Annotated in this window: 43 protein-coding genes, 2 tRNA genes and 1 pseudogene (1 of these 46 only partly in view); 13 read left to right on the top strand and 33 right to left on the bottom strand. The window is 71.0% G+C overall.

What is annotated here, in order from left to right:
• Nucleotides 1-113 precede the first annotated feature (113 nt).
• From CTZ28_RS08910 to CTZ28_RS08850, 12 genes are all read right to left on the bottom strand, one after another.
• Nucleotides 114-929 (bottom strand): S1 RNA-binding domain-containing protein, encoded by an 816-nt coding sequence (locus tag CTZ28_RS08910; protein ID WP_121888720.1) that lies wholly within the window; start codon nt 927-929, stop codon nt 114-116.
• Between the two features lie 213 nt (nt 930-1,142).
• Nucleotides 1,143-3,122, bottom strand: coding sequence for a TIGR03960 family B12-binding radical SAM protein (locus tag CTZ28_RS08905; RefSeq protein WP_121888719.1), 1,980 nt, complete (start codon nt 3,120-3,122; stop codon nt 1,143-1,145).
• Nucleotides 3,123-3,192: 70 nt separating this feature from the next.
• A complete protein-coding gene (locus CTZ28_RS08895) occupies nt 3,193-4,707 on the bottom strand; it encodes a CYTH and CHAD domain-containing protein (protein WP_121888717.1) in 1,515 nt (504 codons plus the stop codon).
• Between the two features lie 102 nt (nt 4,708-4,809).
• The gene (rodA, locus tag CTZ28_RS08890) at nt 4,810-6,009 is read right to left on the bottom strand and encodes a rod shape-determining protein RodA (protein WP_121888716.1); all 1,200 of its coding nucleotides are present in this window, start codon (nt 6,007-6,009) and stop codon (nt 4,810-4,812) included.
• Nucleotides 6,006-8,255 (bottom strand): penicillin-binding protein 2, encoded by a 2,250-nt coding sequence (mrdA, locus tag CTZ28_RS08885; RefSeq protein WP_121888715.1) that lies wholly within the window; start codon nt 8,253-8,255, stop codon nt 6,006-6,008. Before mrdA ends, rodA begins: the two co-directional genes overlap by 4 nt.
• Nucleotides 8,256-8,445: 190 nt before the next feature.
• On the bottom strand, nt 8,446-9,141 hold the full coding sequence (gene mreD, locus CTZ28_RS08880) for a rod shape-determining protein MreD (protein ID WP_121888714.1): 696 nt from the start codon (nt 9,139-9,141) through the stop codon (nt 8,446-8,448).
• 13 nt (nt 9,142-9,154) lie between these two features.
• Nucleotides 9,155-10,117, bottom strand: coding sequence for a rod shape-determining protein MreC (gene mreC, locus CTZ28_RS08875; RefSeq protein WP_121888713.1), 963 nt, complete (start codon nt 10,115-10,117; stop codon nt 9,155-9,157).
• A 163-nt stretch (nt 10,118-10,280) separates the two neighbouring features.
• A complete protein-coding gene (locus tag CTZ28_RS08870) occupies nt 10,281-11,300 on the bottom strand; it encodes a rod shape-determining protein (RefSeq protein ID WP_121888712.1) in 1,020 nt (339 codons plus the stop codon).
• Between the two features lie 970 nt (nt 11,301-12,270).
• Nucleotides 12,271-12,684, bottom strand: a complete 414-nt coding sequence (ndk, locus tag CTZ28_RS08865; protein ID WP_121888711.1) for a nucleoside-diphosphate kinase — start codon at nt 12,682-12,684, stop codon at nt 12,271-12,273.
• A 64-nt stretch (nt 12,685-12,748) separates the two neighbouring features.
• Entirely contained in the window at nt 12,749-13,114 is a 366-nt protein-coding gene (locus tag CTZ28_RS08860) for a DUF4233 domain-containing protein (RefSeq protein WP_121888710.1), read from the bottom strand.
• A 7-nt stretch (nt 13,115-13,121) separates the two neighbouring features.
• Nucleotides 13,122-14,636 carry a bifunctional tetrahydrofolate synthase/dihydrofolate synthase gene (gene folC / locus CTZ28_RS08855; protein WP_121888709.1) on the bottom strand — a complete coding sequence of 505 codons (1,515 nt, stop codon included), beginning with the start codon at nt 14,634-14,636 and terminating at the stop codon, nt 13,122-13,124.
• 432 nt (nt 14,637-15,068) lie between these two features.
• Nucleotides 15,069-17,693 carry a valine--tRNA ligase gene (locus tag CTZ28_RS08850; RefSeq protein WP_121888708.1) on the bottom strand — a complete coding sequence of 875 codons (2,625 nt, stop codon included), beginning with the start codon at nt 17,691-17,693 and terminating at the stop codon, nt 15,069-15,071.
• Between the two features lie 137 nt (nt 17,694-17,830).
• On the opposite strand from CTZ28_RS08850, the gene CTZ28_RS08845 reads away from it, so the two are divergent.
• Nucleotides 17,831-18,805 (top strand): hypothetical protein, encoded by a 975-nt coding sequence (locus CTZ28_RS08845; protein WP_121888707.1) that lies wholly within the window; start codon nt 17,831-17,833, stop codon nt 18,803-18,805.
• Between the two features lie 93 nt (nt 18,806-18,898).
• Here CTZ28_RS08845 and clpX read toward each other — a convergent pair whose 3' ends face one another.
• From clpX to CTZ28_RS08820, 5 genes are all read right to left on the bottom strand, one after another.
• Nucleotides 18,899-20,185: an ATP-dependent Clp protease ATP-binding subunit ClpX gene (gene clpX, locus CTZ28_RS08840; RefSeq protein ID WP_121888706.1), complete on the bottom strand. Its 1,287-nt coding sequence runs from the start codon at nt 20,183-20,185 to the stop codon at nt 18,899-18,901.
• Between the two features lie 212 nt (nt 20,186-20,397).
• Complete coding sequence (locus CTZ28_RS08835; protein WP_121888877.1) at nt 20,398-21,063, bottom strand: ATP-dependent Clp protease proteolytic subunit; 666 nt, start codon at nt 21,061-21,063, stop codon at nt 20,398-20,400.
• 67 nt (nt 21,064-21,130) lie between these two features.
• A complete protein-coding gene (locus tag CTZ28_RS08830) occupies nt 21,131-21,736 on the bottom strand; it encodes an ATP-dependent Clp protease proteolytic subunit (RefSeq protein WP_121888705.1) in 606 nt (201 codons plus the stop codon).
• A gap of 759 nt (nt 21,737-22,495) precedes the next feature.
• Complete coding sequence (gene tig, locus CTZ28_RS08825; protein WP_121888704.1) at nt 22,496-23,860, bottom strand: trigger factor; 1,365 nt, start codon at nt 23,858-23,860, stop codon at nt 22,496-22,498.
• Between the two features lie 180 nt (nt 23,861-24,040).
• Nucleotides 24,041-24,117, bottom strand: a tRNA-Pro gene (locus tag CTZ28_RS08820).
• A gap of 175 nt (nt 24,118-24,292) precedes the next feature.
• On the opposite strand from CTZ28_RS08820, the gene CTZ28_RS08815 reads away from it, so the two are divergent.
• Nucleotides 24,293-24,363, top strand: a tRNA-Gly gene (locus CTZ28_RS08815).
• A 108-nt stretch (nt 24,364-24,471) separates the two neighbouring features.
• Nucleotides 24,472-25,005 carry a hypothetical protein gene (locus CTZ28_RS08810; protein WP_147481121.1) on the top strand — a complete coding sequence of 178 codons (534 nt, stop codon included), beginning with the start codon at nt 24,472-24,474 and terminating at the stop codon, nt 25,003-25,005.
• 102 nt (nt 25,006-25,107) lie between these two features.
• On the opposite strand, the gene CTZ28_RS08805 is transcribed toward CTZ28_RS08810, so the two are convergent.
• On the bottom strand, nt 25,108-25,302 hold the full coding sequence (locus CTZ28_RS08805; RefSeq protein ID WP_121888876.1) for a hypothetical protein: 195 nt from the start codon (nt 25,300-25,302) through the stop codon (nt 25,108-25,110).
• 449 nt (nt 25,303-25,751) lie between these two features.
• Here CTZ28_RS08805 and CTZ28_RS08800 point away from each other — a divergent pair, with 449 nt between their 5' ends.
• Entirely contained in the window at nt 25,752-26,912 is a 1,161-nt protein-coding gene (locus CTZ28_RS08800; protein WP_121888702.1) for an acyltransferase family protein, read from the top strand.
• A 179-nt stretch (nt 26,913-27,091) separates the two neighbouring features.
• On the opposite strand, the gene CTZ28_RS08795 is transcribed toward CTZ28_RS08800, so the two are convergent.
• On the bottom strand, nt 27,092-28,252 hold the full coding sequence (locus CTZ28_RS08795) for a PP2C family protein-serine/threonine phosphatase (protein WP_121888701.1): 1,161 nt from the start codon (nt 28,250-28,252) through the stop codon (nt 27,092-27,094).
• Nucleotides 28,253-28,414: 162 nt separating this feature from the next.
• Here CTZ28_RS08795 and CTZ28_RS08790 point away from each other — a divergent pair, with 162 nt between their 5' ends.
• Nucleotides 28,415-29,671, top strand: a complete 1,257-nt coding sequence (locus CTZ28_RS08790; protein ID WP_121888700.1) for a GNAT family N-acetyltransferase — start codon at nt 28,415-28,417, stop codon at nt 29,669-29,671.
• Nucleotides 29,672-29,714: 43 nt separating this feature from the next.
• Here CTZ28_RS08790 and CTZ28_RS08785 read toward each other — a convergent pair whose 3' ends face one another.
• The gene (locus CTZ28_RS08785) at nt 29,715-30,524 is read right to left on the bottom strand and encodes an Fpg/Nei family DNA glycosylase (protein ID WP_121888699.1); all 810 of its coding nucleotides are present in this window, start codon (nt 30,522-30,524) and stop codon (nt 29,715-29,717) included.
• Between the two features lie 46 nt (nt 30,525-30,570).
• Nucleotides 30,571-31,059, bottom strand: a complete 489-nt coding sequence (locus CTZ28_RS08780) for a ribose-5-phosphate isomerase (protein WP_121888698.1) — start codon at nt 31,057-31,059, stop codon at nt 30,571-30,573.
• A gap of 207 nt (nt 31,060-31,266) precedes the next feature.
• On the opposite strand from CTZ28_RS08780, the gene CTZ28_RS08775 reads away from it, so the two are divergent.
• Nucleotides 31,267-32,721 carry an amino acid permease gene (locus tag CTZ28_RS08775; protein ID WP_121888697.1) on the top strand — a complete coding sequence of 485 codons (1,455 nt, stop codon included), beginning with the start codon at nt 31,267-31,269 and terminating at the stop codon, nt 32,719-32,721.
• Nucleotides 32,722-33,744: 1,023 nt separating this feature from the next.
• Here CTZ28_RS08775 and CTZ28_RS08770 read toward each other — a convergent pair.
• Entirely contained in the window at nt 33,745-34,326 is a 582-nt protein-coding gene (locus CTZ28_RS08770; protein WP_121888696.1) for a biotin transporter BioY, read from the bottom strand.
• A 261-nt stretch (nt 34,327-34,587) separates the two neighbouring features.
• Here CTZ28_RS08770 and CTZ28_RS08765 point away from each other — a divergent pair, with 261 nt between their 5' ends.
• The gene (locus CTZ28_RS08765; RefSeq protein ID WP_121888695.1) at nt 34,588-35,229 is read left to right on the top strand and encodes a superoxide dismutase; all 642 of its coding nucleotides are present in this window, start codon (nt 34,588-34,590) and stop codon (nt 35,227-35,229) included.
• A gap of 142 nt (nt 35,230-35,371) precedes the next feature.
• Nucleotides 35,372-35,699 (top strand): annotated as a pseudogene (locus tag CTZ28_RS48095) (carbohydrate kinase); the annotation flags it as partial.
• A gap of 75 nt (nt 35,700-35,774) precedes the next feature.
• Here the strand turns inward: CTZ28_RS48095 and CTZ28_RS08755 are convergent.
• Complete coding sequence (locus CTZ28_RS08755) at nt 35,775-36,419, bottom strand: DsbA family protein (RefSeq protein ID WP_121888694.1); 645 nt, start codon at nt 36,417-36,419, stop codon at nt 35,775-35,777.
• Between the two features lie 150 nt (nt 36,420-36,569).
• On the opposite strand from CTZ28_RS08755, the gene pepN (CTZ28_RS08750) reads away from it, so the two are divergent.
• Nucleotides 36,570-39,149 (top strand): aminopeptidase N, encoded by a 2,580-nt coding sequence (pepN, locus tag CTZ28_RS08750; RefSeq protein WP_121888875.1) that lies wholly within the window; start codon nt 36,570-36,572, stop codon nt 39,147-39,149.
• 193 nt (nt 39,150-39,342) lie between these two features.
• Complete coding sequence (locus tag CTZ28_RS08745) at nt 39,343-40,380, top strand: hypothetical protein (protein WP_121888693.1); 1,038 nt, start codon at nt 39,343-39,345, stop codon at nt 40,378-40,380.
• A gap of 65 nt (nt 40,381-40,445) precedes the next feature.
• Here CTZ28_RS08745 and CTZ28_RS08740 read toward each other — a convergent pair whose 3' ends face one another.
• From CTZ28_RS08740 to CTZ28_RS08725, 4 genes are all read right to left on the bottom strand, one after another.
• Nucleotides 40,446-41,642 carry a glycosyltransferase gene (locus CTZ28_RS08740; protein ID WP_121888692.1) on the bottom strand — a complete coding sequence of 399 codons (1,197 nt, stop codon included), beginning with the start codon at nt 41,640-41,642 and terminating at the stop codon, nt 40,446-40,448.
• Nucleotides 41,643-41,783: 141 nt separating this feature from the next.
• Complete coding sequence (locus CTZ28_RS08735) at nt 41,784-42,932, bottom strand: serine hydrolase domain-containing protein (protein WP_183154308.1); 1,149 nt, start codon at nt 42,930-42,932, stop codon at nt 41,784-41,786.
• Nucleotides 42,933-43,045: 113 nt separating this feature from the next.
• Nucleotides 43,046-44,794, bottom strand: coding sequence for a TIGR03767 family metallophosphoesterase (locus CTZ28_RS08730; protein WP_121888691.1), 1,749 nt, complete (start codon nt 44,792-44,794; stop codon nt 43,046-43,048).
• A gap of 200 nt (nt 44,795-44,994) precedes the next feature.
• Nucleotides 44,995-45,486, bottom strand: a complete 492-nt coding sequence (locus CTZ28_RS08725; protein WP_259471513.1) for an NUDIX hydrolase — start codon at nt 45,484-45,486, stop codon at nt 44,995-44,997.
• A gap of 288 nt (nt 45,487-45,774) precedes the next feature.
• On the opposite strand from CTZ28_RS08725, the gene CTZ28_RS08720 reads away from it, so the two are divergent.
• A complete protein-coding gene (locus tag CTZ28_RS08720; protein ID WP_121888689.1) occupies nt 45,775-49,080 on the top strand; it encodes a S8 family serine peptidase in 3,306 nt (1,101 codons plus the stop codon).
• Between the two features lie 86 nt (nt 49,081-49,166).
• Here the strand turns inward: CTZ28_RS08720 and CTZ28_RS08715 are convergent, their stop codons facing one another.
• Nucleotides 49,167-49,889 carry a hypothetical protein gene (locus CTZ28_RS08715; RefSeq protein WP_121888688.1) on the bottom strand — a complete coding sequence of 241 codons (723 nt, stop codon included), beginning with the start codon at nt 49,887-49,889 and terminating at the stop codon, nt 49,167-49,169.
• Between the two features lies 1 nt (nt 49,890).
• A complete protein-coding gene (locus CTZ28_RS08710; protein ID WP_121888687.1) occupies nt 49,891-50,427 on the bottom strand; it encodes a sigma-70 family RNA polymerase sigma factor in 537 nt (178 codons plus the stop codon).
• A gap of 366 nt (nt 50,428-50,793) precedes the next feature.
• On the opposite strand from CTZ28_RS08710, the gene CTZ28_RS08705 reads away from it, so the two are divergent.
• On the top strand, nt 50,794-51,810 hold the full coding sequence (locus CTZ28_RS08705; RefSeq protein ID WP_121888686.1) for an aspartate-semialdehyde dehydrogenase: 1,017 nt from the start codon (nt 50,794-50,796) through the stop codon (nt 51,808-51,810).
• Nucleotides 51,811-51,855: 45 nt separating this feature from the next.
• On the opposite strand, the gene CTZ28_RS08700 is transcribed toward CTZ28_RS08705, so the two are convergent.
• On the bottom strand, nt 51,856-52,203 hold the full coding sequence (locus CTZ28_RS08700; RefSeq protein ID WP_121888685.1) for a type II toxin-antitoxin system PemK/MazF family toxin: 348 nt from the start codon (nt 52,201-52,203) through the stop codon (nt 51,856-51,858).
• A complete protein-coding gene (locus CTZ28_RS08695) occupies nt 52,190-52,420 on the bottom strand; it encodes a ribbon-helix-helix domain-containing protein (RefSeq protein ID WP_121888873.1) in 231 nt (76 codons plus the stop codon). The genes CTZ28_RS08700 and CTZ28_RS08695 overlap by 14 nt, the downstream gene beginning before the upstream one ends.
• Nucleotides 52,421-52,596: 176 nt before the next feature.
• On the opposite strand from CTZ28_RS08695, the gene pepN (CTZ28_RS08690) reads away from it, so the two are divergent.
• Nucleotides 52,597-55,179: an aminopeptidase N gene (pepN, locus tag CTZ28_RS08690; protein WP_121888684.1), complete on the top strand. Its 2,583-nt coding sequence runs from the start codon at nt 52,597-52,599 to the stop codon at nt 55,177-55,179.
• Nucleotides 55,180-55,334: 155 nt separating this feature from the next.
• Here pepN (CTZ28_RS08690) and CTZ28_RS08685 read toward each other — a convergent pair whose 3' ends face one another.
• Both CTZ28_RS08685 and malQ read right to left on the bottom strand, forming a co-directional pair.
• Entirely contained in the window at nt 55,335-55,586 is a 252-nt protein-coding gene (locus CTZ28_RS08685) for a hypothetical protein (RefSeq protein ID WP_121888683.1), read from the bottom strand.
• Between the two features lie 101 nt (nt 55,587-55,687).
• Nucleotides 55,688-57,671, bottom strand: the 3' portion of a protein-coding gene (gene malQ, locus CTZ28_RS08680) for a 4-alpha-glucanotransferase (protein ID WP_121888682.1). The gene runs 95 nt beyond the window's last position; the window shows 1,984 of its 2,079 coding nt (coding positions 96-2,079); its start codon lies beyond the right edge, outside the window; its stop codon occupies nt 55,688-55,690.

Here is a 57,671-nt window from a genome sequence, read left to right as displayed (position 1 = left end):
CCGAAGTGGGGGGCGGCTCGGGGTTCTTGACTGTCAGTGGTAGCAACTTCTTGCCGGTTGGGCCGATTTGGATTGATGTGTCCATCTGTGGACACGGTCCGAACCGCAACCGCTCAAGCTTGTCGCCGAGAGAGCGACAGCCGGCGTCGCTCGCGGTCAACGTCCGTGACGACAACTGTCAACTGATCGCCGACCTGTACGACATCCTCCGGCGCCGCCACGGGCACCGAGTTCAGCTCGGACAGATGCACCAAGCCCTCGATGCCGTCGGCGACCTCCACGAAGGCACCGAACGGGACCAGTTTCGTCACCCGCCCGCTCAGCCTTTGTCCCACCGCGATGCCTTCGACGAACACCAGGAAGGGGTCCGACTGCATCGCCCGCAGGGACAGCCGGGCCTCCCCGTTCCATGTGTCGAACTGCAAGAACTCACACAACACCCGCTGCCCGACCTCAACGATGTCGGACGCCGCCTCGAAACGACGCCAGGACAGTTCGGAATACGTGATGAAGCCGACGCCGGGATACACCGGATGATCAGGGCCCTCGTCCAGCGACACGAACACGCCGAACCGCTCGATCGCCGCCACCGTGCCGGTCAGGATCTCAGCCGGACGAAGCCACTTGAGGAACGCCCAGAGCTCCGGGTTCTCGGTGGCCGCCATCGACAGCCGTACCCGCCCCGCATTCAGATCCAAGGCAATCACTTCGCCGGTGATCCTCTGCCCCACCACGGCGACCTCGGCGAAACGCCGACGCCAGGAACCGTCCAACTCCCCCACCACCCCAAGCGGGTGGGCCGCGAAACCGTCCAGGACCACCGACGCCTCAGACCGAGCGACCGACGCGACTGTCCCATGGCAGAGATCACCAATATGGATCCCTGCCAGAAACCCCCTCATGGCCTGATCGGCCGACGCCTCCCCCATGTCGCCCAGGCTCTCACGAGGAGATCGCTAAACCCACTCCACCTCGGAGACGATCTGTGAGGCGTCTCTGGGGCCTGGCAGCGGCGTTTTAGAGACGGTGGAAGGCGCTGGGGGGCGAGGACGTGCGCCGCCAACCGCAGCCAGCGCAGCGGCCACCTCCTCCTCACTCACCCCGCCAGCGCCTCAATCACCCGATCGAGTGCCTCGCTCACCTCAGTGCGCGTGACCACTCGAAGCCGGCGTAGGACCCGCGTTCTTGACCGTCAAGGGCAGCAACTTCTTGCCCGTTGGGCCGATTTGGATTGATGTGTCCATTTGAGGGCACACCCCGCAGTCGAAGCAGGGCGTCCAGCGGCAGTCCTCGACCTCCGTCTCGTCGAGGGCGTCCTGCCAGTCCTCCCAGAGCCAGTCCTTGTCGAGGCCCGAGTCGAGGTGGTCCCAGGGGAGGACTTCCTCGTAGGCGCGCTCGCGGGTGGTGTACCAGTCGACGTCGACGCCGAACACGGCCAGGGCCTTGTCGGCGCAGGCCATCCAGCGGTCGTAGGAGAAGTGCTCGCGCCAGCCGTCGAAGCGGCCGCCGTCCTCGTAGACCGCGCGGATCACCGCGCCGATGCGGCGGTCGCCCCGGGAGAGCAGGCCCTCGACGATGCCGGGCTTGCCGTCGTGGTAGCGGAAACCGATCGAGCGGCCGTACTTCTTGTCGCCGCGGATCTTGTCCCGCAGTTTCTCCAGGCGGGCGTCGGTCTCCCCGGCCGACAGCTGCGGGGCCCACTGAAAGGGAGTGTGCGGCTTGGGCACGAAGCCGCCGATCGAGACCGTGCAGCGGATGTCGTTGGCGCCGGAGACCTCGCGGCCCTTCTGGATGACGCGGGTCGCCATGTCGGCGATCTGGAGGACGTCGTCGTCGGTCTCCGTCGGCAGGCCGCACATGAAGTACAGCTTCACCTGGCGCCAGCCGTTGCCGTACGCCGTCGCCACCGTACGGATGAGGTCCTCCTCCGAGACCATCTTGTTGATGACCTTGCGGATGCGTTCCGAGCCGCCCTCCGGGGCGAAGGTCAGGCCCGAGCGGCGGCCGTTGCGGGTCAGCTCGTTCGCCAGGTCGATGTTGAAGGCGTCCACGCGGGTGGAGGGGAGGGACAGACCGATCTTGTCCTCCTCGTAGCGGTCGGCCAGGCCCCTGGCGATGTCGCCGATCTCCGAGTGGTCGGCCGACGACAACGACAGCAGGCCGACCTCCTCGAAGCCCGTCGCCTTCAGGCCCTTGTCGACCATCTCGCCGATGCCCGTGATGGAGCGCTCGCGCACCGGGCGGGTGATCATGCCCGCCTGGCAGAAGCGGCAGCCGCGGGTGCAGCCGCGGAAGATCTCCACCGACATGCGCTCATGGACCGTCTCCGCGAGCGGCACCAGCGGCTGCTTGGGGTAGGGCCACTCGTCCAGGTCCATGACCGTGTGCTTGGAGACCCGCCACGGCACGCCCGACCGGTTGGGGACCACGCGCGCGATCCGGCCGTCGGCGAGGTATTCGACGTCGTAGAACCCCGGGACGTACACCCCGCCGGTCCGCGCGAGGCGGAAGAGGACCTCCTCGCGGCCGCCGGGGCGGCCCTCGGCCTTCCACTCGCGGATGATCCGGGTCATGTCGAGCACGGCCTGCTCGCCGTCGCCGATGACGGCCGCGTCGATGAAGTCGGCGATCGGCTCCGGGTTGAAGGCCGCGTGGCCGCCGGCCAGCACGATCGGATCGTCGATGGTGCGCTCGCGCGACTCCAGCGGGATCCCGGCCAGCTCCAGGGCCGTCAGCATGTTCGTGTAGCCCAGCTCCGTGGAGAAGGACAGGCCGAACACGTCGAAGGCGCGGACCGGGCGGTGGCTGTCCACGGTGAACTGGGGCACGCCGTGCTCGCGCATCAGCGTCTCCAGGTCCGGCCACACGCTGTAGGTGCGCTCGGCGAGGACGCCGTCCTGCTCGTTGAGCACCTCGTAGAGGATCATGACGCCCTGGTTGGGCAGGCCGACCTCGTACGCGTCCGGGTACATGAGTGCCCAGCGGACATCACAGGATTCCCACGGCTTGACCGTGGAGTTGAGCTCTCCGCCGACGTACTGGATCGGCTTCTGCACATGCGGGAGCAGAGCTTCGAGCTGTGGGAAGACGGACTCCGCGGCCTCGGCGGCTTCGGCAGGCATCTCGCGAACCTTCGTGAGCTGACAGGGGGGACCATCAAGCCTAACCCGCTCGGGGGCCTCCCCCCTACGCTCAGCCGAGCGCCCGGGCCCCGGCCGCCCGCCACGCTTCGGGCAGCTCGGCCTCCACGGCCGCCGCCCGCTGCTCCTCGCGCCCGTACAGCAGCCCGTAGGTGAACGCGCTCTCCTTCGCCGTGTGCGCCACGACGGACAGCTCGCGCAGCGTCTGGCGGGCCATGACGCTGTCCTGGTGGTCGCCGAGCAGGGTCTGCAGGGACTTCATGGCCTTGGTCAGGTCGGCGGCCGGGTCGCCGAGCGCCGGGGTGGCCGCCTCCGCCGCGTACCGGGTCCGCTTGGACTTCTTGCGGGCCTCGTGCAGCGCCAGGTCGCGGTCGTGTCCGGGCGGGAGGTCGATCGCCTGCTCGACCAGCGCGGAGACCTTGGCGAAGTCCTTCCGTACGGCCTTGGCGATCACCTTTTCCGGTTTCCCGGCCGCGGCCGGGAGCAGCGGCGGGTCGGTGACCAGGGCGTCCAGGGTGTCGAGCAGGGTCAGATAGCGCGCGGAGTCCAGGACGTCGACGAGCCGGCGGCGCGAGCCGCCGCGGCTGACGTGCGCCCAGGTGCGCAGGCGGGCGCGGACGGGGCCGGTGACCAGGGTGCGGGGCAGTTCGCCGAGGGCGGCGGTGATGCGCTCGGTGAGCACCTCGCGGTCGCGGTCCACGCCCAGCTCGGCCGCGAGCCATTTCAGCTCGTCGCCGACGGGGTCGGTGACGGTGCGGTCGAGGACCTTGCCGTAGGAGCGGAAGGCGCTGCGCATCCGGCGGGTGGCGACGCGCATGCGGTGCACGGAGTCGTACTCGTCGCGCCGTACGGCCGGGTCCAGCTCGATGATCGCGTCGCGCTGGGCGCGGACGTAGGCGAGGACGTGGTCGCCCGCGGTGACGGGTTCGGCGGGTGCCGCGGGCCGCGCGCGGCGGCCCTCGCTCTCCGGCGGGGCGGTGTCGGCGAGGGCGCGGGCCAGCTTGGACGGCGACGCTGACGGCCGTACGCCCGCCTTGCGCAGCCGCTTCTCCACCTTGTCGAGGAAGCCCGGGGCGGTTCCTTCGGCGAGTTCCACCTCGATCTCGGTCCACTGGGCGGTGCCGCCGTCGCCGGTGAGCCGTTCGGCGGTGACGGCGTCCATGCTGACCTCGGCGAGCAGCTTGCCGTCGGCGTCCACGAGGTGGCGCAGGTCGCGGGCGGAGCGCAGCCGGACCAGGGGGAGCAGCGCGGCGTCGCGGATGCGGGAGCGGGTCAGGGCGGCGAGGGCGTGCGGAACGCGGTCGGAGAGCGGTGCCTGGATCTCGTCGCGGACGCCGGGGGCGACGGGGAGCTTGAGGTGCCAGCCGGCGTCGGTGCCGCCGGTGCGGCGGCGCAGGGTGACGGCGTGCGCGGCCAGGCGCTCGTCGGCGGTGTCGTAGTAGGTGGCGTCGAGCTCCACGACGCCCATGTCCAGGACGTTCGCCACCCCGCCGACGCCGGTCAGGTCGGGCAGGCCGCTGTCGTCGGATTCGTACTTGCGCTCGATCTCGCGCTTCGTATCCGCCATGAATTGAATCTAGTGGCAGCCGGGCCGGGATGGCAGGGGCGGATCGAGGTGAATGGCGGGAAAACTCCCGCCATCACCCGAGTGAACCGCATGAGCTGGACTTCAGGCGGACATGGGGCGCTGCACGCGGATCGACTGCAACAGCCCCACCGCCACCCACACCGCGAACATCGATGTGCCGCCGTAGGAGACGAACGGCAGGGGCAGTCCGGTGACCGGCATGATGCCGAGGGTCATGCCGATGTTCTCGAAGGACTGGAAGGCGAACCAGGCGACGATCCCGGCGGCGACGATGGTGCCGTACAGCTCGGTCGTCTCGCGGGCGATCCGGCAGGCCCGCCACAGGACCACGCCGAGCAGGCAGATGATCAGGCCCGCGCCGAGGAAGCCCAGTTCCTCGCCGGCGACCGTGAACACGAAGTCCGTCTGCTGTTCGGGGACGAACTGGCCGGTGGTCTGCGAGCCGTGGAACAGCCCGGCGCCGGTGAGTCCGCCCGAGCCGATGGCGATACGGGCCTGGTTGGTGTTGTAGCCGACGCCGGCCGGGTCGAGGCTGGGGTTGGCGAAGGCGGCGAACCGGTTGATCTGGTAGTCGTCCAGGATGTGCAGCTGCCATACGGCGATCGCGCCGAAGGCGCCCGCGGCGAGCAGGCCGAAGATCCAGCGGTTGGAGGCGCCGGAGGCGAGCAGCACGCCCAGCACGATGACGACCATGACCATGACCGAGCCGAGGTCGGGCATGAGCAGCACGACCAGGACCGGTACGGCGGCCAGTCCCAGGGCCTGTAGGACGGTGCGGTGGTCGGGGTATTTCTTGTCGCCCGCGTCGACCCGGGCGCCGAGCAGCATGGCCATGCCCAGGATGATCGTGACCTTGACGAACTCGGACGGCTGGAGCGAGAAGCCGCCGCCGAGCACGATCCACGAGTGGGCGCCGTTGACCGTGGAGCCGAGCGGGGTGAGCACCAGCAGCACGCCGACGAGCGAGAGGCCGTAGAGGACCGGTACGGCGTTGCGCAGGGCGCGGTGGCCGAGCCAGACGGTGCCGATCATCAGGGCGAACCCGATGCCGGTGTTCATGAGGTGGCGGATGAGGAAGTAGTACGGGTCGCCCTGGTTGATCTCGGTGCGGTTGCGGGTCGCGGAGTAGACCAGCAGGGAGCCCAGCAGGGACAGGGCGAGGGCCGCGAGCAGTATCGGCCAGTCGAGACGGCGGGCCACCGAGTCGCGGGCGAAGATGCGGGTCCAGCCGGCCCGCTCGGGCCCGTATCCGGAGACGGAGAAGCTGTTCGCGCCGGTCATGTGAGCATCCTCCGGCTGCCCCGGCGGCGTGGCCGCCGTCTGCGGGTGTTGCTGTTGCCCGTGCCGGGCGAGGTGGTCGCCGCGGGCTGGGTGCCGTCCGCGGGTGCCGACGGCGACGGGGAGGACAGCACGTCCTTGACCGGGTCGTCGGAGATCTTCGGGGAGGTGATCGTGCCGTCCGTGCGGACCTTCGGCAGGTTCTTCTCCGGGGTGGGCAGCAGGGCCTTCTTGTTGTCGATGGAGCCGTCGGCCTGGACGCCGTACATCGCGTTGTAGATGTTGCGGACGGCCTCACCGGAGGCCCCGGAACCCGTACCGGCCTGGGCGATGGTCATGATGACCGTGTAGTCCTCGGAGTACGTGGCGAGCCAGGACGTGGTCTGCTTGCCGTAGACCTCGGCGGTACCGGTCTTGGCGTGCAGCGGGATCTTGTTCTGGGGCCAGCCGCCGAACTTCCAGGCGGCGGTACCGCGGGTGACCACGCCCTCGAGGGCCTCGTCCATGCCCTTGATCGCGGCCTGGTTGATCGGCAGCTTGCCGTGCGACTTGGGCTTGATCTCGTGGACGGTCTTGCCGTCGGCGCTGATGACCGCCTTGCCGATGGTCGGCGTGTACATGGTGCCGCCGTTGGCGATGGCGCCGTAGATCACGGCCTCCTGGATCGGGGTGACGAGGGTGTCGCCCTGCCCGATGGAGTAGTTGATCTCGTCACCGGCGCGCATCTGGTTGCCTTCGAGGCAGTTCTCGTAGGCGATCATCTCGACGTAGGAGCCGTCCTTCTTGCCGCTCTTGCACCAGGCGTCCTTGTTGGCCTCCCAGTACGACTGCTTCCACTGGCGGTCGGGGACGCGGCCGGTGACCTCGTTGGGCAGGTCGACGCCGGTCTCCTTGCCGAGGCCGAACTGGTGGGCGGCCTTGAAGAAGTAGTCCTTGGGCTGGCCCTTCTTCGGGTGGATGCCGCCGTCCTTCTTCCACTCGTTGTGGGCGAGGCCGTAGAAGACGGTGTCGCAGGAGACCTCCAGGGCCCGGCCGAGCGAGATGGGGCCAAAGCTCTCACCCTCGAAGTTCTTGAAGACCTGGTTGCCGACCGAGTACGAGCTGGTGCACGGGTAGCCACCGTCCCAGGCGTAGCCGGCCTCGACCGCGGCGGCCGTGGAGACCACCTTGAAGGTCGAACCGGGCGCGGACTGACCCTGTATGGCCCGGTTGAGCAGCGGGTAGTCGGAGTTCTTCCCGGTGAGGGCCTTGTAGTCCTTGGCGGAGATACCGCCGACCCACACGTTCGGGTCGTACGTCGGCGCGGAGGCCATGGCGACGACCCGGCCGGTCTTGGCCTCCATGACGACGACGGCGCCTGAGTCCGCCTTGTAGTTCTCGCCGGTGATCTTGTCGAACTGCTGGCGGGCCGTCTTCATCGCCTTGTCCAGCTCGTACTCGGCGACGCGCTGCACGCGGGAGTCGATGCTGGTGACCAGGTGGGCACCGGGCTCGGCGGCGTCGGACTCGGCCTGGCCGATGACACGGCCGAGGTTGTCGACCTCGTAGCGGGTGACGCCGGCCTTGCCGCGTAGCTCCTTGTCGTACTGGCGCTCCAGACCGCTGCGGCCGACCATGTCGGAGCGCAGATACGGCGAGTCGCCGTCCTTGGCCTGCTGGATCTCGTCGTCGGTGACCGGCGAGAGGTAGCCGAGCACCTGGGCGGTGTTGGACTTGCCCGGGCCCGGGTAGCGGCGTACGGCCTCCGGTTCGGCGGTGATGCCGGGGAAGTCCTCGGAGCGCTCGCGGATCTGCAGGGCCTGCTTGGCGGTGGCCTCGTCGGTGATCGGGATCGGCTGGTACGGCGAGCCGTTCCAGCAGGGCTGCGGGGTCTTGGCGTCGCACAGCCGGACCTTCAGCATGACCTCCTCGGGAGACATGCCGAGGACACCGGCCAGCTTGGTGAGGACCGCCTTGCCGTCGTCCTTCTGCTTGAGCAGATCCGTACGGGAGGCGGAGACCACGAGACGGGTCTCGTTGTCGGCGAGCGGTACGCCGCGCGCGTCGAGGATCGCGCCGCGCACCGCGGGCGCCACGACCTGCTGGACGTGGTTGCCGGACGCCTCCTTCTGGTAGGCGGCGCCCTCGCGGATCTGCAGGTACCACAGCCGGCCGCCGAGGGTGCCGAGAAGGGAGAGGACGAGGATCTGGATGACGACGAGCCGGATCTGGACCCGCGGGGTCCGTCCGGTCTCCGGAATATTAGTCATGGGCGAAGCCCATTCCCCTGAGGGCGGTGGTGGGAGACGGGTGGGCATTAGTCATGGGCGAAGCCCATTTCGCTGAGGGTGGTGGCGGGAGACGGGTGGCCGTGGGTCACTGTGCCGGCCGCCCCCTCCCCGTGTGCGTCTGTGTCATATCCGATGAAGCTGTGTGCGCCCGTCCCGAACTGCCGTGTCGTCACAGCCGCTTGACCCCCTTGATGCGGCCGACCCGCGCGGTGCGGATCCGGGCCTTGGCCTTCAGACCGCCGCGGCCACCACGCCCGCCGCGGCCGCCGCGCCGGCCGCCTAGGCGCAGCCCCGTGCCGGAGGAGAGCCAGCCGGAGGAGATGTCCGTGCCCTTGGCCACGGAACCGGGCTCGGCGAGCGGGTCGTTCTCGGCGCGGCGGGCCAGGGCCATGATGCCGGGCACCACGAACGGCGCCAGCAGCAGGTCGTACAGGGCGGCGGTCAACAGCAGGCCGCCGAGGCCGACATGGCGGGCGGCGGTGTCGCCGACGAGGGCGCCGACGAGGGCGTACAGCAGCGTCGAGCCGATCGCGGCGGCGACCACCACGAGCATGGAGCCGGTGGCCGACTTGAGCCGGCCGTAGTCGGGCTTGGCGAGCCCGGCGAGGTAGCCGATGACGCACAGCACCAGGGCGTAGCGGCCGGCGGCGTGGTCGGCGGGCGGCGCGAGGTCGGCGAGCAGGCCGGCGCCGAAGCCGACGAGGGCGCCGCCGACATGGCCGTAGACCAGGGCCAGGCCGAGGACGGTGAGCAGCAGCAGATCGGGGACGGCGCCCGGCAGGTGCAGCCGGGCGAGGACGCTCACCTGGAGCACCAGGGCGACGACGACGAGGGCGGTCGAGAGCAGGATCCGGTTGACGCGCATGGGGGATTCGCTCCTACTGCTGCTGATCGGAGGTGTCGCTCTGATATTGATCGGTGCCGGCCGCGTCCGCGGACGGGGTGACCGTGACGGTCACCGTCGGGGTCGGGGTCGGCTTGGGCTTGGCGGGGAGCACCTCGTCGCGCGGGTCCTTCTTCGGGGCCTGGACGACGACACCGACGATGTCGAGCTTGCTGAAGCCGACGTACGGCGTGACGTACAGGGTGCGGGTCAGGCCGCCGCCGGAGGGGTCGACGCGGGAGACGACGCCCACGGGCACGCCGGGCACGAAGGGCCGGTCGGCCTGCGAGCCGAAGGTGACGAGCCGATCGCCTTTCTTCACTTCCGCCTTGCCGTTGAGGAGTTCGACGCGCAGCGGGCGGTCGCCCTGCCCGGAGGCGAAGCCGAGTTCGTCGCTGCCCTCCAGTCGGGTGCCGACGGTGAAGTCGGGATCGCTGGCGAGCAGCACGGTGGCCGTGTCGGGTCCGACGGTGGTGACGCGCCCGACGAGTCCGTCACCGTTGAGTACGGTCATGTCGCGCTGGATGCCGTCGTTGGCGCCCATGTCGATGGTGATGGTCCAGGAGAAACCCTGGGCCGCTCCTATCGCGATGACCTGGGCGCCCTTGATGCCGTACTGGCCCTCACCCGCGATCTTCAGCATCTTGTCGAGCTGGTTGAGGCGGCTGCGGTTACGGTCGTCGCTGCCGAGCTTCGCCTTGAGGGCCGCGTTCTCCTTCTCCAGGCGGGCGAGCCGGTCATGGCGTTCGCCGGAGTCGCGGACGGCCGAGACCGCGTTGCCGACGGGATCGACCGCCGAGGACACCCCGTTCTCGATCGGGCCGAAGACCGTGGCGGCGGCCTGCCGGGCACCGTCGACCGGGGAGTTCTGGCCGCCGCGGATGTCCACCGTGATCAGCGCGAACGCGATGGCGATCAGCAGCACCAGGAGCAGCCGGCTCTCTTTCGTGTCCCTCACGTGCGGCGGCCGTGCCCTTCCTCATAGGAATTCGGGTGGCCCCCTCGGAGCGCGAACCCTAAGCGCAAACCCTGGGGGCCCATTTGCGGGATCTTATGCCTCTATATCAACGATCCGCCGTACGAGAGGGGATCATCTCGTACGGCGGAATCGAAGAGTTGTGTCATCTGCGCGGCTGGGCGTCCAGCACCTGCTGGAGCGCCTCGAACTCCTCGACGCACTTGCCGGAGCCCAACGCCACGCTGTCCAGCGGATCCTCGGCGATGTGGATCGGCATGCCGGTCTCCCGGCGCAGCCGCTCGTCGAGGCCGCGCAGCAGGGCGCCGCCGCCGGTCAGTACGATCCCGCGGTCCATGATGTCGCCGGACAGCTCCGGCGGACACTTGTCGAGGGTCGTCTTGACGGCGTCGACGATCGCGTTGACGGGCTCCTCGATCGCCTTGCGCACCTCACCGGCGGAGATTACGACCGTCTTGGGCAGCCCGGAGACGAGGTCCCGGCCGCGGATTTCGGTGTGCTCGTCGGAGTCGAGGTCGTACGCCGAACCGATCGTGATCTTGATCTGTTCCGCCGTCCGCTCACCGAGGAGGAGGGAGTACTCCTTCTTGATGTGCTGGATGATCGCGTTGTCCAGTTCGTCGCCCGCGACGCGGATGGACTGGGCGGTGACGATGCCGCCGAGCGAGATGACCGCCACCTCTGTGGTGCCGCCGCCGATGTCCACCACCATGTTGCCCGTGGCCTCGTGGACCGGCAGCCCGGAGCCGATGGCGGCGGCCATGGGCTCCTCGATGATGTGCACCTGGCGGGCGCCGGCCTGGGACGACGCCTCGATGACGGCGCGGCGCTCGACGCCGGTGATGCCGGAGGGCACGCAGACGACGACGCGCGGCCGGGCGAGATACCGCCGCTTGTGGATCTTCAGGATGAAGTAGCGGAGCATCCGCTCGGTGATCTCGAAGTCGGCGATCACGCCGTCCTTCAGCGGGCGTACGGCCACGATGTTGCCCGGCGTCCGCCCGATCATCTTCTTCGCTTCGGCGCCGACCGCGAGGATGCCACCGGTATTGGTGTTGATCGCGACCACGGACGGCTCGTTGAGTACGATCCCGCGACCCCTGACGTACACCAGCGTGTTGGCGGTCCCGAGGTCGACAGCCATGTCACGGCCGATGAACGACATTGAGTTCCCCATCAGGATTCGTCTGGCCTTCCTGGGAGCTTTTGAGGGCTTTTCAGGTTGGCGAAGTAGGTGCGGTGACGTGAAGGCTTCCATGGTAGACGCGCCTGCACGAACACTGCGCGAGGGTCTTCGCCATTGTCATCATGCGCGTAGCCGCCCCGCTTGTGGAGACGGGCCAACGGGGGCACTCGTTCCCCCGATCGCCACGCGTATACCGAGCGGCGGCCGAAAATATACGCCTACCGCAGCTCAGCCGCATACTCCCCTTGACGCCACCTCAGAAAACTCCGCACAACATGCACGTCCACCGGAAGGCAGCATACGAGGCACAGACCAGCGCCACCCCGACCGGACTCCACCGACCGCGTGTCGCCCCGCCCTGTTGGCACCCCCGAGCGAACCGAAACTCGGGCCGACGCAAGACACGCGCCTGCGGCGCATCAAGAACGTGACCGTGCGACTCCCCGGGCCCGGCACTGTCGCGGTGTGATGCCCCAGCCCGAAACGGGCCCAGGCAAGAGACAAGCGGCGGCGCACGCCCAGGCTCCGGGGGGGCTGAAGACACGCTCCCGCGCACACGACGGCACCACCGGCGGGGCGCGCCGCGCGCCTGCGGCGCATCAAGGACGCGACCCGGGACCGGCAACATGGCGGGGTGATGCCCCCAGCCCGGAAAGGACTCGGGCGAGCGGCGGCAGGCCCAGCTCCCGCGCGGGGTGCGCCGAGACCCGCAAGGGCACGCGCCTGCGCCGCATTGAAGGCCCGCCCCCAGCGGCGACGGGCCCGCGACCGCGGCAGCGGGGCGCGTAAAGGCGCGTGCCTGCGCCGCGTCGAGGGACCGGCCCCGGGACCGTATGACTCCCCCCGGGCCGTCAGGGCCCCAGTCCGCGCACACGTCGACACCACGCGGTGGGGCGCACCAAGTCTCACAAAGGCGCGCCGCCGCACCAAGGGCCCGGCAGCGGGTGGGTCAGGGGTGGGTGGGGAAGAAGATTTTGATTTCTCGGGTGGCGGACTCCTCCGAGTCCGACGCGTGGATCAGGTTCTCGCGGACGATCACGCCGTAGTCGCCGCGGATCGAACCGGGCGCCGCCGCGATCGGGTCGGTGGGGCCCGCCAGGGCGCGCAGCCCCTCGATGACCCGCTCGCCCTCGACGATCAGCGCCACCACGGGACCGGACGCCATGAACTCGACCAGCGGCTCGTAGAAGGGCTTGCCCTGGTGCTCGCCGTAGTGCTGCTCCAGCGTGTCCTGGTCCAGGGTGCGCAGCTCCAGCGCGGTGATCCGCCAGCCGGCCTTCCGCTCGATACGGCTGATGATCTCGCCGGTCAGGCCGCGCCGGACGGCGTCGGGCTTGAGGAGGACGAGGGTGCGCTGAGTCACGGGAGGGCTCCTTCGTACAGACGTGTGCGGTGGGATGAGGTTACAGGGCGTGTCCGAGCCCCTGTTACGCAGCGTCAGCTCCCGCGGCCCCGGCCTGCCCGGCCTGCGCAGCGAACCTCGCCTTCGCCTCGTCGATCTTCCGCCCGAAGTGCACGGACGCCCACCACAGCGCCGCGAACATCACGCCGAGGATGAACATCGTCGGTACGACGAACCCGGAGGCGATCAGCGCGATCTGCAGCGCCCAGCCGAGCGCCACACCCCCGGGCCTGGTCACCATGCCGCACAGCAGCACGCACAGGACCATCGCGATCCCGCTGACCGTCCACACCGTCGACGTCGTCAGATCCGGGTCCTTCATCGCCACGAGCCCGGCGAAGCCAATGATGAAGACCTCGCCGATCAGGGTCGAGGAGCACAGCATACGCATCGGTTTCTCAGCCCTTTCCGAGCAGCAGTCGGGCCTCGCCCACGGTGATGACCGAGCCCGTGACCAGCACGCCGCCGCCCGCGAACTCGCCCTCCTCCTCGGCCAGCGTGATCGCGGCCTCCAGGGCGTCCGGCAGCCGCGGCTCCACCTGGACCCGCTCCTCCCCGAACACCTCCACGGCGACCGCGGCCAGCTCGTCCGCGTCCATCGCGCGATGGCTGGAGTTCTGGGTGACGACGACCTCCGCGAAGATCGGCTCGAACGCCTCGAGCAGCCCGCGGACGTTCTTGTCGCCGCTCGCGCCCACCACACCGATCAGCCGGCTGAAGTCGAAGGCCTCCGCCACCGCCTCGGCCGTGGCCCGCGCGCCCGCCGGGTTGTGCGCGGCGTCCAGGACGACGGTCGGCGAGTGCCGTACGACCTCCAGCCGGCCCGGCGAGGACACGGCCGCGAAGGCCCTGCGGACGGTGTCGATGTACAGCGGCTCGGCACGCAGCGCGCCGACGCCGAAGAACGCCTCCACCGCGGCCAGCGCGACGGCGGCGTTGTGCGCCTGGTAGGCGCCGTGCAGCGGGAGGTAGACCTCCGGGTACTCGCCGCCGAGCCCGCGCAGCGTCAGCAGCTGGCCGCCGACCGCGACCTGCCGCGCCAGCACGCCGAACTCCAGGCCCTCGCGGGCCACCGTGGCATCGACCTCCACGGCCTTCTTCAGCAGCACCTGCGCCGCGTCCACCGGCTGCTGCGCCATGATCACGGTCGCGCCCTGCTTGATGATCCCGGCCTTCTCGGTGGCGATCTCCGCGTGGGTCGCGCCGAGCCGGTCGGTGTGGTCCAGGTCTATCGGCGTGATCACGGCGACATCGGCGTCGATCACGTTCGTCGCGTCCCAGCTGCCGCCCATGCCCACCTCGACGACGGCCACGTCGACCGGGGCGTCCGCGAAGGCGGCGTACGCCATGCCGGTGAGCACCTCGAAGAAGGAGAGCCGGTACTCCTGCTGGGCGTCGACCATCTCGATGTACGGCTTGATGTCCTGGTACGTCTCGATGAACCGCTCGGCGGAGATCGGGGCGCCGTCGAGGCTGATCCGCTCGGTGATCGACTGGACGTGCGGCGAGGTGTAGCGGCCGGTGCGCAGCTCGAAGGCGCCGAGCAGCACCTCGATCATGCGGGCCGTGGACGTCTTGCCGTTGGTTCCCGTGATGTGGATCGACGGGTACGCCCGCTGCGGCTCCCCCAGCACGTCCACGAGCGCGGCGATCCGGGTGACGGAGGGCTCCAGCTTGGTCTCGCCCCAGCGGGTGGCCAGCTCCGCCTCGACCTCGCGCAGGGCCTTGTCGACCTCGGGGTCCGCCGGTCGCGCGGGCGCCTCGGCGTGCGCCGGGCCGCCCTGTGTGCGCAGGGTGCGGCTGCCGGCCTCGATCACCGCGAGGTCGGGGTCGCGGGTGGTCTCAGCCTCGATGATCTCGTCGAAACCGTCGAGGGGGTCGGGCTGGTCGTTCTCGTGCGGGAGGTCGCTCACGGGGTCAGTCTACGGAGGCGCTGCGCTTGCTTCGGCGGTTCGGGGGTGGGGTTGGCTTTCAGGTGCGGGTGCGCGGTGCCTGCGGCAGCGGTGCGGGGGGGTCGCCTTGGTTGCCGACTACTGGCGCGCTGTGCCTGCGGCGGCGGATCGGGGTCGCATTGCCTTGATCGCCGGCTGCGGGTGCGTCGTGCCTGCGGCGGCGGTTCGGGGTGGCATCGCCTTGGTTGCCGACTGCCGGTGCGTCGTGCCTGCGGCGGCGGATCGGGGTGGCATTGCCTTGATCGCCGGCTGCGGGTGCGTCGTGGCTTGTCGCGCCGTTCCCCGCGCCCCTTCAGGGCTGCTGTCGCTGGCCTCCGTCATAGTGCCCCCGGTTTTCCTCAAGGGGTGTGAAAAGCCCCCCCGGGGGTTGGGGCCGGGGGGCTTCGGTGGGGGTTAGGTCTGGGGGAGGTTGTTCAGTTGGGATTGGATTCTGGTGATGTCCTCGGTCGCCTTGGTCAGGCGGGTGCGGATTTTTTCGATCACCTGGGCCGGGGCCTTTGCCAGGAACGCTTCGTTGCCCAGCTTGGCCTCCGCCTGCTGGCGCTCCTTCTCCGCGGCGGCCAGGTCCTTGGCGAGACGCTTGCGCTCGGCGGCCACGTCGATCGTGCCGGACAGGTCAAGCGCGACCTCGGCACCCGCGACCGGCAGGGTCGCCGTGGCCGTGAAGGAGTCGCCTTCCGGCTGGAGGCGGAGGAGCTGGCGGATGGCCGCCTCGTGCGGGGCGAGGGCCGTGCCGTCCAGGGTCAGCCGGGCCGGGACCCGCTGACCCGGCTGGAGGCCCTGGTCGGCGCGGAACCGGCGGACCTCGGTGATCACGGACTGCAGGGTCTCGATCTCCCGCTCGGCGTCCGCGTCCCGGAAGCCACGGTCGGTGGGCCAGTCGGCGATGACGACCGACTCGCCGCCGGTGAGGGTGGTCCACAGGGTCTCGGTGACGAAGGGGACGACCGGGTGCAGCAGCCGGAGCGTGACGTCCAGGACCTCGCCGAGGACCCGCTTGCTGACCTCGGCCGCCTCGCCGCCCGCCTGGAAGGTGGTCTTGGACAGCTCGACGTACCAGTCGAAGACCTCGTCCCAGGCGAAGTGGAACAGCGCGTCGGACAGCTTGGCGAACTGGAAGTCGTCGTAGTACGCGTCGACCTCGGCGACGACCGAGTTCAGGCGGGAGAGGATCCAGCGGTCCGTCGCGGACATCCGCGACGCGTCCGGCAGCGGGCCCTCGACCGTGGCGCCGTTCATCAGCGCGAAGCGGGTCGCGTTCCAGATCTTGTTGGCGAAGTTGCGCGAGCCCTGGACCCAGTCCTCGCCGATCGGCACGTCGACGCCGGGGTTGGCGCCGCGCGCGAGGGTGAACCGGAGCGCGTCGGAGCCGTACTTGTCCATCCAGTCCAGCGGGTTGACCGCGTTGCCGAAGGACTTCGACATCTTCTTGCCGAACTGGTCGCGGACCATGCCGTGCAGGGCGATGGTGTGGAACGGCGGGGTGCCGTCCATCGCGTACAGGCCGAACATCATCATCCGGGCGACCCAGAAGAAGAGGATGTCGTAGCCGGTGACCAGGACGGAGTTCGGGTAGAACTTCGCGAGCGACTCGGTCTGTTCGGGCCAGCCGAGCGTGGAGAACGGCCACAGGCCGGAGGAGAACCAGGTGTCGAGGACGTCCGTGTCCTGCGTCCAGCCCTCACCGGTGGGCGGCTGCTCGTCGGGGCCGACGCAGACGACCTCGCCGTCCGGGCCGTACCAGACCGGGATGCGGTGGCCCCACCACAACTGCCGTGAGATGCACCAGTCGTGGAGGTTGTCGACCCAGTCGAAGTACCGCTTCTCCATCTCCTGCGGGTGGATGGTGACCTTGCCCTCGCGGACGGCGTCACCGGCGGCCTTCGCCAGCGGGCCGACCTTGACCCACCACTGCATGGACAGGCGCGGCTCGATGGTGGTCTTGCAGCGCGAGCAGTGGCCGACGCTGTGCGCGTACGGCCGCTTCTCGGCGACGATCCGGCCCTCGGCGCGCAGGGCGCCGACGATGGCGGAGCGGGCCTCAAGCCGGTCCAGGCCCAGGAAGGGGCCGGGGACCGTGATGACGGCGTGCTCGTCCATCACGGTGATGGCGGGCAGGTCGTGGCGCTGGCCGATCTCGAAGTCGTTCGGGTCGTGCGCCGGGGTGACCTTGACGGCGCCGGTGCCGAACTCCGGGTCGACGTGCTCGTCGGCGACGACGGGGATGGAGCGGTCGGTGAGCGGCAGCCTGATGAGCTTGCCGATCAGATGCCGGTAGCGCTCGTCCTCGGGGTGGACGGCGACCGCGGTGTCGCCGAGCATGGTCTCGGCGCGGGTCGTGGCGACGACGATGGTGTCGTCCCCGTCCCCGTACTTCATGGAGACCAGTTCGCCGTCGTCGTCCTGGTACTCGACCTCGATGTCGGAGATCGCCGTCAGACAGCGGGGGCACCAGTTGATGATGCGCTCGGCGCGGTAGATCAGCTCGTCGTCGTAGAGCCGCTTGAAGATGGTCTGGACGGCCTGCGAGAGGCCCTCGTCCATGGTGAAGCGCTCACGGGACCAGGCGACACCATCGCCGAGGCGGCGCATCTGCCCGGAGATCTGCCCGCCGGACTCGGCCTTCCACTGCCAGACGCGCTCGACGAAGGCCTCCCGGCCCAGGTCGTGCCGGGACTTGCCCTCCTTGCCCAGCTCGCGTTCGACGACGTTCTGTGTGGCGATGCCGGCGTGGTCCATACCGGGCTGCCACAGCGTCTCGTAACCCTGCATGCGCTTACGGCGCGTGAGCGCGTCGATGAGGGTGTGCTCGAAGGCGTGCCCGAGGTGCAGGCTGCCGGTGACGTTCGGCGGCGGGATGACGACGGTGTACGGAGGCTTGTCGCTCTTCGCGTCGGCCTCGAAGTAACCGCGCTCTACCCAGCGCTCGTACAGCGGCCGCTCTACATCGGCCGGCGCGTACTGGGTCGGCAGTTCGGTGTCGGGCGCTGGTGGCTGCTGCTGAGCGTTCTCGGTCACGGGGGTCAGTTTAGAGGTGTCACGACCCAGTCCCGAAACGCCTTTGTTCCGTAACGGTGCAACCCCCGATGCGGTGTGCTTCGTGTGACTGAGCGAGGATGTCAGGATCACATAAGCATCTGGAGGGGAACCCAGAGATGAGTCACAACCAGCCGGGCCCGTACGGCGGACAGCCCCAGCAGCCTGGACCGTACGGCCAGCCGGGCCCCTACGGCCAGCCGCCGCAGGCCCCCCAGCCCGGCTATGGCTACCCCCAGCAGCCGCCCGTGCCGCCGCAGCAGCCGCAGCCCGGTTACGGCTACCCGCAGCAGACGCCTCCGGCCCAGCCCGGCTACGGCTATCCGCAGCAGGGCGGTGTTCCCCCGCAGCAGCCCCCGTACGGCCAGCAGCCCTATGGGCAGCAGCCCTACGGCGTCCCGCAGCCCCCGGCCCCCGGTGGCGGCAAGAAGAAGACGGGCCTGATCATCGGCGCGGTGGCCGTGGTCGCGGCCATCGCGGTCGGCGCCTACTTCGTGCTCGGCGGGGGCGGCGGCAGCGGCTCCGGCATCGCCGACGACGGCCCGCACAAGCTGACCACGCCGGAGACGGTGCTCACCGAGTACAAGAAGTCCGGCAGCGACAGCGACAGCATGTCGAAGAACGACCTGAAGGACGCCGAGGCGTGGGGCGTCAAGGACCCCAAGGACGTCAGCGCCTCCTACGAGGTGAAGGACGAGAACAACCCGCTGGGCGGCAAGATCATCTCGTTCGGCGGCGTCTACGGCTCCATCGACGACCCGGAGAAGGCCGTGGACGGTCTCTTCGCCGCCATGAAGCAGGAGTCCAAGGACGAGGACGTCACCTTCGAGGGAAGTCCCAAGGAGTACAAGCCCAGTTCGCTGGAGGGCGCGATCCTCAAGTGCCAGGGCGCGAGCATCGACAACTCCGCCAACGCCTCGTCGGGCATGGCGAAGAAGATGGGCGTGACGTACTGCGTGTGGGGTGACCACAGCACCGTCGGCTTCGTGATGCCGATGGAGTACTCGGACATCGCCGCGGGCAAGGCCACCGACCCGGCGGCCGCGGCCGAGACGACGGCCAAGCTCCGCAAGGAAGTGCGCGTCAAGGCCTGACGCCACCGCTCCCCCGCGTCCGCACAGCGCACGAAAGCCCCGGTCCGTCTCGATACGGCCGGGGCTCTGTGCTGTGCGGACGCGGGCTTCGGGCTACGCCGTCTTCTGCTCGCCCGGGCCCCGGCCGCGGGCATCGCGCGGGATCAAGGTCGGGTTGACGTTCGACAGGACGACGTCCGCCGTGATGACCACGCGGGCCACGTCCTTGCGGGACGGCACCTCGTACATCACCGCCTGGAGGACCTCCTCCATGATGGCGCGCAGGCCGCGGGCGCCGGTCTGCCGCAGGATCGCCTGGTCGGCGATGGCCTCCAGCGCCTCACGCTCGAAGTCCAGTTCCACACCGTCGAGTTCGAACAGCCGCTGGTACTGCTTCACCAGGGCGTTACGCGGCTCGACCAGAATCTGCAGCAGCGCCTTGCGGTCGAGGTTGTGCACCGAGGTGATGACCGGGAGACGGCCGATGAACTCGGGGATCATGCCGAACTTGACCAGGTCCTCCGGCATGACGTCCTCGAAGACGTCCTTGGACTCCAGCTCGCGCTTGGAGCGGATCGTCGCGCCGAAGCCGATGCCCTTGGCACCGGCCCGGGACTCGATGATCTTCTCCAGGCCGGCGAAGGCACCGCCCACGATGAACAGCACGTTCGTCGTGTCGATCTGGATGAACTCCTGGTGCGGGTGCTTGCGGCCGCCCTGCGGCGGGACGGAGGCCGTGGTGCCCTCCAGGATCTTCAGCAGGGCCTGCTGGACGCCCTCGCCCGAGACATCCCGGGTGATCGAGGGGTTTTCGCTCTTCCGCGCGACCTTGTCGATCTCGTCGATGTAGATGATCCCGGTCTCGGCCTTCTTGACGTCGTAGTCCGCCGCCTGGATCAGCTTGAGCAGGATGTTCTCCACGTCCTCGCCCACGTAGCCCGCCTCCGTCAGCGCCGTGGCGTCGGCGATCGCGAAGGGGACGTTCAGCATGCGCGCGAGGGTCTGTGCGAGGAGGGTCTTGCCGGAGCCCGTGGGGCCCAGCAGGAGGATGTTGGACTTCGCCAACTCGATGGCGTCGTCACGGCCCTGGGCGCCGCCGTTCTCGCCCGCCTGGACCCGTTTGTAGTGGTTGTACACCGCAACGGACAGGGCCTTCTTGGCGGCCTCCTGACCGACCACGTAGCCCTCGAGGAACTCATAGATCTCGCGGGGCTTCGGCAGTTCCTCCCAGCGCACCTCGCTGGTCTCCGCCAGCTCCTCCTCGATGATCTCGTTGCAGAGGTCGATGCACTCGTCGCAGATGTACACACCGGGCCCTGCGATGAGCTTCTTGACCTGCTTCTGGCTCTTGCCGCAGAACGAGCACTTGAGCAGATCGCCGCCGTCACCGATGCGTGCCACGGTGTGCTTCCCCTTCGCCTGGGAGACGCCTGGACGTCACGAGTCCAGCGACTCCTGGTGCTGCCTTATGTCCGACGGTACCTTGCCGAGCCCCCCGTTCGGGCCCCCCTTGGCACGGTTCACTTTGACGTGCACCGCGCCAAGGGTGGGAAAGGACGTCCCCTTTGTGCTCTTCTTCGTGCTCTTCGCACAGGGGAGACCCATGCTCCGGATCAGCGGACGCTCTCGTTGTTCATCTTGCGGGTGGAGATGATCTGGTCCACCAGGCCGTACTGGAGTGCCTCCTCCGCCGTGAGGATCTTGTCGCGCTCGATGTCCTCGCGCACCTGCTCGATCGGCCGGTTGGAGTGCTTGGCCAGCATCTCCTCCAGCTGCGTGCGCATGCGCGTGAACTCGTTGGCGATGATCTCCAGGTCGGAGAGCTGGCCGCGGCCGGTGCTGCCGGCGGGCTGGTGGATCAGCACGCGCGAGTTCGGCAGCGCCATGCGCTTGCCCGGCGTGCCGGCGGCGAGCAGGATGGCGGCCGCGGAGGCGGCCTGGCCCATGCACACCGTCTGGATGTCGGGCTTCACGAACTGCATCGTGTCGTAGATCGCCGTCAGGGCGGTCATGTCGCCGCCCGGGCTGTTGATGTAGATCGAGATGTCCCGGTCGGGGTCCATCGACTCCAGGCACAGCAGCTGCGCCATGACGTCGTTGGCGGAGGCGTCGTCGATCTGGACGCCGAGGAAGATCACGCGCTCCTCGAAGAGCTTCGCGTACGGGTCGTACTCGCGGATGCCCTGGGAGGTGCGCTCCACGAAGCGCGGGATGACGTAGCGGCTGTCGGGCCGGGGCCCGTCGTACTGGCCGCTGGCGGCGCCGGGGAAGTTGTTCATGAGGTTCACCGTCCTGGTGGCGTTCTGGGGGCTGGAGTCTCGGCGGTGCGTGGCGTGGCCGGGCCGGTCAGGCACCGGTGCCGCCGCCTCCCGGAACACCGGAGGCATGCGTGATGATCTCGTCGATCAGACCGTACTCCTTGGCCTCCTCCGGGGTGAACCAGCGGTCGCGGTCGCCGTCACGGATGATCGTTTCCACGGTCTGGCCGGAGTGCCGCGCGGTCAGCTCGGACATGCGCTTCTTGGTGCGCATCAGGTACTCGGCCTGGATCTTGATGTCCGAGACGGTGCCGCCGAGGCCCGCGGAGCCCTGGTGCATCATGATGTCGGCGTGGGGCAGCGCGAACCGCTTGCCGGCGGCACCGCCGGTCAGCAGGAACTGGCCCATCGACGCCGCCATGCCCATGGCGATCGTGACCACGTCGTTCGGGATGTACTGCATGGTGTCGTAGATCGCCATGCCGGCCGTCACCGAACCGCCGGGGCTGTTGATGTAGAGGAAGACGTCCTTCGCCGGGTCGGCGGCGAGGAGCAGCAACTGTGCGGTGATCTTGTTCGCGATGTCGTCGTCAACCTGCTGGCCGAGGAAGATGATCCGCTCACCGAGCAGCCGGTTGTAGACCTGGTCACCGAGGCCGCCACCGATGGAAGGCTCGCCGGCGGCGGAGGGCATCAGATTCGTCACGTATCCACCTGCTCGTCTTACGACGGCGCCGGGCCGTCTTACGTGTTCCTGCGTAATCCTGCGTAATCCTGCCGGGGGCTTCGGGAGACTCCTCTGCCCTCGTATTCATGGACCCTAACGCGCGGGTCCCTTCGGGGAATCCCGCGGAAGGGGGTGTTCGCCGGGGGCGTAGCCGGTGAAGGTCCCTGCGGGGGGCTTTGGGGGGCGGCCGTGGTGGGGCTGTGCGGGTGGGTTGTGGTTGAGCGCGCCGTTCCCCGCGCCCCTGGGTGGGCTGCCGCTGAGGCGGGTCGGGGAGGGGCCGGGGGGCTTTGGGGGCGAGCGCCGTGGGAGGGGCCGTGCGGGGCCTGTGCGGGGCCGTGGGGGCTTGTCGCGCAGTTCCCCGCGCCCCCTTGGGGGGCGGCCGTAGTGGGGCCTGTGCGGGTGCGTCGTGGTTGAACGCGCCGTTCCCCGCGCCCCTGGGTGGGCTGGCGCTCGGGCGGGTCGGGGAGGGACCGGGGGCCGCGGGGGGCCTGCGCGGGGCTGTGGGGGCTTGTCGCGCCGTTCCTCGCGCCCCTTTGGGGAGCGGCCGTAGTGGGGCCTGTGCGGGTGGGGTGTGGTTGAGCGCGCAGTTCCCCGCGCCCCTGGGTGGGCTGCCGCTCGGGCGGGTCGGGGAGGGGCCGTAGGGGGCTCCCCGCGTCCCTTTGGGGGGCGGCTGGGATGGGAGGGGCCCCTGGGAGTTCCCAGGGGCCCCTGTGTGTCTGTGTGGGGTCAGGACTCGGGCTTTTCCTCGGGGGCCTCGGTCGGCTCCGTCTCGTCCTCGTCCTCGTCGTCCAGGTCGACGATCTCGCCGTTGGTGTCCTTCACCGTGGCGGCCTCGACCACGACGGCCAGGGCCTTGCCGCGGGCGACCTCGCCGACCAGCAGCGGCACCTGGCCGCCCTCGACGACGGCCTGGGCGAACTGGTCGGGGGACATGCCGGAGGAGGCGGCACGCCGCATGAGGTGCTCGGTCAGCTCCTCCTGGTTGACGTTGAGCTTCTCCACCTTGACCAGCTCGTCAAGGACGAACTGGGTCTTGATGCCCTTGATCGCGGCCTCGTGGGTCTCGGTCTCGAGCTCCTCGGCGGTCTTGCCCTGGAGCTCCAGGTACTTGTCGAGGGTGAGACCCATCTGGGCGAGCTGGTGGTGCTCCAGGTTGTGCTTGCGGGTGTTGATCTCGTCCTCGAGCAGCTTCTCGGGGACCGGGACCTCGACCAGCTCCAGCAGCTTGTCCAGCACCCGCTCCTGCGCCTGCGTGGCCTGGTCGTACTGCTTCATGTTCGCAAGGCGCTTGCGGCTGTCGGCCCGCAGCTCCTCCAGCGTGTCGAACTCGGAGGCGAGCTGCGCGAAGTCGTCGTCCAGCGCGGGCAGTTCCCGGGCGGCCACCTGGGTGACCTTGACGGTGACCTCGGCCTCCTTGCCCGCCGCGGAGCCGCCCTTCAGCTCGGAGGTGAAGGTGGCCTCGCCGCCGGCCTCCAGGCCCTTGACGGCGTCGTCGATGCCGTCGAGCAGCTCGCCGGAGCCGATGGTGTAGGAGACGCCCTCCGCGACCCCGTCCTCCAGGACCTCGCCCTCGACCTTGGCCTCCAGGTCGATGGTGACGACGTCACCGTCCTCGGCGGCGCGCTCGACCGGGGTGGTGGAGGAGAACCGCTCACGGAGCTGCTCGACCGACTTGTCGATGTCCTCGTCGGTGACCTCGATGGCGTCGACCTCGACCTCGATGCCGGAGTAGTCCGGGATCTCCACGGCCGGGCGGATGTCGACCTCGGCGGTGAAGTTCAGCGTCTCGCCGTCCTTCAGCTCCGTGATGTCGACCTCGGGCTGGCCCAGCGGGTTCAGCTCGGCCTCGTTGACCGCGTCCGTGTAGAACTTGGGGAGCGCGTCGTTGACGGCCTCCTCCAGCACGGCGCCACGGCCGAACCGCTGGTCGATGACGCGGGCCGGGATCTTGCCCTTACGGAAGCCCTTCACCGTGACCTGCTGGTTGATCTTCTTGTACGCCGCGTCGAGGCTGTCCTTGAGCTCCTCGAAGGGCACCTCGACAGTGAGCCGAACCCGGGTCGGGTTCAGGGTCTCCACGGCGCTCTTCACGGTTCGGTCTCCTTGTGGCTGACATCTTGGGTTCTGCCGGGGCCAGAGAGGTCCGGCGGATTTCGCCGCCCGGAGGAGTTCGTAGGCCGAGTGGGCCGGGACACACGGGCGCGCAGCTTGCATAGTAACCGCAGCCGGTCAGCGCCCCAAAAGGCGATCCCGAGGGGTTCCCTCGGTCGGTGGTCGGGGTGGCGGGATTTGAACCCACGGCCTTCCGCTCCCAAAGCGGACGCGCTACCAAGCTGCGCCACACCCCGTCTGGTGCGACACGTAGGGTACATGCCCGGACGGGATACGTCGGCCCGTTTACCGGCCGTCTCTCCCCCGGCATGCTCAGCGGCGTACACGCAGACCAACGCGTTGGCCTCCGCGGCGCGTGACCCGCTACGATGCCTTCTGTGCCGCGGTCGTCCGACCAGCGGCACACCAGCTGCGGGCGTAGCTCAATGGTAGAGCCCTAGTCTTCCAAACTAGCTACGCGGGTTCGATTCCCGTCGCCCGCTCTCACGGCTCAGGGCCAGGTCAGAGGGTCAATCCCCGATCTGGCCCTGATCGTTTGCGGGGGCCGAAGCTCCGCCCCTGCCTGGGTGATCCAAGGGGTGGGGAGAGAAATGCGCAGGGTGGGGACGGCCGCAGCGGTGATCGTGGCCGCCGTGGCGCTGACAGCTTGCGGTGGCGAAGAACGCTCAGGCGCGGAAGCAAAGGGCGGGGGCCGCTCGGCCGTGGCGGCGGACCAGGCCACGGTGACCCCTGACGCGGTGCGGGGCGACATCCGGGCGGCCGTCGCCGCCGGGGGCTTCGGGTCACCGCGCTTCGTCGCCGCGGAGGCGCTGCTCAGTACCTGCGAGGTGGGCGCCGTCGTCCGAGCCGGCACCAAGCCGGATCCGAAGGCCGTCACCAAGGTCGTCGCCGGACTGGAGGACCGCGGCTGGCGCGAGACGAGGCAGCGCTCGTCGGCTGCCGCCGACGGCTGGAGACTGGAGAAGGACGGGTGGATGCTGACCTTGGTCGCCGGAACGGTCTCGGAGAAGAGCGTCTCCTTCGGGCCAGCGGCCGAACAGCAGGGCGGAGCCGAGCCGTTCGAGGGGCTGGCGTTCCGAGGGGTGGGTGGTTGCAGCGCCCCTTCCGCCGCCGCGGCGCCCTGAGCCGCCCTGTTCCGGGGAGCCGAGACGGCCGAGGCAGCCGTAGGTGATCGCCTTGGTGCCGTTGGCCGTCCCCCGTCGCCGGTCCGCGCGAAGCGGCCCCGCTCAGAAGCTGATCGAGTTGATCGTCTCGGCTATCGAGTCGAGGAAGCGCTGGATGGACGGGGCCATGCCGGTCGAGGCCAGGAAGAAGCCGAAGAGGATGGCGACGACGGCGGGACCGGGCTTGATGCTCCCCCCTCGGATCAACACCACAAGGACGATCGCCAACATCAGCACCACGGACAGTGAAATGGCCACACTGATCACACCCTCGGTCGGTCCGCTCTCCCGGCCCGGGGATGCTGCCCGGCACCCCCCGCCAGAACCATCGTGCCACCAACCCGGCCGAGCTATGCGGCGCGTGACGCATCGTTGGCCACGGCCCCGTCCCTGAGCGCGGCCCGTACAGTAATTCGAGGGCGCACCCGCGCGGGTATCGACCGGTAATTACGGAACGCCGTTTCACGGCCCACACATCACGTTCGCTGGTAATTCGAATTGCCGCCACCCATCGGCACGGAGACGGCGCTATGCACCAATGAGTCCGGATGAATCAGTACATTGAGGGCGATCTACGACCGACAATGTGCTCATCATCACGCGCCCAGGAACGGCGAGTTCGGTAAATCCGCGGGTACTCGAAGCCCTAACCAGGAAACCGCGGGGGAGTTTTACGAAAACCAGCGGACAACGCTAGGGTGCCTCAGATGTTTGATGCCGCCTCGTCCCCCGGCCCGAACCGAAGGTCGCTCCCCCCGGCACAGTCGCCGCGGAACGGAGTGCCCGACGCGCGCAGCCCGGAGGCAAGACCGGGCAAGCAGCGCGACGCCTTCTTCGACAACGCCAAGTACCTGGCGATCGTCCTCGTGGCCATCGGACACGCGTGGGAGCCGTTGAAGGGCGACAGCCGTGTGCTCCAGGGCGCGTACATGGTCGTGTACGCCTTCCACATGCCGGCGTTCATCATCATCTCCGGCTTCTTCTCGCGCAGTTTCGACATGCGCCCGGACCGGCTCAGGCGCCTCGTCACCGGTGTCGCCGTGCCGTACATCGTCTTCGAGACGGCGTACCCGCTCTTCAAGCGGTACGTCGATCACTCCCCCGACCAGGAGATCAGCCTCCTCGATCCCTGGTATCTCACCTGGTTCCTGTGCGCGCTGTTCATCTGGCGGCTGACGACGCCGATCTGGAAGGCGATCCGCTGGCCGTTGCCGGTGGCGTTCGGCATCGCGATGCTGGCGACCGTCTCGCCGAGCATCGGCGACGACCTCGATCTGCAGCGCGTCCTGCAGTTCCTGCCGTACTTCGTGCTCGGCCTGTGCATGAAGCCGGAGCACTTCCAGCTCGTGCGGCGCCGTTGGGTGCGGATCGCCGCGGTACCGGTGTTCGCGGCGGCGCTCGTCTTCGGCTGGTGGGCGGTGCCGCGGATGCAGGCCGCGTGGTTCTACCACCGGGACTCGGCGCAGGAACTCGGTGTGCCGTGGTGGTGCGGTCCGCTCATGGTGCTCGTCCTGTTCGGCTGCTCGCTGCTGCTGACCGCGTGCTTCTTCGCGTTGGTGCCGCGCCGGAAGACGTGGTTCACCGCGTTCGGTGCGGGCACGTTGTACGGGTATCTGCTGCATGGTTTTGTGGTGAAGTTCGCCGACTACCAGGGCTGGTTCGACCATGGCTGGTTGCATGGGCCGTTCGGCGAGATCCTGGTGAGCTTGCTTGCGGGGGGCGCCGTCACGCTGCTGTGCACCCGGCCTGTGCAGCGGGTGTTCCGCTTCGCGGTGGAGCCTAGGTTGGAGTGGGCGTTTCGGCGGGAAGCGGCGCGGGGTGCCGGTGGTGGGGTGCGGGAGCGGGAGCGGGCCAAGCTCCCTGTGTAGCTTCGCTGGTGTGGGGCGGGGAATGTGGCGTGCGGGTGCGTTGTCGTGCGCCTACGGATGTGCGGCTTGGCTTCGTCGGCGGCTGCGGGTTCGTTGTGGTTGATCGCGCCCACGCGGCGGAGCCGCACATCGATACAGCCCCGCGCCCCTTAAAGGGGCGTTGTCGCTGGCGGAGCCGCTCACGAGGCCTCTCTGCTGATCAGTAGGAGGGCTCGGTCGTCGTTTACGTCCTTGGCCACCGCCTCGATGAGGTGCCAGGCGGCTCCGTGGAAGCCGCCTGCCACATAGCGGTCGGCCTCGCCGGTGAGCCGGTCCATGCCCTCGACGATGTCCCGGTCGGAGGTCTCCACCAGACCGTCCGTGAACAGCATCAGGACGTCCCCGGGGCGGAGTGAGCCCTTCGTGGGGTCGAACTGGGCGCCGTCGTACACGCCGAGCAGCGGGCCCTCGGCGGCCTTCTCCTCCCAGCGCCCGCTGCCCGCGCTGAGCTGCAGGCCCGGCGGATGGCCGGCCGTGTACAACTCGTAGTCCCCGGAGTCGAGGTCCAGGACGAGATGGATCGAGGTGGCGAAGCCCTCGTCCCAGTCCTGGCGGAGCAGATAGCCGTTGGCGGCCGGGAGGAAGGCGTGCGGGGGCAGCGAGCCCAGCAGGCCGCCGAACGCGCCGGACAGCAGCAGCGCCCGCGACCCCGCGTCCATGCCCTTGCCGGACACGTCCGTGAGCACGACCTCCAGGGTGCGCCCGCCGTTCGTGCGGGCCGCGACCACGAAGTCGCCGGAGAACGACTGCCCGCCGGCGGGCCGCAGCGCCATCTCCCGGTGCCAGCCCTGCGGCAGCTTCGGCAGCTTGCTCTGCACCCGGATCCGCTCGCGCAGGTCGAACAGCATCGTGCCGCCGCGCCGCCAGGGCACCCCCACCCGGCTGCGGAACTGGGCGGTGAGCAGCCCGAAGAAGCCGCAGGCCGCGACCACGAGGACCACGCCGGGGGTGACCCGGGACGGGCCTTCGGTGTACGGCCCGAGTCGTACCGACTCCACGATCAGCGCCGTGGCCGCCGCCGCGTACAGCCCGAGCAGGCTCGCCGGGCGCAGCAGCAGCCCGCCCACGACGATCGGGAGCACCAGGGCGGCCGGGGAGAACCACACCGAGTTGGCGAGGCTCATGGCCGTGAGCACCGGGACGGTCAGCAGGAGTCCGGCCAGCGCGATCCAGTCCGAGCCGTTGCCGCGGAAGTAGTCGACGGCGCTTCGGCGCAGGCCGACGCGGGCCCGGTGCCACTGCATCCGCCACCGGGCCGTGAAGGTCTCGGCCTTCCCGCGCCGCTCTCTTCCTGCTGCCATTAGTTCGGGACCCTATCGATCGGACCGGCCCCTTGGCACGGGAGGTTCCAGTTGTCCCCCGTCCGAGGCCCAACTTCACAGTGAACTTCACGGAACGCCGTCCCGCTGCCGCCTGGGGGAAATTCATTCGCTCATCCCCCAATGCCCTGATACGCATGGTCCATGGCAACTGACCTTGCACGGAACGACCGCGGGATCGAGCTGCGGGCGGCGCGACGCGACGAGCTGGACGGCTGGTACGACACCTTGGTCCGCGCCTTCGGCGGCGTGTCCGAAGCGGCCGAGGAGCGTCAGCTGTCTCTGGAGCTGATCGAGCCGGAGCGCACCATCGGCGCCTGGGACGGTGCCGCGTGCGTGGGCACGGCCGGGGCGTTCGACTTCCGGCTGACCGTGCCCGGCGGGGCGCCGGTGCGGGCCGCGGGCATCACCATGGTCGGCGTGGCCGCCACCCACCGGCGGCGCGGGGTGCTCACGTCGATGATGCGGCGGCAGCTGGACGACGTACGGTCCTGGGGCCGGCCGCTGGCGGTGCTGACGGCGTCGGAGCCGGACATCTACGGACGGTTCGGGTACGGCGCGGCGACGTTCCAGGCCACCGCGGAGATCGACACGAGCCGGGTGCGGCTCGCGGTGCCGCCCGGCACCGATGACGTACGGCTGAGGTATGCCGCGCCGGCCGACGTGCTCGACGCGTGCGAGGCGCTGTACGCCCGGCAGGTGCCGCTGCGCCCCGGGATGGTGGCGCGGCTGCCGCGCTGGGAGCGGGTGGCGCTGCTCGACCCGGAGAGCGAACGCAACGGCGCCTCGCCGCTGCAGTGCGTGGTGGCCGAACGGGACGGGGACCTGGTCGGTTACGCGCGGTTCCGGGTCAGGCCGGACTGGGACCAGGCCGGGCCCAAGGGCAGCGTGCTGCTGACGGACCTGGAGGCGCTGGACCCGGCGGCGGGCGCGGCGGTGTGGCGGTTCCTGTTCGACATCGACCTGACCTCGACGCTGCACACGCGGGGGCGCCCGGTGGACGAGGCGTGGCAGCACCTGGTGTCGGACATCCGCCGCTGCCGGGTGACGCTGCGGGACTCGCTGTATGTGCGGCTGGTGGACGTGGGGGCGGCGCTGGAGGCGCGGACGTACCAGGCGCCGGTGGACGTCGTGTTCGCGGTCGAGGACGACTTCTGCCCCTGGAACGCCGGGCGTTGGCGGCTGACCGGGGACGCGAAGGGCGCGTCGTGCGCGCGCACCGAGGAGCCGGCCGAGCTGGCGCTGTCGGTGCGGGAGTTGGGGGCCGCGTATCTGGGCGGTGTGCCGCTGACGTCGCTGGCGGCGGGCGGGCGGGTGCGGGAGCTGCGGCAGGGTGCGCTGACGGAGGCGTCGGTTGCGTTCGGCTCGCCGGTCGCGCCGTGGCTGCCGCACGGGTTCTGAGCGGCCCGGGCGGCGGGGCGGCGGCCCGGGTGCCGCGGCGGGGTCAGTTCCGCTGGCAGGTCGGGCACCAGAAGAGGTTGCGGGCGGCGAGGCCGGCGGTGCGGATCGCGGTGCCGCAGATGTGGCACGGCTGGCCGGCCCGGCGGTAGACGTACACCTCGCCGCCGTGGTCGTCGACGCGCGGCGGCCGGCCCATCGCCTCGGGGGTGTGCTCGGGGCGGACGGTGTCGATCCGGTTGTGCCGGACGCCCTCGCGCATCAGCGCGACGAGATCCGCCCAGATCGCGTCCCACTCGGCGGGCCTGAGGTGCCGGCCCGTGCGGTACGGGTCGATGCCGTGCCGGAAGAGGACCTCGGCGCGGTAGACGTTGCCGACGCCCGCGATGACCTTCTGGTCCATGAGGAGGGCGGCGATCGTGGTGCGGCTGCGCCGGATCCGGGCGTAGGCGGCGGCCGGGTCGGGGTCGGCGCGCAGCGGGTCCGGGCCGAGGCGCGCGTGGACCGCCCGCTTCTCGGCGTCGGTGATCAGGGCGCAGGTGGTGGGGCCGCGCAGATCGACGTACGAGGTGGTGTTGGCGAGGCGGAGGCGGACCGTGTCGGTGGGCGGCGGCGCGGGGGCGTCACCGAAGGCCACCTTACCGAACAGGCCCAGATGGATATGGACCCAGTCGGCGTCGCGGAAGCCCAGGAAGAGATGTTTTCCGTGGGCTTCCGTACGGGTCAGCTCCGCCCCGTCGAGCAGGGCGGCCGCGTCGGAGAACTTGCCCTGGGGGCTGCTCACGCGCGCGGGCAGGCCGCGGAAACGGCCGGCGTAGTCCTGCGCCAGCCGGTGGATCGTGTGCCCCTCCGGCACGGTGTGGCGTCCTCTCCCCTGGCCCGGGCCGGCGCCCGGGGGTGACTCAGTCCTGCTGCGGGTGGTGGGCCGGGACCGGGGGCAGGGCGCCCGTCGTCTCGTAGTCCGACAGCATGTCGATGCGGCGGATGTGCCGCTCGTCACCGGAGAACGGGGTGTTGAGGAAGGTCTCGACGAACGCCGTCGCGTCCTCCGCCGAGTGCATGCGCGCGCCGACGGCCACGACGTTGGCGTTGTTGTGCTGACGGCCCAGGGAGGCGGTCTCCGCGCTCCACGCGAGGGCCGCGCGCACGCCCTTGACCTTGTTCGCGGCGATCTGCTCGCCGTTCCCGGAGCCGCCGATCACGATGCCGAGGGCGTCGGGGTCCGCGGCCGTCCGCTGCGCGGCGCGGAGGCAGAAGGGCGGGTAGTCGTCCTGGGCGTCGTAGATGTGGGGGCCGCAGTCGACGGGGTCGTGACCCGCCTCCTTGAGCCATTCGACGAGGTGGTTCTTGAGTTCGAAGCCCGCATGGTCCGAGCCGAGATACACGCGCATGGCAAGCAGTGTGACACGGGGGCGTCCGGGCGGCAGCTTCGGGTTCCGGCTCGGGAAAATGTGAGTAAAGCCATAGAACCCCAAGATAATGTCACGCAACAATCCGGATTCAATGGTTCCTGAAACCGTTCACCTCGGATTCACTGGTCCGGCTCGTACACCCCCCAGTACGGGATCCCCCACACCCGGCGCAAAGGAATTCCCCCCATGACTTCGCAGCCGTCCCCTCCTGCGACCGGAGACCCCGGTACCGGGCTCCAGGCCGGGCTCAAGAACCGCCATCTGTCGATGATCGCCATCGGCGGCGTCATCGGAGCCGGCCTCTTCGTCGGTTCCAGTTCGGGTATCGCCGCCGCGGGACCCGGCATCCTGCTGTCGTACGCCCTCGTCGGCACGCTCGTCGTCCTCGTGATGCGGATGCTCGGCGAGATGTCCGCGGCCCATCCGGCCTCCGGTTCCTTCTCCGCGCACGCGGACCGGGCGCTCGGCCGCTGGGCCGGGTTCTCCATCGGCTGGCTGTACTGGTTCTTCTGGGTCGTCGTGCTGGCCGTGGAGGCCACCGCCGGGGCCAAGATCCTCGAGGGGTGGATCCCCGCCGTTCCGCAGTGGGGCTGGGCCCTGATCGTGATGGTCGTGCTCACCGCGACCAACCTCGTCTCGGTGGGCTCCTACGGCGAGTTCGAGTTCTGGTTCGCCGGGATCAAGGTCGTGGCGATCGGCGCGTTCATCGTGATCGGTCTGCTGGCCGTCCTCGGTGTGCTGCCCGGCGTGGACAGCGACCGGGCGGGGTTCGGCAATCTCACCGGCCACGGCGGCTTCCTGCCCAACGGGCCCGGGGCCGTCCTCACCGGGGTGCTGCTCGTGGTCTTCTCCTTCATGGGCAGCGAGATCGCCACGCTGGCCGCGGGTGAGTCGGCGGACCCGCAGCGGGCCGTCACCAAGTCGACCAACAGCATCATCTGGCGCATCGGGGTCTTCTACCTCGGGTCGATCCTGGTCGTCGTCGCGCTGCTGCCGTGGGACGATCCCGCCATCAAGGAGCAGGGCTCGTATGTCGCCGCGCTCGGCTCCCTCGGCATCCCGCACGCCGGTCAGATCATGAACTTCATCGTGCTGACCTCGGTGCTGTCGTGTCTCAACTCCGGTCTGTACACGGCCTCCCGGATGGCGTTCTCGCTGGGCGAGCGGGGTGACGCGCCGAAGGCGTTCGCGCGGGCCACGTCCCGTGGTGTGCCGATGGCGGCGATCATCGCTTCGGTGCTGTTCGGCTTCGTGGCCGTCTTCTTCAACTACCGGTTCCCGGACTCGGTGTTCCTCTTCCTGGTCAACTCCAGCGGTGCGGTGGCTCTGTTCGTCTGGCTGGTGATCTGCTTCTCGCAGCTGCGGATGCGGAAGATCATCCAGCGTGAGGCGCCGGAGAAGCTGGTCGTGAAGATGTGGCTGTACCCGTACCTGACCTGGGGCGCCGCCGCGTTGATCGTGTTCGTGCTCGGCTACATGCTCACCGACACGGAGGGCGAGAGCAGCGGCCGGACGACGGTTTTGCTGTCGCTGCTGGTCGCTGCCGCGGTGGTGGTCATCGCGGTGCTACGGCAACGAACGGCAAGCCGCCACCGCACCCTGCCCACCGAACCGGGAGCGGACAAGGTACCGGTCGGCTGAACGGGGCGGCGGCTCGCGCCACTGCGCGGTGGCCTGCTCGGCCGGCTGGTGACCTGCCGCCCACGGCTGCGGATGGGGGTGCGGGCGTGGCACGGGCCTGCCGGCGGCTGCGCGGTGGCCTGTTTTCGGCCGGCTGGTGACCCGCCGCCCGCGGCTGCGGATGGGGGTGCGGGAGATCATCCAGCGTGCGGCCGGACGACCGTGCTGCTGTCGCCGCCGGCCGTCGTGGTGATCGCGCCGGTCGACTGACCCCGGCCCGACTGCGGTTCGGGGCACGCGGGCGTGGCACGGGCCTGCCAGCGGCTGCGCGGTGGCCCGTTCGGCCAAGCGGTGGCCTGCCGCCCGCAGCAGCCGATGGGGATGCGGGAGACCATCCAGCCTGCGGCCCGGCAGCGGCTCGCGCCGCGCGGGCGTGGCAGAGGCCCATCGGCGACTGCACGGTGACCCGTTCGGCTGGCTAGTGACCTGCCGCCCGCGGCAGCGGAAGGGGGAGCGGGAGATCATCCAGCGTGCGGCCGGACGACCGTGCTGCCGGCCGTCAGCCGTCTCGGTGATCGTGCCGGCCGACTGACCCCGGCCCGACGGCAGTTCGGGGCACGCGGGCGTGGCACGGGCCTGCCGGCGGCTGCGCGGTGGCCCGTTCGGCCGAGCGGTGGCCTGCCGCCCTCAGCAGATACGACAGCCGAACCCGGACCGGACCGCCGCCCCGGCAGCAGCTCGGGGCACGCGGGCCTGCCAGGGGCTTGTCGGCGGCTGCGCGGTGACCTGTTCGGCCGGCTGGTGACCCGCCGCTCGCGGCAGCGGATGGGGGTGCGGGAGATCATCCAGCGTGCTGCCGGGCGTCGTGGTGATCGTGCCGGTCGACTGGCCCCGGTCCGACGGCGGTTCGCGCCGCTGCGCGGTGGCCTGCCGCCCTCAGCAGATACGACAGCCGAACCCGGACCGGACCCCCGCCCCGGCAGCAGCTCGCGTCGCGTGGGCGTGGCAAAGGCCCGTCGGCAACCGTGCTGGCAACGAACGGGGTCAGCGGTTGTTGACGAGCTTCCATGTGGTGGGGAGGACGCCCATGGCCAGGGCCGCCTTCAGGGCGTCGCCGATCAGGAACGGAGTGAGCCCCGCGGCGATGGCTGCCGAGGCGGACATGCCGGTGGCGAGGGCCAGGTAGGGGACGCCGATGGCGTAGATGATCGCCTCGCCCAGGATCATCGTGCCAGCGGTGCGCAGCACCGAGCGGTCGGCGCCACGGCGGGCCAGCGCGCCCACGACGGCTGCGGCCAGCAGCATGCCGAAGACGTACCCGAGGGACGGGGCCGCCGTGCCCGAGCCGCCCTCGGCGAACCACGGCACCCCGGCGATGCCCGCGAGCGCGTACAGGGCGAGGGCGAGGAGGCCGCGGCCGGCGCCGAGCGTGGTGCCGACGAGCAGGGCGGCGAAGGTCTGACCGGTCACCGGGACCGGGGAGCCCGGCACGGGCACCGACAGCTGGGCCGCGAGGCCGGTGAGCGCGGCTCCGCCGAGCACGAGGGCGACGTCACGCACGCGGGACGAGGGCAGGAGGTCGGCGAGGACGGCGCCGGAACGGGCGTCGGCGGTGGCGGTGCTCATGAGGACTCCGCGGGTGTGGGCAGACGGGGACACCGTGACGCTATACCGCCTGGTCGGGCCGGATCACCGTCAGCGCTCGACAAAGGCGGGAACCGCGCGCTGGTCGGCTCCATACAAAGTGTGCGGGTTACACCTGGTACGGCGTGAGAACGGTCACCGAGGGCGCGAGGCGTGGCGCACGTCGGCGCGCACACGGGGGCTTTTTGTTGCTAACTTGTAGTTGCAAGCTCTTTGCAATAAGAGGTTCGGAGGGGACCACCCATGCCCGTCTACACGCTTCCTGAACTGCCCTACGACTACTCCGCGCTCGCCCCGGTGATCAGCCCCGAGATCATCGAGCTGCACCACGACAAGCACCACGCGGCCTATGTGAAGGGCGCCAACGACACCCTGGAGCAGCTCGCCGAGGCACGCGACACGGAGCGGTGGGGCGCGCTGAACGGTCTGGAGAAGAACCTGGCCTTCCACCTCTCCGGACACATCCTGCACTCGATCTACTGGCACAACATGACCGGCGACGGCGGCGGCGAACCGCTGGCCGCGGACGGTGTGGGCGAGCTGGCGGACGCGCTCACCGAGTCGTTCGGCTCGTTCGCCGGGTTCAAGGCCCAGCTGTCCAAGGCCGCGGCCACCACCCAGGGCTCGGGCTGGGGCGTGCTGGCGTACGAGCCGCTGAGCGGACGCCTGGTCGTCGAGCAGGTCTACGACCACCAGGGCAACGTGGGCCAGGGCTCGACCCCGATCCTGGTCTTCGACGCCTGGGAGCACGCCTTCTACCTCCAGTACCGGAACCAGAAGGCGGACTTCGTCGAGGCGATGTGGCAGGTCGTCAACTGGCAGGACGTGGCCCGTCGTTACCAGGCCGCCCGGTCCCGCACGGACGTGCTCCTGCTGGCGCCCTGACGGCGCGCCCCGGACCGTCCCGCCTCGTGATCGTCTTCTCACCCTTCACGCGGCGGGCGGAGTGAGGGACCGGCCCCGCGAGGACGTAACTCGCGGGGCCGGTCCTGTTAGCGGGGCCCGGCCGGCGGCCCCGCTCAGGCACAGGGCACAGCCGCACTTCGCGCCCTCCGGGGAGGAGTCCCCGTTCGTGGAACCGCGGCCGCGCGCCGAACTCACCGGCGTCTCACTGGAGTCGACGCCCGCCGACCTGATCCGGGCGCCCTGCGACGGATGCGGCTGCCGGCGCACGTGCTGGGCCGCCCGCCGCGCGCGGTGCGGTGCCGGCGGCGGCGCGCCGGTACGGGGTCGCGCTGGACGAGGCCGCCCGGACCCGGCCGACGGCGGTCGTGGAACCGGGCCCGGGCCGGGCCGCCTACCACGCGCGGGGCTACGAGGCGCACCTGAGCCGGCTCGCCGAGGCGCGGGCCAGGAGGGCTGCCGCCGTCACCAGCGCAGCTTCGACTGGAACGGCGGCGGCTGCTTCCCCGCGCCGAAGCCCGGGTGACTCAGAGGTTGCTGAAGTCGGGGCCCTTGGTCCGGGTCCGCTTGATCTCGTAGAAGCCCGGTACGGAGGCGACGGCGAGGGTGCCGTCCCACAGCCGGAGCGCCTCCTCGCCCTGGGGCGTGGGGGTCACCACAGGGCCGAAGAAGGCGATCTCCTCGCCGTCGGGGCCGGGTACGGCGATGACCGGGGTGCCGACCTCCTGGCCGACCTTGTCGATGCCTTCCTTGTGGGAGGCGCGCAGCTCGGTGTCGTAGGTGTCCTTGTCGGCGTACTCGATCAGGTCGGCGGGCAGGTCCGCGTCGGCGAGGGCGGCGGCGATGCTGTCGCGGTTCACCCCGAGGCCCTCGTTGTGGAAGCGGGTGCCGAGGGCGGTGTACAGCCGGCCGACCGCCTCGTCGCCGTGCTGCTGCCGGGCGGCGACGGCCACCCGGACCGGGCCCCAGCTCTTGCCGCCGGGGCGCATGTTCTCGGCGTACTCCTCGGGCAGTTCGTCCAGCCTGTTCTCGTTCAGCACGGCCAGGCTCATCACATGCCAGCGGACCTCGATGTCCCGGACCTTGGCCACCTCCAGCACCCAGCGGGAGGTCATCCAGGCCCAGGGGCACAGCGGATCGAACCAGAAGTCGACGGGGGTCTTCTCGGCCATGTCACTCCTCGTGAGAACGCGAATAAGGGTCCCAACGCATCCGCTCGTCGCGTCATTCCCTGCTGACCCTGTCAGGGGCACATGGCAGGATCGGTCCTGTTCGGCACCGGCCGAACCCCGTCCTGCCGCACCAACGAGGGAGTGCCGCCCGTGCCCGGTGAGAATCTGTCCCGCGACGAGGCCCGGGAGCGGGCCGCCCTGCTGTCCGTCGACGGGTACGAGGTGTCCCTGGACCTGCGGTCGGCCGTCGGCGACGGGGCCGCCGAGCCGCGCACCTTCCGCTCGGTCACCACGATCCGCTTCCGCTGCAACGAGCCGGGCGCGGCCAGCTTCGCCGACCTGATCGCACCGAGCGTGACCGCGCTCTCGCTCAACGGCAGGGACCTCGACCCCAGCGAGGTCTTCGACGGCTCCCGGATCGTGCTGGAGGAGCTGGCCGCCGAGAACGAGCTGGTCGTGGACGCGCAGTGCGCCTACTCCCGTACCGGCGAGGGCCTGCACCGCTTCGTCGACCCGGAGGACGGCGAGGTGTACCTGTACACCCAGTACGAGCCGGCCGACTCCCGCCGCGTCTTCGCGAACTTCGAGCAGCCCGACCTCAAGGCACCGTTCCGCTTCGAGGTGCGGGCCCCGGAGGGCTGGACCGTGTGGAGCAACGGGGCCGGTGAACGCGCCGACGGTGTCTGGCGGTTCGCCGAGACCAAGCCCATCTCGACGTACATCACCTGCGTGGTGGCGGGCCCCTACCACTATGTGACCGACTCCTACGAGCGGACCTTCGAGGACGGTACGCGGCTGGAGATCCCGCTGGGCGCGATGTGCCGCAAGGGCCTCGCCCCGCACTTCGACCACGACGACGTCTTCCTGGTGACCAAGCAGGGCCTGGACTTCTTCCACGACCACTTCGACTACCCGTACCCGTTCGGGAAGTACGACCAGGCGTTCGTGCCCGAGTACAACCTGGGCGCGATGGAGAACCCGGGTCTGGTGACCTTCCGCGAGGAGTACATCTTCCGCGGCAAGGTGACGCAGGCGTCCTACGAGGCGCGGGCCAACGTCATCCTGCACGAGATGGCGCACATGTGGTTCGGCGACCTGGTCACCATGGAGTGGTGGGACGACCTGTGGCTCAAGGAGTCCTTCGCGGACTTCATGGGCACCTTCGCGAACGTCGGCGCGACCCGTTTCGGCAACGCCTGGATCACCTTCGCCAACCGCCGCAAGGCGTGGGCGTACCGGGCCGACCAACTGCCGTCCACGCATCCGGTCACGGCGGACATCCGTGATCTGCAGGACGCCAAGCTCAACTTCGACGGCATCACGTACGCCAAGGGCGCCTCGGTGCTCAAGCAGCTCGTCGCGTACGTCGGCGAGGAGCCCTTCCTGGAGGGTGCCCGGCGCTACTTCAAGCGGAACGCGTACGGCAACACCCGGCTCGGTGACCTGCTGTCGGTGCTGGAGGAGACCAGCGGCCGGGACATGGCGGCCTGGGCGGGGGCGTGGCTGCAGACGGCCGGGGTGAACGCGCTGACCCCGCAGGTGCTGCTGGACGCGGCGGGCCGGGTGAGCGAACTGGCCGTGCTCCAGGAGGCGCCCGAGTCGCATCCCCGGCTGCGCCCGCACCGGGTGGCGGTGGGCCTGTACCGCCGTACCCCGGCCGGGGACCTGGAGCGGTACGCGCGCGTGGAGACGGACGTCGACGGCCCGCGCACCGTCGTGGCCGAGCTGGCCGGCGCCGCGGCCCCGGAGCTGGTCCTGGTCAACGACGACGATCTGACGTACTGCAAGATGCGGCTCGACGCCACGTCGCTGGCCACGCTCCGGGACCACCTGGGCGCGCTGACGGACCCGCTGGCCCGCGCCCAGTGCTGGTCGGCGCTGTGGAACCTGACCCGGGACGCGTTGCTGCCGGCCCGGGACTTCGTCGAGCTGGTGCTGCGCTTCGCGGGCCGTGAGAGCGAGATCGGCGTCGTGCAGATGCTGCACGCGTGGACGAACTCGGCGCTGGTCCACTACGCGGCGCCGCAGTGGCGGGCGACGGGCGAGTGGCTGGTCGCCGACGGCGCCCTCGACGAGCTGCGGCGGGCCGAGCCGGGCAGCGAGCACCAGCTGGCCTGGGCGCGGTTCTTCGCGACGGTGGCGTCGAGCGAGGCGGACCTCGGGCTGCTGCGGGAGCTGCTGGACGGCACCGCGAAGATCGACGGCCTGGAGATGGACCAGGAGCTGCGCTGGGCGTTCCTGGAGCCGCTCGCCGCCCACGGGGCCGCCGACGAGGCCGCGCTCGCGGCGGAGCTGGCCCGCGACGACACGGCGTCCGGCAAGCGGCACCAGGTCCGCTGTCTGGCCGCCCGGCCGTCGGCCGCGGTCAAGGCGCAGGCGTGGGCGCAGGTGGTGGAGTCGGACGCGCTGTCCAACGCGCTGGTCGAGGCGACCATCGCGGGGTTCGCGCAGCCCACGCAGCGGGAGCTGACGGCGCCGTACGCCGAGCGGTACTTCGCGGCGATCGAGCGGGTGTGGCGGGAGCGGTCGATCCAGATCGGCATGGACGTGGTCAGGGGCCTGTTCCCGGCCTACCAGGACTCGCCGCGGACGCTGGCGGCGACGGACGCGTGGCTGGAGTCCCACCGGGAGGCGGCTCCCGCGCTGCGCAGGCTGGTGCTGGAGGCGCGGGACGACCTGGCGCGGGCGCTGCGCGGGCAGGCCCACGACGCCGGCACCTTTGGCCAATGATCGGTCCGTCCGTGACCGTTACGGAATTCGGTCAATAACAGCCGTAACCCCTGGGCCGCACCCGAACGGACCAGGGGTTTTCCGTCTCTACTCGGCATCCGAACAACCGTCCTTTAGTGCCGTCTTGTCCGTATTTGTCGACGAGCGTGTAACAGCGGTTACGGAGCGGTCAGCAGGAGGGAATCGGGAGGTCATGAACCACAACACCCCGCTCTCCCCGCGCCCCCTCCACTACCTCAACGACGTCCGCCGCCGGGTGCTGACCGCGGCCCAGCTGCGCAAGCACGGCATCTCGACGGCCGAGCTGAACGAGCAGTGCCGCCCCGGCGGCCCCTGGCGGCAGCTGCTGCCCGGAGTGGTCCTGCTGTACTCCGGACTGCCGACGAGCGAGGAGCGGCTGCACGCGGCCCTGCTGTACGCGGCCCGCGTCTCGGGGTCGGGCGTGCCGCCGCAGCCCAGCGCCGAGGAGCCGCACAGCCCCGTGTACACGGAGGCGATGATCACCGGTCTGGCCGCGCTGACCCTGCACGGCTTCACCTCGACGCCCCCGCTGCCCTCCCTGGAGCGCTTCGACGTGCTGGTCCCGCGCGCCCGGCGGCTGCGCTCGACGGACGCGGTGCGCATCGTCCGCACGCCGACCATGCCCGTCCCGCGGCAGGTGACCGGCCTGCCGGTGGCGCCGGTGGCGCGTGCCGTGGCGGACGCGGTGGCGGACATCTCGGAGGCGGGCGCCGTGCGGCTGCTGCTGTCCGAGGCGGTCCGCGCCGGCCACTGCGAGCCGACCGCCGTGGTCCGGGAGCTGAGCCGGGCGAGGCTGCTCGGCCGGCCGCACGTGGTGGACGCGGTGGACTCGCTGCTGGCCGAGGGCCGGGCCCTCGCGGAGGACCACCTGTACCGGATGGTCCGGGAGTACGGCCTGCCGGACCCGGTGTGGAACGTCGACCTGCGGCTGCCCGGTGGCCCGCACCTGGGCGACCTGGACGCCTACTGGCCGGAGGAGGCGGTCGCGGTGGAGCTGGACACCCGGGCCGCGCGCCAGGACGAGGACGCCCTCTGGTCGGAGTACGCGCGCAAGCGCGAGTACCTGGAGCGCCTCGGCATCACGGTCGTCCACATCTCCCCGCGGAAGCTCCGGGAGTCGCTGGAGCAGCAGGCGACGGTGGTCCGCACCGCGCTGATGGCGGCCGGCGACCGGCCGCCGGCCGCGCATGTCATCGTCCTGCCCCGGTGACGGGCCGTCGGTCGGCTGCGGCAGCATGGTGGCTGGTCGCGCCGTTCCCCGCAGCCCTTCCGGCGTCAGGGCGACTGCTGCGGCTCCCCGGAGCGGAAGACGGGGCGGCCCACCCGGTCGAGCAGGGCCGCGTACGCCGCGATCATCCGGGTCCGGCTGAACCGTTCCCGGCTGCGGGCCAGGGCAGGACCGAGGTCGGCGCGGCCGGCGATCGCGCCCGACCAGGCCAGCGCGACGGCGCCCGGGTCCGGCGGGGTGACGAAGCCGTGCCCGGCCGCGAGGGCCGCGGCGTCGCCGACATCGGTGGTCACCGGCACGGCCCCGCACATCATGCCCTCGATCAGGCAGAGCGGCGCGGCCTCCCCGGAGGACGAGGTGAGCGCCACGACGTCGGCGGCGGCGTAGACCGCCGGCATGTCCCGCCGTACCCCGAGCAGCCGCACCCGCTCGGCGAGCGCCCGGTCGGCGCCGAACGCGACCTCGATGTCCGCCCACAGGGCGGGGTTCTCCCCGGTCATGCCGGCCCCGCACATCAGCACCTGCCCGTCGGTCTCGCGGCCCAGCCAGAGCCGCGCCGCGCGCAGCAGCAGCGGGACGTTCTTCATCTCGGCGTAGCGCGCGGCGAAGACGACCACCGGCGCCGCGGCCGGGATGCCGAGCGAGGCGCGCAGCGCGTGCCGTGCCTCCGCGTCGGGCCGGAACCGCAGCAGGTCCACGCCGTTCGGGATGACGTGCAGCAGCGCCGCCGGGATCCCGGCGGCCAGATACGCGGCGCGGGTCGACTCCGCGCAGCACACACACGCGACGACCGTGCCGTCCGCGATGGCCGCCTTCAGCTCGTCCAGGGCCGGTCCCTGGTTCTCCGGGTCGGAGCGGTGCAGGCACACCACCACCGGGCGGCGCGGCAGCCCCGCCTGGTTCAGCAGGGCGAGCGGCTGCTCCTTCAGCGAGAGGATGACGTCCGCGCCCGCCATCGCCCGAGCCGTTTCGGCCAGCTCGGGCCCGCTGAAAACGCTCGCCGCGACGGCCCCGTCGACCAGGCCTGCGCTGCGGCCGAGCGAGGCGACCGGGACGCCGCCGGCCGTGAGCGCGCGATAGCAGGTGTCGTCCTCCATGCGCTGCCGGGTGGCCTCCCGGTGCACCTCGGCGTGGACGGACAGCACCCGGTGCCGCTGCCGGCCGCCCTCCATCAGCCCGAGGACGACATCGCTGTGGACGATCCGGGCACCGCCGGAGAAGAAACCCTCGTAGACCGAGAGCACACGCAGTCCCTGCGTCGCGCGCACACGACCACCCGCCTTGCACATGATTCGAGCCATCCCCGTGAACAGCGGGTTAGCCGATATGAGGCGGTACGGACATTGCGCGGGTGTTAACGCCTCACGACACCGTCGAAACGGTGTCTAACAGAATTCCCCCTCGATCACGGCGTCCATGTTCCCGGCCCAGTCGCCGTTGAAATTGACCGCCAGCGCGTGCCGGCCGTCGGCCGTGGTCACCGCCGAGGAGCCGGAGCCGTGTATGCCTCCGTCGTGTCCCCAGACGTGGACGCCGCAGGACAGGGTGCGGTCCATGAGGCCGAGGCCGTAGCCCGCGTTCGGCACGCCGTCGATCTCGACCGTGGTCTTCATCTCCTTCAGCTGCCGCGCGGGCAGCAGATCGCCGCGGAGCAGGGCCCGGTAGAACCGGGTCAGGTCGGCCGAGTCGGAGATCATCTCGCCCGCGGCCGACGCGATGGACGGGTTCAGCCGTGTGACGTCGTACGACGGGCCCGCCGTGGTCGGCGCCAGCTTCGAGTAGGCGCGGCTGCTCGGCCGCGGCAGGGAGACCCGGGTGCCCGGCACCGAGGTGCCGGTGAGCTTCAGCGGGCGGATGATCCGCCGGTCGATCTCCTCGGCGTACGGGCGGCCCGTGACCCGCTCGATCACCATGCCCGCCAGGACGTAGTTGGTGTTCGAGTAGTTCCAGGACGTGCCCGGCGCGAAGTCCGGCCGGTGGCGCAGGGCGATCGCCACCAGCTCGCGCGGGGTCAGGGTGTCGTAGCGGTGCCGGAAGAAACCGTCCTTGAGGAAGTAGGTGCGGCCGAAGTCGTCGTCGGCCGTGTAGTTGTAGATGCCGCTGGTGTGGTTGAGGAGCATGCGGAGGGTGATCGCGCGACCGTCGTGGCCGTGGCCGCGCACCACCCCGGGCAGCCAGGTGTCCACCGGGTCGTCCAGCGACACCCTGCCCTCGGCCTCCAGTTGGAGCAGGACGGTGGCGACGAAGGTCTTGGTGATGCTGCCGACGCGGTAGCGGTCGGCGGCGGAACGCGGGGCACCGGTGCGGGTGTCCCCGACGCCGGCCGTCGCCGACCAGGTGCCGTGGGCGTCCCGGACCCCCGCGGTGACGCCGGGCACGCCGTCGGCGACCGCGGCCTCGATGGCCCGGCGGGTGGCCGCGTGGCCGGCGGCTCCGTCGGCGCCGTCGGCGGGCACGGCCGCCAGTGCCGGTCCCGCCAGGGCCAGTGACAGCACCGTGACTGTCGCTCCCACCACTGCCGTACGTACGGACATGTCGTTCCCCCTACCTGCTGGACTCGTTGAGCTGGGTCGCGGGGAGGGACACCGGGGCGGTGGCGGAGGTTGCCTCAGCACAGGCCGGTTGAGCGCGTTCCGGCTTTTGTGGCTCAGCCCTTTCTCAGCACCAGCTCCGTGTTGCGGTCGGCCGCGGAGCCCGCGAGCGTCCTGTTGGCGCCCGGGGCGTTGAAGGACAGTTCACGATAGAGGGTGGCAAGGCCGGTCTGGGACAGGTCCGCGTAGTCGGTGCGATGCGGTGCGGCGGACTCGACGAGCGTGGTGAACAGCGACAGCGTGCCGTCCTTGTTGTCCACCAGCTCGATCACGCGGGCGAGTTGCGGGTGGTCGACGTGGGAGGCGGTGGAGATCTCCCAGAAGGAGCGGTTGCCCGCGGCGGCGTGCGGGGTGATGGCGTTGCGGTGGATGTGGCCGTTCACCCAGGCCAGCACGTTGGCATGGCGCGCGAGCACGGAGACGACCGCGGCGCCGTCGTGCCGGTGCTCGCCGGGGCGGGCCGGGTCGGGGCGGGAGTTGTCCATCGACGTGCTGGTGTGATGGCTGAAAACGATCGCGTACGCGTCCTTGTTGTCCCGCAGAGTCCTGTCCAGCCAGTTCAACTGGGCCGTGCCGATGGAGCCTTCGTAGTGGCCGCCCGGGTCGGTGGTGTCCAGGCTGATGCCGATCACGTCGTCGGCGATGCGGAACGCGTAGTACTGGGTGCCCGCGTCCACGTTGGCCGCCGAGTACCCGTGGCCGACCGGCCCGGCTCCGGCGTGGGCCGGGTCGAGATGGGCCTTGAGGTACTCGGCCGGGGTGTACGGGGCGCGCCGCTCGTCGGGCGTGACCGACCGCAGATCGCGCGCGTGCGCCCTGAGCAGGTCCCGGAAGCCCGCGCCCTGGGGGTCGGTGGCGTTCTTGATGGTGTCCTGGAACTTCTTCGCCTCGGTTGCGTCCAGGCTCATCAGCTTCCTGCCGCCGACCGCGAACTCGGTGAGGTAGGGGTCGCCGTGGGAGCCGTAGCAGCCGAGCGGCAGCGCGTCGTGGTTGCCGACCGTGGAGTACCAGGGCAGGTTCAGGCCGGGGCTGCGGACCTCCCGGACCGCCGCCGCCAGATAGCCCTTCAGCTGCGGGAACCCGAAGCCCTTGTCCCGGTCGCGGAGCACCGAGTCGGGCTGCCAGAACGTCTTGAGCCCGCTGTTCTGGACGCCCTCGTAGTGCCGCGGGTCACCGGAGTTGGGGGTGATGGTCCCGCCGCTCATGACCGTCATGAACCACTCCAGTTCGGAGCGGGCGTTGTTGTCCGTGTTGTCGCCGGTGGTCATGACGCAGTGCAGCGGCGACCCGGTGACCGGCGCGCCGCGCAGCGCGTTGACCCGCTCGACCAGCGAGACGGCCCCGGGCACGGTCAGCGCCTCGTGCGGGCGCCAGGCGTGCGGGTCGGTGGAACGCAGGAACTCCAGCCGCAGCGGGTGCTGCACGTCCATCAGGTGCAGATCGGTGAGCTGCACGAACGCGGCGAGCGGGGTACGGCGGTCCGCGCGGCCGGACTTGGGCGCGGCCAGGTCCTCGCGCACGACCCGCGGCCAGCCGGGCCCGGCACCGAGACGCCGGTAGCCGGAGCCGCCCTGCGGGGCGGCGACGGAGTCGACGGTGGTGCCCCTGGTGTACGGGGCGAGCGGTGGCGAGGGCGCCTTCCGGGAGGAGGCGAGGGGCGCCTCGGAGGTGGTGGCGGCCTCGCTGTCGGTGGGGCGCAGGGCGTAGCCGACGCCCGCGGACAGGGACACCGCTCCGACGGCGGCCAGGACGGTACGGCGGTTGACCTCCAGCGCGGAGGTGGCGACAGAGCGTAGGCGCGACATGGCGCGATCTCCCCGAGTGCGAACGCGTCGGCAGTGGTCGCGGGTGATCGCCATTGCGAACAACCCGCTCGCTCTGGATGCTTGGCATCGGGGGTGACCTGCGCGTGAACGAGGCGGCAACAGGCGGCGCCGATCACCGTACGTGGATCACGCTGTACGGTGCGTGGTCATGCGGCGGATCCCGGGTGGCCGGGGGACGGTCACTCCGTGTTCATCTGCGGGGGCAGGGGACGGTCGGCGGGTGATGCCTCGGGCCGTCCCGCGGCCGGGCGTTCGCGCCACAGCCGCAGCGCGGTGTCGACGAGCGGCACCCGGTTCAGACCGGCCACCGCGGACAGCTCCTGCCAGGCGGCCAGGTCGGTGGAGCCGTTCACCTCGTTGCGCAACTCGCCGCCGGTGACCCGGCCTTCGTAGACGAGCCGTACGCCGTGGTGGTCGACGGTGCGGCCGAAGCGGCGCGGTGCCGTCCGGCGCAGTGAGTCCACGCCGAGCAGGCCGGTCACCTCGATGCGATAGCCGGTCTCCTCGCGCACCTCGCGGCGCACGGTGTCGTAGGGGTCCTCGCCGTGCTCCATGCCGCCGCCGGGCAGCACCCACTCGGGCGGGCCCGCGGGGGCCGGCGAGCGGGCGAGCAGGATCTGTCCGTCACGGACGCACACGGCGTAGGCCGCCACCCTCAGTCTCTTGCGCACGGGCCGACGTTAGCCGCAGCGCACCCCGGCCGGGAACAGGCCGGCGGGACGGGCGACCGGGCGACGGCATCCCGCCACCGTGCGCGTTAACGATCTCGAAACAAGCGACGACAGATCACCCTTTGGACACCTAAGTCCCCCGTGGCGTATGGCGGATGTACGCCATACGTCGCGGACGCCCCGGTCAACTCTCCCCAAAGTTCTCACCCTTGGGTCAAGCTGAGCGATCGTCCGGCACCGAAATCCGGACTGCCGTGCTCAACGTTCCTTTACCTACAAGGGATGCCGATGACCCTCTCCAAGAGCGACCCGATACCGGGCGCGAGACGCGTGGCCCGCATCGCCGTGGCCGCGGGTCTGGTGGCCGCGCTCTCCGCGGCCGGCCCGATACCCCTGGCCGTCGCCGCGACCACCGCCGCTGCGACGGCCGACCCCGGCGTCAAGCCCGCCCACGACAAGCTGGGTTCGGACGACGCCGACCTGCTCGCCGAGGCCAGGGCGGCCGGCGAGAAGAACGTCACGATGATGATCGCCACCGCGCCCGGCCGGACCGCGCAGGTCGCCGAGCAGCTCGACGCGGTCAAGGGCGGCTCCGTCGGCCGCACCTACGACAAGCTGGGCTACGTCCGCGCCACCGTCCCGACCGGCAAGGCGGACGCGGCCATCGCCGCCGCCGCCGAGCTGTCCTCGGTGCACGCCATCGATCTGCGCCAGGAGATCCCGCTCGACGACCCGTCGCCGGCCGCGGACACCGCCAAGGGGGCCGGGTCCGCCGCGACGGCGAAGACCTATCCGGCACCGGGCAGGAACACCCCCGCCGAGAACCCGTACAACCCGTCCTTCGAGACGGGCGCCGTCGACTTCGTGAAGAAGAACCCGAAGGCGGACGGCCGCGGCGTCACCATCGGCATCCTCGACTCCGGCGTCGACCTCGGCCACCCGGCGCTGCAGCGGACCACCACCGGCGAGCGCAAGATCGTCGACTGGGTGACGGCCACCGACCCGATCGTCGACAGCGACCAGACCTGGCGCCCGATGGTCACCGCCGTCTCCGGGACGTCGTTCGCCTACGACGGCCGGAACTGGACGGCCCCGGCGGGCTCCTACCAGATCAACGTCTTCCGGGAGTCCGCCACCACGGGTGGCGACGCGAAGGGCGACGCGAACCGCGACGGCGACACCACCGACTCCTGGGGCGTGCTCTACGACCCCGCGGCGGGCACGGTCCGCGTCGACCTGAACAACAACCACGACTTCGGCGACGACACCCCGATGAAGCCGTACAAGGACGGCTACCAGATCGGGTACTTCGGCACCGACGACCCGAAGACCGACGTGGTCGAGCGGCAGCCGTTCGTCGTGCAGATCCGCAAGGACGTACCGATGGACCCCTACGGCGGGTCCTGGGTCGGCAAGAAGGCCGACTTCGTCAACATCGGCGTCATCGAGTCGGAGCACGGCACCCACGTCGCCGGCATCACCTCCGCCAACGGCCTGTTCGGCGGGAAGATGAACGGCGCGGCGCCCGGCGCGAAGATCGTCTCCTCCCGTGCCTGCACCTGGAGCGGCGGCTGCACCAACGTGGCGCTCACCGAGGGCATGATCGACCTCGTGGCCGACCGCGGCGTCGACATCGTCAACATGTCGATCGGCGGCCTGCCGGCGCTCAACGACGGCAACAACGCGCGCGCCGAGCTGTACACACGGCTCATCGACACCTACGGCGTGCAGCTCGTCATCTCCGCGGGCAACTCAGGACCCGGCGCCAACACGATCGGCGACCCTGGCCTGGCCGACAAGGTGATCTCGGTCGGCGCCGGCATCTCCAAGGAGACCTGGGCCGCCAACTACGGCTCCCAGGTGGCGAAGAAGTACGCGATGATGCCGTTCTCCTCCCGCGGCCCGCGCGAGGACGGCGGCTTCACCCCGACCCTGACCGCGCCCGGCGCCGCGATCAACGCCACCCAGACCTGGCTGCCCGGCGGCCCGGTCGCCGAGGCGGGCTACGCGCTGCCGGCCGGCTACTCGATGCTCCAGGGCACCTCGATGGCCTCCCCGCAGGCGGCCGGCGCGAGCGCCCTGCTGCTGAGCGCCGCCGAGCAGCGGCACATCGACCTCACCCCGGCCGCCCTGCGCACCGCCCTGACCTCGACCGCCGACCACATCAAGGGGGTGCAGGCGTACGAGGAGGGCGCGGGCCTGATCAACATCGTCGACGCGTGGAAGGCCATCCAGAAGGGCGCGAGCGCCCACGACTACACGGTCAAGGCCCCGGTCGACACCGCGATCGACTTCGCCCTGAAGACACCGGGCTTCGGCACCGGCCTGTACGACCGCGAGGGCGGGCTGAAGGCCGGGCAGAAGAAGACGTACGACGTCACGATCACCCGTACCTCCGGCGCGGACAAGGCGATCCGGCACGAGCTGCACTTCGAGAACAACGCCGGTGACACCTTCCGGATCGTCGGCCCGGACGAGGTGAAGCTGCCGCTGAACCGGCCGGTGACCGTCAAGGTCCAGGCCGCCCCGAGGTCCGCGGGCCTCAAGAGCGCGATCCTGGAGGTCGACGACCCGAGGACGAAGGGCGTCGACAAGCAGATCCTCACCACGGTCGTGGTCGCGGCGCCCGTCCACTACACCTACGCCGCGTCGGGTTCGGTGCAGCGCAACAGCACGCAGTCGTACTTCCTCACGGTCCCCGAGGGCGCCAAGTCCCTGGAGGTCGCGATCGGCGGGCTGCGGGACAAGAGCCAGACCCGGTTCATCTCCGTCCACCCGTACGGCGTTCCGGTCGACAACACCTCGACGCCGTACTGCTACAACAACTACCTGAACGGCAACGGCTGCCGGCCCGACGTGCGCTCGTACGCCGACCCGCAGGCCGGGGTCTGGGAGGTCGAGGTCGAGGCGCGCCGCACCTCGCCGCTGCTCGACAACCCGTACAAGCTGGACGTCACCGTCCTCGGTGCGGTCTTCGACCCGGCGACCGTGACCGTGCCCGAGGCCGAGGTCGGCGTCCCGGCCGCCGCCTCCTGGACGGTGACCAACGCCTTCGCCGCCCTGGACGGCAGGCTCGTCGGCGGTCCGCTCGGCTCCTCGAAGTCCGACCGGCCCGCCATCCGGGAGGGCGAGAGCCGGCTCACCGAGGTGACCGTGCCGGAGGGCGCCCAGTCCCTGGACGTCGCCATCGGCAATGTCTCCGACACCGCCGCCGACCTGGACCTGACCGTGTACGACGCGGACGGCAACCAGGTCGCCCAGTCCGCGGACGGCGACTCGGAGGAGGCGGTCTCCCTCGCCGAGCCGGCCGCGGGCACCTACACCGTCGAGGTCTACGGCTACTCGGTCCCGGCGGGCTCCACCGACTACGACTACCGGGACGTGTTCTTCTCCGCCACGCTCGGCACCGTCACGGTCGACGGGTCGGCGCCGGTGAAGCTCGGCACGGGCGCCTCGGCCACGGTGACCGGACAGGTCACGGCCGCCGCGCCGGCCCCGGAGGGGCGCGAGTTCTTCGGTCAGGTGCAGCTGGTGAACGCGCGCGGCACGGTCGCGGGCGTCGGCAGCGTACAGCTCGAGAAGGTCACGCCGTGACGTCATGACGTCGTGAGCACCGGGTCACGGTGCCGGAGTGAGCAGGGGGCGGGCGGCCCGGCGGGCGCCCGCCCCCTCGCCGTGCGTCACGGGCACCCGGCGGCGGGCGAGACCGCCACCTCCCGTTCCACGGTGCTGCGTTGCCGCGCGATCTCCCGCTCGTCCGTCACCCACAGGTCGGGCGAGTCGGCCCCGCGGGGTACGGCCAGCAGGACGTGCTCGCCCGGGCGCGGGCGCGGTGCGACGGCCTCGTCCGTCACCACGGTGACCTCGGCCTCGCCCCGCTCGGGCCGGTAGTAGCGGGTCACGCGCAGGGTGACCCGCTGCGATCCGGTGCCGGCCACCGTCTCGACGCCGACGACCTCGCCCTCGACCACGAGCCGGGCGCACGCCGCGTGGGCCGAGCGGTTGTCGGCCCGGCTCTCGGCCTTGGCCGCGCTGTCGTCGGCGCCCGCCGAGAGGCCGGGGCCCGGCCCGGCCAGCAGCCAGGCCAGCCCGGACAGAACGGTCACCACGCAGGCCACGGCCAGGGCGCCGACGGCGAGGGCCAGGAAGCGGCGCCGGGGGCGGGCCGGCTCGGGCGCCCGCCGCGGCGCGGGCCGCGCGGCCGGGGCGGGCGCCGCGAGCGCGTCCCCGATGATCCTCAGCTGCTCCCGCAGCAGCGCGACATCGGCCTGTGCGGAGCGGTGCTCGGCGGCGGCCCTGGGGTCCGTCCCGGCCGCCTCCGCCGGCCCCGCCTCGCCGGTGATCGCGGCCAGCAGCGCGTCGGTGCCGTCGTGCGGGTCGTACGGATCGTGCTCGGCGGTCACGTCACACCACCTCGTCCTCGTGCAGGCGGGCGCGCAGGGCCCGGACCGCCGTGTGCAGCCTGCTCTTGACCGTGCCCTCGGGGACGCCGAGCTCCTCGGCGATCCCGCGCACCGGCAGATCGGCGTAGAACCGCAGGACGAGCACCTGACGCTGGGCGTCGGGCAGCTCGTCCAGGCCCTGGGCGACGGCGAGGGAGAGCAGGCTGGTCTCCTCGCCGGAGGGGTGCTCCGACTGCCGCAGCGAGGCCAGCCGTTCGCCGAGCCGTTCCTGGCGGCGCTTGGCCCGGTGCCAGTCCATGGCCAGGTTGGAGGCCACGACCGCCGCCCACGCGGACACGTCGCGCGGCGCCTCCTCGCCCTTCGCGGCCCGCTCCAGCAGCCGCAGGCGGACCTGCTGCACCCCGTCCAGCAGGTCCGCCTGCGGTACGCCGCCGAGTGCGAGCACCGCCCGCACCCGGCGTTCCTGGGCCGCGTCCAGCGGATCGTCGCCCCCACCGGCGATCGGCTCCGGGCCGCGCCGGGCCCTTCTGCGCAGCACAAGCCACCCCCCTCACCACGTTTCTCCTACGACGCCACGGGCGGCCGGAACGTTCGGCGGAATGCTCCGGGCGGGTCGAGGCGTACGTCACACCGCCGTGTGGCCGGGTCGGCGGCGGGCAGCCGGGAGGCAGCACAGCTTGCGGCGCAACGGCCCCGGCGGGGGAATTTCTCCAGCTCAACGGGGGTGCGGACGGAACGTACCGGCCCGGCCGCCGGGTGCGTACGTCCCGGTGTCCTGCCGGCCCCGGCAAAGAATTGGACAGGCGGGCCGGGGCGGGCCGCATGATGGAAAAGCCCCCGCCGGGCACTGCGGGCAGCACACCGGCGGAACAGACGGACAAGCACACACGCAGAGGGAGTCGCCGTGAGGGTCGGAATCGTCGGAGCCACCGGTCAGGTCGGCACGGTCATGCGCAGGATCCTCACCGAGCGGAACTTCCCGCTGGACGAGCTGCGCCTGTTCGCGTCCGCCCGGTCCGCCGGGACGGTCCTCGACGGCGTGCCGGTGGAGGACGCGGCGACCGCCGACTACACCGGCCTGGACATCGTCCTGTTCTCCGCGGGCGGCGCCACCTCCCGGGCGCTGGCCGAGCGGGTCGCCGCCCAGGGCGCCGTCGTGATCGACAACTCCTCGGCCTGGCGGCGGGACCCGGACGTACCCCTGGTGGTCGCCGAGGTGAACCCGCACGCGGTCGCGGACCGCCCCAAGGGCATCATCGCCAACCCGAACTGCACGACGATGGCCGCGATGCCGGTCCTCAAGCCGCTGCACCGGGAGGCGGGTCTTGAGGCGCTGGTCGTCGCCACCTACCAGGCGGTCTCCGGCTCGGGCCTCGCGGGCGTGGCGGAGCTGCACGGCCAGGCCCAGAAGGTGGTCGACGAGGCGGACCGGCTCACCCACGACGGCTCGGCCGTCGTCTTCCCCGAGCCGCAGGTCTACCGGCGCCCCATCGCCTTCAACGTGCTCCCCTTCGCGGGCAGCCTCGTCGACGACGGCCTGAACGAGACCGACGAGGAGCAGAAGCTGCGCCACGAGTCCCGCAAGATCCTGGAGATCCCCGGCCTGAAGGTCTCCGGCACCTGTGTGCGCGTCCCGGTGTTCTCCGGCCACTCCCTCCAGGTCAACGCCCGCTTCGCGGGTCCGCTGTCCCCGGAGCGGGCCACGGAGCTGCTCACCGAGGCGCCGGGCGTGGTCCTCACCGACATCCCGACCCCGCTCCAGGCGGCCGGCCAGGACCCGTCGTACGTCGGCCGCATCCGCCGTGACGAGACGGTGGACAACGGCCTGGCCCTGTTCCTCTCCAACGACAACCTGCGCAAGGGCGCGGCCCTGAACGCCGTCCAGATCGCGGAACTGGTCGCAACCGAACTGGCGGGCTGACCTCGCACGATGGGGCGCCCAGCGGCGGGCGCCCCTTCGGGCTGTTCAGAGGGCGAGGTGCCTGCGCAGGGCCACGTCGATCTCCGCCATGTGCTGCCGGGGCACCGATCCGATCGGCCGCAGCAACCGCTCCAGGGCGAGCGCACGCACCTGCTCGCACTGCACCTTGGAGTCCTTGGGAAGACCGCATTCGTCGGCGGGAAGCAGCACCTGGAACGGATAGACGCGCGCCGTGTTCGTCGTCAGAGGCACCAGTGTGACGACGCCCCGGCCCGTTCGCTCGACCGCCGCGTTGGCGCCGTCGTTCGAGACGATCACGGCGGGACGGGCCTTGTTCGCCTCGCTGCCCCGTGCCGGCTCGTAGTCGACCAGGTAGATGTCACCGCGCTTCATCGCTCAGCCCGTCCCCCGAGAACCGGTCCCAGAACTCCGCGTCCTCGCTGCCGTCCCACTCGGCGAATGCCGCTGCGTACTCCTCCTCGAGCTGTGCTTGCCTCAACAACTCGATGGCGGCGTGTATCACCGCCGAACGGGACTCAGCGTCGGTACGGGTCGCGTACTCGTCGACGAAGGCGACATCCTCCTGCGGCAGGCTCACACTGATCTTCATACCGTCACGGTAGCAAGGTATGACCAAGGTGGCCACCACTCGTACTACCGTACGGACGCTAACCCGGATCGACGGGGCGCGCGTGCGCCTCGGGCACCGGCGGGATCCGGACATCGCGTTCCGCGGATGACCCGTGGAAGGATGGCGCAACCCGCACATAACGAGGAGATGACAGCGTGCCTGGCACAAACCTGACTCGCGAAGAGGCTCAGCAGCGGGCGAAGCTGCTGACCGTTGACTCGTACGAGGTCGATCTCGACCTCTCCGGCGCGCAGAGTGGGGGAGGCACCTACCGGTCCGTGACCACGGTGCGCTTCGACGTCGCGGAGGCAGGCGCCGAGTCCTTCATCGACCTGGTGGCCCCCACGGTCCACGAGGTGACCCTCAACGGCGACCCGCTCGACGCGGCCGCGGTCTTCGCGGACTCCCGGATCGCGCTGCCCGGCCTGCTGGCCGGCCGCAACGTCCTGCGGGTCGTGGCCGACTGCGCGTACACGAACACCGGCGAGGGACTGCACCGCTTCGTCGACCCGGTCGACCAGCAGGCGTACCTGTACACCCAGTTCGAGGTGCCGGACGCCCGCCGGGTCTTCGCCTCCTTCGAGCAGCCGGACCTGAAGGCGACCTTCCAGTTCACCGTGAAGGCGCCGACGGGCTGGACCGTCATCTCCAACTCCCCGACGCCCGAGCCCAAGGACGACATCTGGGTCTTCGCGCCGACGCCGCGCATCTCGACGTACATCACCGCGCTGATCGCCGGCCCGTACCACTCCGTGCACAGCGTGTACGAGAAGGACGGCCAGAGCGTGCCCCTCGGCATCTACTGCCGTCCCTCGCTCGCCGAGTTCCTCGACTCGGACGCGATCTTCGAGGTGACCCGGCAGGGCTTCGCGTGGTTCCAGGAGAAGTTCGACTACACGTACCCGTTCGAGAAGTACGACCAGCTCTTCGTGCCGGAGTTCAACGCCGGCGCGATGGAGAACGCGGGCGCGGTCACCATCCGGGACCAGTACGTCTTCCGGTCCAAGGTGACCGACGCGGCCTACGAGATGCGGGCCGAGACCATCCTGCACGAGCTGGCCCACATGTGGTTCGGCGACCTGGTCACCATGGAGTGGTGGAACGACCTGTGGCTGAACGAGTCGTTCGCCACCTACACCTCCATCGCCTGCCAGGCCTACGCACCGGACTCCCGGTGGCCGCACGCGTGGACCACCTTCGCCAACTCCATGAAGACCTGGGCCTACCGGCAGGACCAGCTGCCCTCCACGCACCCGATCATGGCCGAGATCCACGACCTGGACGACGTGCTGGTCAACTTCGACGGCATCACGTACGCCAAGGGTGCCAGCGTGCTCAAGCAGCTCGTCGCGTACGTCGGCATGGACGAGTTCTTCCGGGGCGTGCAGGCCTACTTCAAGCGCCACGCGTACGGCAACACGCGCCTGTCCGACCTGCTGGGCGCCCTGGAGGAGACCTCCGGCCGTGATCTGCGGACCTGGTCGAAGAAGTGGCTGGAGACGGCCGGCATCAACGTGCTGCGCCCGGAGATCGAGACGGACGCCGACGGCGTCATCACGTCCTTCGCGATCCGCCAGGAGGCCCCGGCGCTGCCCGCCGGTGCCAAGGGCGAGCCGACGCTGCGCCCGCACCGTGTCGCGGTCGGCCTGTACGAGCTCGACGAGGCGAGCGGCAAGCTGGTGCGCGACGAGCGGATCGAGCTGGACGTGGACGGCGAGCTGACGGCCGTGCCACAGCTGGCCGGGCGGCGCCGCCCGGATGTGATCCTGCTCAACGACGACGACCTGTCGTACGCGAAGGTCCGCCTCGACGAGGCGTCCCTCGCCTTCGTCACCGAGCACCTCGGCGACTTCGCGTCGTCGCTGCCCCGCGCCCTGTGCTGGGCGTCGGCCTGGGACATGACCCGGGACGCGGAACTGGCCACCCGTGACTATCTGTCCCTGGTGCTGTCCGGCATCGGCAAGGAGTCCGACATCGGTGTGGTGCAGTCGCTCCAGCGGCAGGTGAAGCTGGCGATCGAGCTGTACGCCGACCCCGCCGCCCGCGAGGCGCTGCTCACCCGCTGGACGGATGCCACGCTGGCGCATCTGCGGTCCGCCGAGCCGGGCGGCGACCACCAGCTGGCCTGGGCCCGGGCGTTCGCGGCGACCGCCCGTACGCCGGAGCAGCTGGATCTGCTGGAGGGCCTGCTGGACGGCACGCACACGGTCGAGGGCCTGGCCGTGGACACGGACCTGCGCTGGGTGTTCGTGGAGCGGCTGGCGGCGGTCGGCCGGTTCGACGAGACGGAGATCGCGGGCGAGTACGAGCGGGACAGGACCGCGGCAGGCGAGCGGCACGCGGCCACCGCGCGGGCGGCCCGTCCGACGCCGGAGGCCAAGGCGGAGGCGTGGGCGTCGGTCATCGAGTCCGACAAGCTCCCGAACGCCGTCCAGGAGGCCGTGATCGGCGGCTTCGCGCAGAGCGACCAGCGCGAGCTGCTGGCGCCCTACACGGAGCGGTACTTCGAGGTCGTCAAGGGCATCTGGGGCTCCCGCTCGCACGAGATCGCCCAGCAGATCGCGGTCGGCTTCTACCCGTCGATCCAGGTGTCCGAGGAGACCCTCCGCAGGACGGACGCCTGGCTCGCCTCGGCCGAGCCCAACGCGGCCCTGCGACGCCTCGTCTCGGAGTCCCGCGCGGGCGTACAGCGCGCCCTGAAGGCCCAGACGGCGGACGCGGCAGCGACCACCGCGTAACCACCCCCTGGGACGGGGATGAGGGGGCGCCGTGTCCGGCGCCCCCTCATCCCCGTCGCGTCGTGTACTGGGGTGTGCGGGGACATGCCTGGGGCGCCGGCCTCACCCCGGGCGGAGTGAGGTCGGCGCCCCCGGGCATACGGGCCGGGCTCGGCTCAGGTCTTCGCCCCGGCCTTCGTCACGCGGTGCTTCGACTTGTCCAGGACCATGACCAGGCCCGCGATGACCGCGAACAGCACGATCGGGGCGACCACGTAGAGACCCAGCGTCTCGATGACGCTGAGGCCCGTGCCGGGGTCGTCGCCGTCGTCGCGGGTGAGCGCGAGCGCGGGGGACGACATGAGCAGCATCATCAGCGTCGTACCGGCGGCCAGGGCGCCGACGCGCAGGGCGTTCTTCTTGTCCACGGTGCAAAAGTAGCGAACGCCCGAACCCGACACGCGCCCGGGGTGCCGTAGAACGCGGAAAAGCGGGGCGGCGCCGGCCGCGGCCGGGCCCGGATCCGGGCTCATGCGCCCGTGCGCAGGGTCTCCAGCAGGGCGCGCAGCCGGGGCGCGGCGGTCAGCTCCTCCAGGGTCACCGGGCGGCCGTCCGCGTCGGCGATGGGCAACCGCCAGTTCGGGTACTGGTCCCAGGTGCCCGGGAGGTTCTGCGGGCGGCGATCGCCGATGCCGTCCGGGAGCCACACGCCGACCAGGCGGGCCGGGGTGCGCAGCAGGAAGCGGTGGACCGCCCGGATCCGCTCCTCCTCGGCGGCCGGCGTGCGGTCTCCCGGCGTCCCCCGGAGCAGTCCGAGGCGGGCGAGCAGGTCCAGCCACTCCCCCGCGTCCGCGGCGGCGGCCGCCCGCTCGTGCGCCGCCGGGTGGGTCAGCAGGCCGAGGCGGTCGCGGAGTTCGACGTGCTCGCCGCTGAGCCGGGCGGCCGTGGGCGGCAGGTCGTGGGTGGTGGCGGTGGCCAGGCAGTCGGCGCGCCAGCGGTCCGGCGCGAGCGGGCGGCCGTCGCCCGCCCAGTCCCGTTCGAACCACAGCACCGACGTGCCGAGCACGCCGTGCCGCTGGAGCGTCTCGCGCACGCCGGGCTCCACGGTGCCGAGGTCCTCGCCGATCACGACGGCCCCGGCCCGGGACGCCTCCAGGGCGAGCAGCGCGAGCATCGCCTCGGCGTCGTGCCGGACGTATGTGCCCTGGGTCGGCGGCTGCCCCTGCGGCACCCACCACAGCCGGAACAGGCCCATCACATGGTCGATGCGGACCGCGCCCGCGTAACGGAAGAGGGCGCGCAGGAGGTGGCGGTAGGGGGCGTGGCCGGAACGCGCGAGGCGGTCCGGGCGCCAGGGCGGCAGGCCCCAGTCCTGGCCGAGGGCGTTGAAGGCGTCCGGCGGGGCGCCCACCGACATCCCGGCGGCGAAGTACTCCTGCTGGGCCCAGGCGTCGGCGCCCCGGGGGTGCACGCCGACCGCGAGGTCGTGCACGATGCCGACCGGCATGCCCGCCTCGCGCGCGGCGCGCTGGGCGGCGCCGAGCTGGGTGTCGGTGAGCCAGGCCAGCCAGGAGTGGAGGTCGACGCGGTCCCGCAGCTCGGCGCGGGCCCGGGCGGTGCCGGACGAGCGGGGGTCGCGCAGCTCGGGCGGCCAGGTGTGCCAGTCGGAGCCGTGCACCTCGGCGAGCGCGCACCAGGTGGCGTGGTCCGCCAGGGCCGGGCCCTCCTGGGCGAGGAAGTCGGCGTGGGCGGCCTGCCGGCCCGGCGCCAGGGGCACCTCCCGGACCAGTTCCAGCGCCTCGCGCTTGAGCTGCCACACCGCGTCCCGGTCGATGAGCGCGCCCTTGTCGAGCACGGTGGCGCGCAGCCGGGCGGCCCGTTCGAGGAGCCCGCCGACGCGGTCGCGGTCCTCGACGTACGCGAACTCGGGTACGTCCTGCACCCGCAGATGGACCGGGTCCGGGAAGCGGCGGGAGGACGGCCGGTACGGGGAGGGGTCGGTCGGGCTGCCGGGTACGGCCGCATGCAACGGGTTGACCTGCACGAATCCGGCGCCGGCCGTGCGTCCCGCCCAGCCGGCCAGCTCGCTCAGGTCGCCGAGGTCGCCCATGCCCCAGGACCGCCGGGACAGCAGCGAGTAGAGCTGGACGAGGAGTCCGTACGACCGCCCGGCGGGGGTGGGCAGCCGGTCGGGGGCGACGATCAGCTGGGCCTCGGCGGTCCGGCCGTCGGGGGCGGCGGCACTCACCCGGTGGACGCCGGCCGGAAGCCCTGCGGCGGTGGAGCGGCGCTCGCCCTGCTCGGTGTCGACGCGCAGCCGGGTGCCGGGCGGCAGGGCGTCGAGGGGGCCCGCGGTGCTGGTCCGGTGCACGACCGTCGGCGGCAGGAGCCGGTTGCGCAGCGCGCGCTCACGGTCGGCGAGGGCGGCACGGACCGCCCGCCCGGTGCCCGCGTCGACGTCGAGCGCGGCCAGGGCGGCGACGACGGCGGAGGCGGAGGCGGCGACCGTGCGG

This window comes from Streptomyces shenzhenensis (genome assembly GCF_003688995.1).
Taxonomy (GTDB): domain Bacteria; phylum Actinomycetota; class Actinomycetes; order Streptomycetales; family Streptomycetaceae; genus Streptomyces; species Streptomyces shenzhenensis_A.
Note: the sequence above shows the minus strand (reverse complement) of the source record. Positions and strands in the feature narration are given on the sequence as shown.

Bases quoted from the DNA above. Each gene is read 5' to 3' on its own strand.
- CTZ28_RS08910 (WP_121888720.1), bottom strand. From the start codon at position 929: ATGGGGGAGGCGTCGGCCGATCAGGCCATGAGGGGGTTTCTGGCAGGG.
- CTZ28_RS08905 (WP_121888719.1), bottom strand. From the start codon at position 3,122: ATGCCTGCCGAAGCCGCCGAGGCCGCGGAGTCCGTCTTCCCACAGCTC.
- CTZ28_RS08895 (WP_121888717.1), bottom strand. From the start codon at position 4,707: ATGGCGGATACGAAGCGCGAGATCGAGCGCAAGTACGAATCCGACGAC.
- rodA (WP_121888716.1), bottom strand. From the start codon at position 6,009: ATGACCGGCGCGAACAGCTTCTCCGTCTCCGGATACGGGCCCGAGCGG.
- mrdA (WP_121888715.1), bottom strand. From the start codon at position 8,255: ATGACTAATATTCCGGAGACCGGACGGACCCCGCGGGTCCAGATCCGG.
- mreD (WP_121888714.1), bottom strand. From the start codon at position 9,141: ATGCGCGTCAACCGGATCCTGCTCTCGACCGCCCTCGTCGTCGTCGCC.
- CTZ28_RS08870 (WP_121888712.1), bottom strand. From the start codon at position 11,300: ATGTCGTTCATCGGCCGTGACATGGCTGTCGACCTCGGGACCGCCAAC.
- CTZ28_RS08860 (WP_121888710.1), bottom strand. From the start codon at position 13,114: ATGCGTATGCTGTGCTCCTCGACCCTGATCGGCGAGGTCTTCATCATT.
- CTZ28_RS08845 (WP_121888707.1), top strand. From the start codon at position 17,831: ATGAGTCACAACCAGCCGGGCCCGTACGGCGGACAGCCCCAGCAGCCT.
- CTZ28_RS08835 (WP_121888877.1), bottom strand. From the start codon at position 21,063: ATGAACAACTTCCCCGGCGCCGCCAGCGGCCAGTACGACGGGCCCCGG.
- CTZ28_RS08830 (WP_121888705.1), bottom strand. From the start codon at position 21,736: ATGCCCTCCGCCGCCGGCGAGCCTTCCATCGGTGGCGGCCTCGGTGAC.
- CTZ28_RS08810 (WP_147481121.1), top strand. From the start codon at position 24,472: ATGCGCAGGGTGGGGACGGCCGCAGCGGTGATCGTGGCCGCCGTGGCG.
- CTZ28_RS08800 (WP_121888702.1), top strand. From the start codon at position 25,752: ATGTTTGATGCCGCCTCGTCCCCCGGCCCGAACCGAAGGTCGCTCCCC.
- CTZ28_RS08795 (WP_121888701.1), bottom strand. From the start codon at position 28,252: ATGGCAGCAGGAAGAGAGCGGCGCGGGAAGGCCGAGACCTTCACGGCC.
- CTZ28_RS08790 (WP_121888700.1), top strand. From the start codon at position 28,415: ATGGCAACTGACCTTGCACGGAACGACCGCGGGATCGAGCTGCGGGCG.
- CTZ28_RS08780 (WP_121888698.1), bottom strand. From the start codon at position 31,059: ATGCGCGTGTATCTCGGCTCGGACCATGCGGGCTTCGAACTCAAGAAC.
- CTZ28_RS08775 (WP_121888697.1), top strand. From the start codon at position 31,267: ATGACTTCGCAGCCGTCCCCTCCTGCGACCGGAGACCCCGGTACCGGG.
- CTZ28_RS08770 (WP_121888696.1), bottom strand. From the start codon at position 34,326: ATGAGCACCGCCACCGCCGACGCCCGTTCCGGCGCCGTCCTCGCCGAC.
- CTZ28_RS08765 (WP_121888695.1), top strand. From the start codon at position 34,588: ATGCCCGTCTACACGCTTCCTGAACTGCCCTACGACTACTCCGCGCTC.
- CTZ28_RS08755 (WP_121888694.1), bottom strand. From the start codon at position 36,419: ATGGCCGAGAAGACCCCCGTCGACTTCTGGTTCGATCCGCTGTGCCCC.
- CTZ28_RS08745 (WP_121888693.1), top strand. From the start codon at position 39,343: ATGAACCACAACACCCCGCTCTCCCCGCGCCCCCTCCACTACCTCAAC.
- CTZ28_RS08735 (WP_183154308.1), bottom strand. From the start codon at position 42,932: ATGTCCGTACGTACGGCAGTGGTGGGAGCGACAGTCACGGTGCTGTCA.
- CTZ28_RS08730 (WP_121888691.1), bottom strand. From the start codon at position 44,794: ATGTCGCGCCTACGCTCTGTCGCCACCTCCGCGCTGGAGGTCAACCGC.
- CTZ28_RS08720 (WP_121888689.1), top strand. From the start codon at position 45,775: ATGACCCTCTCCAAGAGCGACCCGATACCGGGCGCGAGACGCGTGGCC.
- CTZ28_RS08700 (WP_121888685.1), bottom strand. From the start codon at position 52,203: ATGAAGCGCGGTGACATCTACCTGGTCGACTACGAGCCGGCACGGGGC.
- CTZ28_RS08695 (WP_121888873.1), bottom strand. From the start codon at position 52,420: ATGAAGATCAGTGTGAGCCTGCCGCAGGAGGATGTCGCCTTCGTCGAC.